Consider the following 55,768-nt stretch of genomic DNA (forward strand, 5'->3'; position numbering starts at 1 on the left):
CGCATGGTCCGAGGAACGCGGCGCCTTTGTCGAAAGCTTTGGCGGCAGCACCCTCGACGCGAGCGTTTTGCTGATGGGCGAGGTCGGCTTTCTGCCGCCGAAAGACCCGCGATTCATCGCCACGGTCGAACGTCTATCCGAAGTGCTGGGCCGCGGCCCCTTCATGCTGCGTTACGAAGAGGCCGACGATTTCGGTGTGCCGGAGGTGGGCTTTAACGTCTGCGCCTTCTGGCGCATCGACGCGCTGGCACGGATTGGCCGCGAAGAGGAAGCACGCAAACTGTTCGAAGAGTTGCTGGAGGCCCGCAACCACCTTGGCCTGATGTCCGAAGACACTGCCTTTGCCACTGGTGAGGGCTGGGGCAACTTCCCGCAGACCTACTCCATGGTGGGCATCATCAACGGCGCCATGCGCCTGTCGCGCCGGTGGGAGGCCGAGCTTTAACGCGCAAGCAGCAGCCGCAGCCCCAAAAGCCCCAGCACAGCCGAGGCAATGCGGTCGAAATAGACCTTCGCGCGCAGGTAGCCTTGGCTGACGGCGGGGCGGCTCATGCCGAAGGCCAATGCGGTGTAGAAGGCCAGTTCGATGATCAGGTGATTGGCGACGATCAAGAGGTTCTCGCTCAGCCGCATCCCCTCGGGGAAGATGACGACCAGCACCGCGGCGGCGAAAAGCACCGATTTCGGGTTCAGGATGTTGATCATCAGCCCCTGCCGGAAGGCATGGCGGGCGGGTGTCACCGTGCTGGTCACCGGTGCCCGCGCCCCGCGCCACATGCCGTAGGCCACATAGAGAAGATAGGCCGCGCCCACGGTTTTCACGATGGCATAGGCCCATGGGAAGGCGAGGAAGACAGCCTCCAACCCCAAGAGCGCGGCGAGGGTCCAGAACGACGCCACAAGGCCGAGGCCAGCCCCCACGGCAACGCCCACCTGCCGCCCCGAACTCAGCGTTGTTTTCAGCGCGATCAGAAAGGCCGGGCCGGGGCTGAGGATTGACGCGATGAGCGCGATGTTGAAGGCAATGAGATGCGATAGTTCCATGGCGGCGGTCCCCTGTGACTGCGCCCAGCTAGGCGCGGTGCTGGCCCATGGTCAACTGGGATGCAGGCGACCGGGGCCGCTCGGTGCGTGTTCGGCCCTGCGACCGCTTAAAAAGCGGGCACCTCAGACGAAGGAGCGCACCGTGGCGATGGCCCCGTCGAGCGCCTTGCCTTCCGCATCCTGCAACGCCGCCTCGCGCAGCCGCGCGATCCACTCCGCCGCGTCGTCGCGCCCGCGCAGCAGGTCGGCGGCATCCATCACGCGGTCGAACTTGCCCAGACCCCGCGCATGGGTGTCGGAGTAGCCCTTGATCAGGCGGCGGCATTTCACCAGTTCCACGGCGAGGGCGTAGTCACTCTCCACCTCCGCAAGGCAGCGGCTGAGCCAGTCCTCCAGATGCGCGACCTCAAGGGCATGGCGATGGGTGCGCAGCCGGTAGCCCTTCAGGCCGCCGAGGAAATGCAACATCAGGAAGGCGGGCAGCCGGTCGGTACGCAACCGGCGGCCCTTGTCGAACCAGCGGTTCAGCCGGGCCATCCACGTCTCGCTCGCCTCCACCTTGGCGCCGAGCCGCGCGGGCATGAGCCCTGCGATCTCTTCCGCGCGGGGGTGGAAGTACTCGGTCAGTTGCAGCAGGTTCTCGTCGCCCGCGCGCATCTCTTGACGGATGTGCGACAGACGCGGGGCGCGGGTCTTGAGGTCCGCCACGCGAATGATGTCGTCATAGGCCATGGCATTGGCGATGTATTTCGCCGCCGCCGCCGAGAGCGCCCAGCCCTGCGCGGCGTCATCGCGGGCCAACACGGTATCGAGCCGGTCGAGATAGAGCGCGCCATAGGCGCAGTCTTGAAAGTTCACCACCTTGGCGAGCCCGGCGAGCGCGAGGTCACGCACCGGCTCAGGCAGACGGTCGGCCCGGTCCACCAGCGCGGCCCATTCGGCCTGCAACTTCTCCGGCCCGACAAGGCTGAACGGTTTGATCTCTTCCTCGGGCGCCTGCGGTGATTCGGGCAGCTTGCCCTGTGCCGCGTCAAAGCCCACAGCGAAGGCGCGCAGCGAGGGTTCGACCCCCTTGCCGCCGGCACGGATCGCATTCTCATAGGCCTCACGCGGGAACGGCAGCGCGCCGGAGCCTGCAAGCGCGCCGAAGAGCGAGGCCGAGATGACCGAGCCCGCGCCGACGGCCAGCCCTTCCATATCTTCGAGCACCAGTTTCTGCGCCGCGATCTCGGCCGCCGCGCGGACCTCATCGGCATCGGCAATGCCGTCGCCCGGCGCCATCTTCTCGCTCACCGCCAGCGCGCGGTGGGTCGAGCCGATCAGCGTCGTCCGGTCCGGCGTCACGAAACCGCGCATCACGGCGCGGCCCACTTCCATCATCTCGGCGGCAATCAGCACGTCCACGTCGCCCGCCGCCGGGGCAAGCGCGAAAACCGGGTCGAGCGCGCCCTTGGGCGCCATCTCGACGTAGTAGATGGTGGCCCCGGTACGCTGCGCCACGCCGGCGACCGAGGTCGCCTGACAGACATAGCCCTCGGCCCGGGCCATCGCCTCGATCCAGCCGGTGAGCACGCCGCCGCCCTGCCCGCCCACGGCCATGACGGCAAGCTTGATGATCTTCTCGACCCGCGCATCGGGGGTCTTTTGCGGCAGCACCATGTTCATGTGGCCACTCCTTCGTTGCGCAGTCGTTTCGCATCGCGTCGGTCTTGCAACCAGCGAATGATTTGGCCGGTCTTCTCGGCCCGCCAACGCTCGAACTTCGTCGGGTTGTGCACCACGTCGGCCTGATAGAAGGACGGGCAGAGGACGGCGGTATCCGCCACTTCGCCGCAGTTGCCGCAGCCGACGCAGGTCTGGTCGATATGCGCCACCGGGTCATCGCGCAGCGGATCGTCGAGCCGTTTCAGCGACAGCGACGGGCAGCCCGAGAGGCGGATACAGGCGTGATCGCCGGTGCAGACATCCGCATCGACGCCAAAGCGCGGCACCTCCATGCGGCGGCCTTCCTTGATTGCCTGATTGCGTTTCGGCTTCTCACGGCGCTGCTTGTTGAGCATGCATTCTGAAGAGGCCACGATCACCTTCGGCCCCTTGTAATCGGTGGTCAGTGCCTCGCGCAGCACCTCGCGCAGCTTGCCCACGTCATAGGTCCGGTCGATCTGTCGCACCCATTCCACGCCCACGCCCTTCAGCGCCTTGGAGATCGGGTTGTTGGTGCTTTTCGTGTCGTTATGCGCGCGCGACGACATCACGTCCTGCCCGCCGGTGGCGGCGGAATAGTAATTGTCTACGATCACCGCGACGCTGTCGGACTTGTTGAACACCATGTTGCCGATCGAGGTCGACAGACCATTGTGCCAGAAGCCCCCGTCGCCCAGAATCGAGATCACCCGCTTGTCGCCGCCGCCGTCAAAGGCCGCGTTGGAGGCGGGGCCAAGGCCATAGCCCATGGTCGAGCCGCCGATCTCGAAGGGCGGCAGGCAGCCGAAGAGGTGGCAGCCGATGTCGCCGGTGATCTGATGTTTGCCCAACTCCTGCTCGGTCAGTTTCATCGCGGCGAAGATCGGGCGTTCGGGACAGCCGGTGCAGAACCCGGGCGGGCGGATCGGCACGGTCTGCGACAGGTCCGGGATCGCGGGCGCTTCGGCATTGGGAGCACGTACCGCGCCGGGCAGCATCTCGGGGGCGGCGATCTTGAGAAAGGCCGTTACCCCGTCGAGCAGCACCTGCCCGGTGTATTCCCCGGCCATCGGCAGCACGTCCTTGCCGTGCAGCTTCACCTTCCGCTCGAGCTTGTAGAGGTAGGAGCCAAGCTGTTGTTCGATATGATCCGGCTGGCCTTCCTCGACCACCAGCACATGCTCTTTGCCCGCGCAGAAATCATCGAACTCGTCCTTGAGCAGCGGGTAAGTCACGTTCAACACATAAAGCGGCACCTCGGTCTGGCCGTGGATGTCCGCCAGCCCCAGCCGCTGCAGCGCGCGGATCACGCTGTTGTACATGCCGCCCTGCACCACGATGCCCAGAGGCGCCTTCTCGGGGCCGAAGAATTCGTTGAGCTTGTTGTCGCGGATGAACTTTTCGGCCGCCGGCCAGCGGTTCTCGATCTTGTCCTTCTCGTGCAGGTAGGACATCGGCGGCAGCACCACGCGGTTGAAATCCGACTGCGGGTTGGCCGCAGCCTCGGCCACCGTGAGCGGCGGGCGCTGGTTGTCGCGGGTCTCGAAACTCCCGGTCACATGGCAGGACCGGATGCGCACCATCAGCATCACCGGCGTGTTGCTGGCCTCGGAAAGCTCAAACCCGTCCTTCACTGCCTTGGTGATCGAGGGCAGGTTCGGACGCGGGTCGAGCATCCAGAACTGCGATTTCATCGCGAACCCGTGGCTGCGCTCCTGCATAATCGAGGAGCCTTCGCCGTAGTCCTCGCCCACGATCACAAGCGCGCCGCCGGTCACGCCCGACGAGCTGAGATTGGCGAGCGCGTCTGAGGCCACGTTCACCCCCACCGGCCCCTTGAAGGTCACCGCCCCCCGGATCGGGTAGTGCACGGACGCGGCCAGCATCGCCGCCGCCGCGGCCTCGGAGGCATTGGCCTCGAAGCGCACGCCCAACTCGCCCATCAGCTCCTCGGCGTCGGCCAGCACGTCCATCAGGTGGCTGATCGGCGCGCCCTGATAGCCGCCGACATAGCCCACGCCGTTCTCCAAGAGCGCCTTGGTGATCGCAAGGATGCCCTCGCCGGTGAAGACGTCGCCGTCTCCCTTGCGCAGATGTTCCACCTCTGCTTTGAACGAACGTTCGGCCATCGGACCCTCTCAGAAATCGTGTTTTCGAATGTTGCGCAGCATGGTCTGCAAGGTGGCCACGAAGGCCGCCTTCTCCTCGGTACCGATGCCCTTGAACATCGCCTCATAGGCCTGCGCCATATGCGGCCAGAGCCGCGCATAGGCCTCGCGCCCCTGATCGGTCAAGTAGACCCGCGTGGCGCGGCTGTCGTTGGCGTCGGTCTCGCGCCGGACCAGACCGTCGCGCACCAGCGCGTCGAGCGCGCGGCTCAGCGTCGATTGCTGCACCACCGCATAGACAGCCAATTCGCGGATCAGGATGCCATCGGTCACCGACAGCACCGCGAGCGAGCGCATCTGCGGCGTGGTCAGGCCGAGTGCCGCCATCTCCGCCGACAGGGCGGCATTGTACCGCCCCATGATCCGGTTCATCAGATAGGGCGCGAAGTTATCAAGCCCCATCCGATCCAGCGGCGCGTTCTCGGCCTTGGAAGGTGGTGTATCTGTCACCGATCAGCCCTTCGGCACCAGTGCCAGCGCCCGAATGGGGCTGCCGGTGCCGTTCTTGATCTTCAACGGCGCGGCGATCAGGATCGCCCCCTTCGGCGGCAGTTTGTCGAGGTTGGCCAGTGACGCCAGACCGAAACAGTTGTTCTTATGCAGCAGGTTATGCGCCGGATAGGGCGGCTCCATCCCGCCCGCTTGCCCCGCATCGGTGCCGATGCACTGGGTGCCCCAGCCAACGATCTTCTTGTCCATCAGATATTCGATGGCATCCGGGGTCGGACCGGGGCTGTGGGGGCCGGTCTCATCCGCGTTGAGGAACCGCGCCTCGTCATCGACGCGCGCGTCCCAATCGGTGCGCATGACAACCCATTCGCCCTCGCCGATCTCGCCATACTCCGCTTCCCACTCCTTGATGCCCTTAGCGTCGAGCAGAAAGTCGGGGTCTTCTTGAGATTGCTGCGAACAGTCGATCACATTGACCGGCGCAACCAAACGCTGCACGTCGAGCGTATCGGTAAAGCCGTCGTCGTAATCCTTACCGGTGATCCAATGATGCGGCGCGTCGAAATGCGTGCCCGAATGCTCACCCAGCACCATCCAGTTCCAAGCAAAGAAGGGGCCGTCTTCGTCATATTCGCTGATCTTGTGAATCTCGACCTTCGGCGTCGGCTTGGCGAAATCGGCAGGCAGTTGCAGGATCGGCGTATCCGGCCCCAAAACGCCTGAGCAATCCACGACCTCGACCCCGCCCGAAGCCAGCATCGCGCCGAAATCGCGCATTAAATCCGTAGCACTCATTTCAATTAATCTCCCTCAAATGGCGCACCCACTCCCGATGCGTTGTCCCTGCAAAGATGCTAGTCACATTTATATGCGTTTGCAATTATCTTCTTCGAAAGGCTTGCCCGGAACGCAAAAGGCCCGCCGCAAATGCGACGGGCCTGCCCGGCCGGGGAGAGGTGGCTAAGGGGTTTAGGCGGCGTATTTAGCGACCGCCCCGCCCTGCTGGCTCCAACCGGCATACCATGTGCGGAAAAGCTTATACTGCGCCTCGGCATAGCCGCGCTGGCTGTCGGTCAGCGCGTCGGTCTCATTAAAATGCAACGCATATTCCGCATGGCCTTCGAGGACCATCAGATGCTTATAATAAAGCACGAGGTCCGGCCCCTCATCGAAGGAGGACAGAACACCAAGGGCCGCATCAAGCTCCTGCGCCCGCTGACGTGCTTCGGCATCGCCCGCCGCCGCGGCTTGGCTGAGGGCGACCAGATGCAACACTTCGCGCGGCAGCACATTGCCGATCCCGGTGATCGCGCCGGTGGCGCCGCAATTGACAAAACCGTGGAAAACGGTGGTATCCACACCGATCATCAGCGTGACCTCATCATCCCGGCTGGTGATATTCTCCGCCGCATAGCGCAGATCATCCGCGCCGCCGAACTCCTTGAAACCAACGAGGTTGGAATGCTCGGCCCGCAGCGCAAAGAAGAGATCAGCCCGGGTGGCAAAACCGTAATACGGGCTGTTGTAGATGACGGCAGGAAGCTCAGGCGCCGCTGAGAGAACCTTTTTGAAGTGATCCTTCTGCGCGGCGACCGATGTGCCGCGCGACAGGATACGGGGGATCAACATCAGCCCCTTGGCGCCGACCTTCTGCGCATGGGCCGCATGTTCGGCGGCCAGCTTCGTATTCACGGCCCCCGTGCCCACAACTACCGGCACGCCCGCTTCGACCAGACGTTCGACGCCTTCCATCCGCTCTGCATCGGTCAGCAGCGGCCAATCGCCCATGGACCCACAGTAGACCACCGCGCTCATACCATCGGCGATGAGCTTTTTGCCCATGCGCACCAAAGCGTCGAAGTCGGGTTTCCGGTCTTCAGTGCAGGGGGTCATCAGGGCCGGGATGCAGCCGGAAAAAATCGAAGGGGTCATATATCTCTCCATCATAGAAACCGGCCGCGATACCGCCGGGCTTAGCCGCATCTTAGCTATTGTATTTTATTTGTCGACATAAAATCTGCACGGCCCCTAGGACGGCCCGTTAAAGGCGCATTTACCTATGGTTAAAGGTCGATATGCTGCCGCCGGTCTCGTGAAATCAGCGCCTGAATCTGCCGCACGATCTGATCCGCATGGGTCGCGGCCAAAGAATCTGCCAAGGCAATGTCGCGCGCCTCGATGGCCGCGATTAGATCCTCATGCTCTTGCACATACTCGCTGGGAAGCTGATCGTCGAAGGACTGGTAATACATCCGCAGCAACCGGCGCCCCTCATCCAACAGCCGCAGACAAAGCGATTCGTAATAGGGGTTGCGCCCCGCACGGGCGATCTCGGCATGGAACTCCCGGTTCGTGGCGATCATCGACAGCGCGTCCTGCGCCGACACGGCCTTGGCGAACTCCACCTGCCGCGCGCGAATATTGGCCATATCCGCCGGCGTATGAAACTGCGCCGCAAGACGCGTGGTGACACGGTACATCAAGGTCATCGCGTCAAAGAAGGTGTGCAGGTTCATGAAGTCGATATTCGACACGACCGTCGAACGGTTGGGCAGCGTGGTCACCAACCCCTCGCTCGCCAACCGCACCAATGCCTCGCGGATCGGCGTGCGCGACATCGACAGCCGCTCGGAAAGACGAATCTCGTCAATCGGACTACCCGGCAAGAGGGTCAGATCGAGTATCTCATCGCGCAGGATGGAATAGACAAATTGCGCCCCGGACCCGCGCTTGCGTTCCGCCGTTTTAGGTTTGCTGGTCATGCGGGGATGCCGCCCTTTCGATGTTCATGGCTCCCCCTCGATAAAGCAACAAATCCCCCGCCCTACAATAGCGCTATCGCCCCTAGAGCGCGCCACCCCCTTCATTTCATCCTTTCTCAAATACCTTCCGCACTCTCCCCAAACGCCACCCCGCGCCAACCGCCCACCCAACCGCCGCAACAGATCGCCTAATAATCAGGCATCACCGCCGATATATCAGGCACAATTCCCATCAAAAGACTGACCCAGAGAGGCTTTTTCAAAAACTGTAATCCCCGGATTGACAGCGCGAAAGCTGCAACCGCATACTCGACCAATCTGATATTGGTTCAAGAAAGCGGTCCATTGCCCAGCCCCGACACCGGTCCCGACAAGGTTTTGCTCGAAGTGCGTGACTTCAGCCTGCGCTTTCGCGGCGCGCCGAGCGACCAAATCAACCATGTGAATTTCACGGTCCACCCGGGCAAGACACTCTGTGTCGTCGGGGAAAGCGGCTGCGGGAAAAGCGTGACCTCGCTGGCGATGATGGGGCTGCTGCCGGCCGGTGCGGCGACAATCCGCTCGGGCGAAATGGTTTTCGAAGGTCAGAAGCTCGACCTTGCCGACCATACCGCCATGCGTAAACTGCGCGGCAGTCGGATGACGATGATTTTCCAAGAGCCGATGACCTCGCTCAACCCCGCCTTCCGCATTGGCGAGCAGATCACCGAAGCCGTGCGCGCGCATAGCGATGCCAGCAAATCCGAGGCCGAGGACAAGGCACTGGCGATCCTCAAGCGGGTCGGCATTCCGGCGGCGGAGAAGCGGATGCGCGACTACCCGCATCAACTTTCCGGCGGCATGCGCCAGCGGGTGATGATCGCCATGGCCTTGGTCAACGACCCCGCGCTTTTAATCGCGGATGAACCGACGACCGCCCTCGACGTGACCATTCAAGCGCAGATCCTCGAATTGATCCGCGACCTTCAGGCCGAGACCGATATGGGCACGATCATGATCACCCATGACCTTGGCGTGGTGGCCGAAATCGCGGATACCGTCGCCGTCATGTACGCGGGCACGATCGTCGAAACCGGCCCTGCGGAACGCATCTTTAACGACCCACAGCATCCCTACACGATCGGCCTCATGTCCTCGATCCCGCAGCTCAGCGGTCCGCGCGGACGCTTGGCGACCGTGCCGGGCATGGTGCCGACAACGCAGAACATGCCCCAAGGCTGCCGTTTTGCCACGCGCTGCCCCTTCGTCCAGCCCATCTGCGCGCAGGAGCCGCCGCTTGCACCGCTGGAGGGGGGCCATGCCGTGGCCTGCCATTTCGCCCCGCTGGAGACACATCTGGAGCAGAGCGCATGAGTGACACGATCCTGACAGCGCGCGGGCTGAAGAAACATTTCAAAACCTCGGGCGGCGGATTGGCCAAAGGGGCTACAGTCAAGGCGGTCGATGACGTTTCCTTTGACGTGCGCCGGGGGGAGACCTTTGCCATCGTCGGCGAATCCGGTTGCGGCAAATCGACCCTCGCGCGGCTCCTGATGCGCTTGCTGACCCCGACTGAGGGCGATGTGCAGTTCGACGGCGCGGATGTGCGCAGCCTTTCGGGGCGCGATCTGACCGCCCTGCGCCGGGACATGCAGTTCATCTTTCAAGACCCCTTTTCATCGCTCAACCCGCGCATGAGCGTCGGCAAGCTGGTCGGTGAGCCGCTTGAGACCCATTTCCCCCAGATGTCCGCCACCGAGCGGCGCGGCAAAGTGGCCGAACTGCTGGCCAAGGTCGGGCTGCGCCCCGAACATGCCGAACGCTACCCGCATGAATTCTCAGGCGGTCAACGTCAGCGGATCGGGATCGCGCGGGGACTGGCCTCGGCCCCGAAACTGGTGATCGGGGATGAGCCGGTCTCAGCCCTCGACGTCTCGGTGCAGGCGCAGGTGATCAACCTGCTTGGCGATCTGCGCGATGAATTGGGGCTCACATTGGTCATCATTGCCCATGACCTCGCCGTGATCCGCCATATGAGCGACCGCGTGGCGGTGATGTATCTGGGGCAAATCGTCGAACAGGGCGATGTCGACACGGTCTATAACCATCCGCGCCACCCCTATACCCGCGCGCTCTTGTCGGCCATTCCGGTGGCCGCCCATGGCGCGCGCACGCCGCAGACCGCGCTTGAGGGTGAGATGCCCAGCCCGGCGAACCCGCCCGCAGGCTGCCGCTTCCACACCCGCTGCCCCTTTGCCAAAGAACGCTGCGCGAGCGAGCCGCCCTCTCTGCGGGAGACCCGCGCAAGCGAGGGCCATGTCGCCGCCTGCCACTACTTCGAAGAGATCGCCGCCGCCACGCCGGACCTCGGCCTTGCCGATGCACCCGAACGCGCCCCCGGCGCTGCTGCGCGCTTTGCGCTTTACCAAGACGCCATGCGGGACCGGACCACGCTCCGCCCCCGCCAAAACCAAGAATAACAGGCTGAACCAGACTCATTGAAACGACAGGAGAGTTCGACATGACACTGACCAAAATGACACTTGCCGCTGCATTGCTGGGGGCCACAACCCTCGGCGCGCAGGCGGCTGACCTGCGCATCGCGCTGCAATCCGATGCCGATGTGCTGGACCCCGACCAGTCGCGCACCTTCGTGGGCCGCATCGTCTACGCGTCGCTCTGCGACAAGCTGGTGGACATCACACCCGACCTCGAAATCATCCCGCAGCTCGCAACCGAATGGTCTTTTTCCGAAGACGGCAAACAGCTGACCATGAAACTGCGCGACGATGCGGTCTTCCACGATGGAACGCCCTTTGATGCCGAGGCCGTGGCCGCCAACATCGACCGCAGCCAGAACATGGAGACTTCGCGCCGCAAGTCCGAGCTTTCCTCCATCACCGGCGTCGAAGTGCTGGGCAGCCATGAGATCCGCTTTGATCTGGCCGATGCCGATGCCACGCTGATGGCGCAATTCGCCGACCGCGCAGGCATGATGGTCTCCCCCACCGCTGCTAAGGCCGCGGGCGATGACTTTGGCCTGAACCCGGTCTGCTCCGGCCCCTACCAGTTCAAAGAGCGCGTGGCCCAAGACCGCATCGTGCTTGAGAAATTCGCCGACTATTACGATGCCGAGGAATACCACTTCGACACCGTCACCTATCTGCCGATCCCCGACACCACCGTGCGTCTGGCGAACCTGCAATCGGGTGACATCGACATGCTGGAGCGTCTGGCCGCGACCGACCTCGCGCAGGCCGAAGGTGACGACAGCATCAATGTCGAAAGCGCCGTGTCGCTCGGCTATCAAGGCATCACGATCAACGTGGCCAATGGCGAAAAGGGCGACAACCCTTGGGGCAACGACAAACGTCTGCGTCAGGCGCTGAGCTATGCGATCGACCGCGAGGCGATCAATCAGGTCGTCTTTAATGGTGCCTTCGCCGCGGGCAACCAGCCCTTCCCGCCAAACTCGCCTTGGTACAGCACCGACTATCCCGTGCCTGAGCGTGACGTGGAAAAGGCCAAGGAACTGCTGGCCGAAGCGGGCTTTGCGGATGGCATCGACCTTGAGGTGCAGGTGCCCAACACCACGATCCCGCTGCAACTGATGCAGGTCGTACAGTCCATGGCAGGCGAGGCGGGGATCAACATCTCGATCACTTCCAAGGAATTCGCGACGCTGCTGGCCGATCAATCGGCGGGTGACTATCAGGCAAGCCAGATCGGGTGGTCGGGCCGTGTAGACCCCGATGGCAACATCCACCAGTTCATGACCACCGAAGGCGGGATCAACGACTCCAAGTTCTCGAACCCGGAAGTGGATGAGCTGCTCGACAAGGCGCGCAAGTCCAACGACCAAGACGTGCGCCGCGAGAGCTATACCGCTGCCCGCGCGATCCTGAACGAAGAGATGCCGATCGTGTACCTCTACCACCAGACATGGATCTGGGCGCTGGATTCCGACATCACCGGTTTCACCCCCTATCCTGACGGCATGATCCGCCTTGCGGGCATGAAAAAAGAAGAAGGCTAACCCTTCTGCATCCGCACCGCCGGGCCGGTTCCGGCGGTGCCCCTCCCCTGAGCGAGACGTTTCAAAATGCTGTCCTTCATCCTGCGCCGTCTGGTGATCGCGATCCCGACGATCATCCTGATCTCGGTCTTTGTCTTCACCTTGCAAAAGCTGCTGCCGGGCGACCCGGTGCTGGCCATGGCCGGCGAAGAACGCGACCCGCAGGTGCTGGAGTTCCTGCGCGAGAAATACCGCCTGAACGATCCTATTCCGGTGCAATATTTCACTTGGATCGGCAACGCGCTGACCGGTGACTTGGGCATTTCGCTGCGCACCAACCAGCCGGTGCTGGAACTCATCGGAGAGAAACTGCCCGTGACCATCCAACTGGCCACGATGGCAATGATTTTTGCCCTGTTGATCGGCGTGCCTGCGGGCATCTTCTCTGCCGTCAAGAAGGGCACCGTGACCGATTATGTGGCCAATGTGGTGGCGCTGTCGGGCCTGTCGATCCCGAACTTCTGGCTCGGCATCATGCTGATCCTGCTGGTCTCGGTGAAATGGAAGCTGCTGCCCGCCTCGGGCTATGTGCCGCTGAGCGAAGACCCCATCCGCTCCATCACCGTGATGATCATGCCCGCCTTCGTGCTGGGCACGGCGCTGGCCGCGACGCTGATGCGCCACACTCGCTCGGCCATGCTGAGCGTGCTCAGCAGTGACTACGTCCGCACCGCCCGCGCCAAGGGTCTGGTCGAGCGGCGGGTGATCCTGAAACACGCCTTTCGCAACGCGCTGACGCCGATCGTCACCCTGACCGCCCTGCTCTTTGGTGAGCTGATCGCGGGCGCGGTGCTGACCGAACAGATTTTCACCATCCCCGGCTTTGGCAAGCTGGTGGTCGATGCCGTGTTCAACCGCGATTACGCCGTGGTCCAAGGTATCGTGCTCGTCACCGCCGTCGGCTTCATCTTTATGAACCTGCTTGCCGATGTTGCCTATGTGCTGCTGAACCCCCGCCTGAGGAAGCAATAATGGCTCAACCTGCCACACCCATCACCATCGACGCCGAAAGCGCCGCCGATCCGGTCCTCTCCGCCCGTCCCGAAAACCGGGTTTGGAAGAAGTTCCGCACCCATCGCAGCGCCATGCTGGGCGGCGTGCTGGTGGTATTCTTCTGCGCCATCGCGCTTTTGGCCCCGCTGCTGCCGATCCCCGACCCCGCCGCCACCGATTGGGGCGCGGTGCGCAAGGGGCCTTCGGCGGCGCATTGGATGGGCACCGATGAGTTGGGCCGCGATGTGCTGAGCCGTCTGGTCTGGGGCGCACAGGCGTCCTTGCTGGCCGGGGTTGTCTCGGTCGCCATCGCGCTTGGGCTTGGCGTGCCTTTGGGCATCGTGGCGGGCTACTTCGGAGGCTGGACCGACGCGGTGATCTCACGCTGCACCGAGGCGCTTCTGGCCGCACCCTTCCTGATCCTCGCCATCGCGCTTGCGGCCTTCCTCGGGCCGAGCCTGACCAACGCGATGATCGCCATCGGCATCTCGGCCACGCCGATCTTCATCCGCCTGACCCGCGGTCAGGTGCTGAGCGTCGCCGCCGAGGATTACGTTGAAAGCGCCCGCGCCATTGGTCTGAGCACGCCGCGCATCCTGCGCCGCTATATCTTCCCCAACGTGCTGCCGCCCGTGTTGGTGCAGGCCACGCTGACCGTCGCCACCGCCATCATCGCCGAGGCGTCGCTCTCCTTCCTTGGTCTTGGCCAGCAGCCGCCCGCGCCCTCTTGGGGGTCGATGCTGAACACGGCGAAGAACTTCCTCAATCAGGCGCCTTGGATGGCGCTCTGGCCCGGCATCGCGATCTTCATGGTCGTGCTTGGCTTCAACCTTCTGGGCGACGGGCTGCGCGACGCGCTCGACCCACGCGAACACTGACCGGAGACGACATGACCCCCTTCACCACCCGCCCCGAGATCCGCGGCTCCTTTGGTGTCACCACTTCGACCCATTGGATCGCCTCGACCGTGGGGTTCGGCATCCTTGAAAAAGGCGGCAACGCCTTTGACGCCGCTGTCGCCGCGGGCTTTGTCCTGCAAGTGGTCGAGCCGCATTTGAACGGCCCGGCGGGCGACCTGCCGATCATCTTTCACGACGCGGAGAAACAGGCGACCAAGGTCGTCTGCGCCCAAGGGGTCAGCCCCGCCGCCGCCAAGCTGGAGCATTTCGAGGGGCTCGGGCTGAAACTGATCCCCGGTTCGGGTCTTTTGTCGACGGTGGTGCCCGGTGCGTTTGACGGCTGGATGCTGATGCTGCGCGATCATGGCACCATGGGTCTGCGCGAGGTGATGCAACCGGCGATCGACTATGCCCGCGACGGGCATCCGGTGCTGCCGCGCGTGTCGAACACCATCAAGGGGCTGGCCGAATATTTCGCCGCCGAATGGCCCAGCTCCGCCGCGGTCTGGACGCCCGGCGGTGCAGCGCCTGAGCCGAACGCCAACTTCAAGAACCCCGATCTGGCCGCGACCTATGAGCGCTTGGTCAACGAGGCCGAAGCCACAGGCGAAGACCGCCGCGCGCAGATCGAAGCGGCGCGCAAAATCTGGTCCGAAGGTTTCGTGGCCGATGCGATTTTCGACTACCTCGAAGACGCCTGCGTGCATGACGTGTCCGAGCAAAAGAACAGCGCCCTTCTGGCGCGCGAGGATATGGCCAAATGGCAGGCCAGCTATGAGGACACGCTGACCTACGAATACCACGGCTGGACGGTGCATAAGACCCACGCATGGTCGCAAGGTCCGGTGTTCTTGCAGACCCTCGCCATCCTCAAACATTTCGATCTTGCCGCGATGGACCCGATGGGCGCCTCCTTTACCCATACGGTGATCGAGGCGATGAAACTCGCCTATGCCGACCGTGAGGCCTATTACGGCGACCCCGAGCAGAGCATCATCCCGATGGAAGAGCTGCTCTCTGATGCCTATAACGCGGAACGCGCGAAGCTGGTGAACGGCAAGGCATCGCTTGAGCAGCGCCCCGGCGTGATCGCGGGGCTGGAGCATCTGGCCGAGCGCTATATCGAACGCGCGGCCCGTGATTTCGGCGTTCAGAACGCCGCCCCGCAAGGGCCGACGATGGCGCATCTGACCGAGAAACGCGGCGATACCGTGCATCTCGATGTGATCGACCGCTGGGGCAATATGGTCTCGGCCACGCCCTCGGGCGGGTGGTTGCAGAGCAATCCGGTGGTGCCGGGGCTTGGTTTTCCGTTGAACTCCCGCGCGCAGATGTTCTGGCTTGAGCGGGGCCTGCCCACCTCCCTCGCCCCCGGGCGGCGTCCGCGCACCACGCTGACCCCCTCTTTTGCCGAACATGCCGATGGGCGGCAGTTGGTCTTTGGCACGCCGGGCGGCGACCAGCAGGACCAATGGCAGCTGATCTGGTTCCTGCGTTTCGTGCACCACGGCCTCGACCTGCAAGAGGGGATGGATGCGCCGCTGTTCCACACGCTGCACTTCCAAAGCAGTTTCTTCCCCCGCCAAGCCCTGCCCGGCGAGATGATGATCGAACCCAATGTAGGCCCCGCAGTGATCGACGCGCTGCGCGCCCGGGGGCATATCGTTACCGTGGCCGAGCCGTGGTCGGTGGGCCGAATGACCGCCGCGATGCGCAATCCCGACGGCAGTCTTCACGCCGCCGCGACCCCCCGCCTGATGCAGGCCTATGCCGTAGGACGCTGACCCATGACCTATTCCATCATCGCCCGTGATCTCGAAAGCAATGAAATCGGCATTGCCGTGGCCAGCCGCTTTTTCGCCTGCGGTGCCGCCGTGCCTTACATCGGGCGGCGCGTCGCCGTGGCCACGCAGGCTTTCGTCAACCCGCTCTGGGGGACCGAAGGCCGGCGCATGTTGGAAAGCGGCGACCCCGCCGAAGCACTGCTGAAGGAATTCGCCGCCCGCGATGCGGGGCGCGACATCCGCCAGTGTCACATGCTGGACGCCACAGGAAACTTCGCCGCGCATACCGGCGCGGCCTGTGTCGATTGGGCCGGGCACCGTGTAGGCACCATTCATTCCGTCGCGGGCAATATGCTGACCGGGCCGGAGGTGGTGGAGGCCACGTTCGAGACCTACACCGCGCGCCATGATCTGCCGATGGCCGAACGTCTGCTCGCCGCCATGCGCGCGGGCGAAGAGGCGGGCGGCGACATGCGCGGGCGCCAAGCCGCGGGGCTGGTGATCCACCGCGGACAGGACCACGCCTATCTCGACCTGCGCGTCGATGACCATGGCGACCCGCTGAGCGAGCTTGACCGGCTGCTCGACGTCGCCGGAGAGCGCTATCTGCATGTGGCCGAAGCGATGCCGAGCCTCGACAATTTCTCGGGCACCTCGGACCGCGCGCCGATTGATGCGGCAATCACCCGCGCCGAAGAGGCTCGCACGGCGGCGGGCAAGCCCAGCCGGTCGCTGGCGACAGATTTAGAGACAAAGAAAGATTAACCATATGAACGCGCTCGATTTCAGCCAGCTTCTGCCCCTTCTCGCCATTGCGGTTTCCGCCGGGGTCTTTGGCGGCATCCTTGCGGGGCTGCTTGGTGTGGGCGGCGGTATCGTGATCGTGCCCGCGCTTTATCTTGCGCTGTCGACGGCGGGGATGGACCCGGCGATCACCATGCAAGTGGCGGTGGGCACCTCGCTTGCGACAATCGTCTTTACCTCGCTGTCCTCGGGCTATGGTCACTTCAAACGCGGCGCGATTGATATGGACCTTTTGAAACTCTGGGCGCCGTCACTGCTGATCGGCGTCGTGATCGGCGCGCTTCTGGGGGGCTATGTCTCGGGGCTGATCCTTGTCGGCGTCTTTGCCACCGTGGCCGCACTCGTTGCCCTCGACATGATCTTTCGCAAGACCAAGGATGACCCCACGCCGCGCGGCTTTGCGAAACCGATCTGGGCGATCTTGGGCGTCGTCACCGGCGGGCTGTCGGCGATGATGGGCATCGGGGGCGGCACCATCGGCGTGCCGCTGTTGAACTTTCTCGGCTATGACATTCGCCGCGCCGTGGGCACCTCTGCCGCGATTGGCTTTATCATCGGGCTGCCGGGTGCCGTTGTCTATGCGCTCACCGGCCTTGGGGCCGAGGGGCTGCCGCCCTTCTCGCTCGGCTATGTGAACCTTGCCGCTGCGGCCATCATCATTCCGCTCACTTCCAGCTTTGCCCATGTGGGTGTGAAACTGGCCCATAGCATGCCGCGCCGGGCGCTTCGGTTTGCCTTTGGAATTTTCCTAATGGTAACCTCTCTGCGTATGTTCATTGATTTATTTGAAGCGTTTTCCAACTCATGACACAGCCCCCCCAGTCCGCCCCAAGTGAAGATGAATTGGCCGAGCGGCTGCGCGGAGCGATCCGCCAAGGGGACATCCTGAACGACGGGCGGATGCCGCCCGAACGGGCGCTGGCCGAGCATTTCGGCGTGAGCCGGGCGCGGCTGCGACTGGCACTTGGCCTGTTGCAAGAGGACGGCACGATCTATCGCCGCCACGGCCAAGGCACATTCGCCACACCGCCGCCCGCGACCAATGCCGACAGCCTGCGCCACCTTGCACGACAAGTCACGCCAAGCGACGTGATGGAAGTGCGGCTAGAGGTTGAGCCTGCCCTTGCCGCCCTCGCCGCCGACCGCGCCCGCCCGCAAGAGATCGAGCGGTTGGATCAGTTGATGCGCGCCACGCTGAACCTCAGTGACCCGGACGCCTATGAGGCGGCGGATGACATGTTCCACTACAAGATCGCCGAGATGGCGCGGAATCCACTGTTTCTTACGGTCTACGAATCCATCCGCGCGGTGCGCCGCGAAGTGGCATGGACCTCGCGCCGCCGCACCTATCACGCCCCCGAAACGCTACAGGTGCTGGGTGAGCAGCACATGACGCTGAACGACGCCATCGCCCGGCGCGATACGCTCGGCGCTGCCGCGGCGATGGAGCAGCATTTGCTGACCGTATCCAAAACCCTGCTGCGCGACCGGGTGCGCAAGATCGAACTCGATCTCTGAAGTCCCCGTTTCGATAGATTAAATCACGTTTTGACGCCCCGCTCTTTCTTGCGGGGTGTGTTACAGCTTTGTGACAAAATTGTCTGCCGACGCACCGGAACTGCTTGCAAACGAAACTGTTCGATGTTCGTATCTGCGCATTATTGTATTTCGCGCCAGATGCGCGGATTCTCAGGGAGGAGAACACAATGTCTCATAGATACCTATTCGCCGCAGGTCTCACCGCGGCCTTCACACTGACGGGCAGCCTTGCCTTCGCGCAAGAGAATTGCGAGCGCGGCGCCTTGGACAAGATGTTCTGCGACGCCGATGGCGATCTGGTCGCCGATGCGCCGACCGATCCTGATATGTTGAAAGCCCCCTCGACGCTGGTTTTCGCCTATACCCCCGTCGAAGACCCCGCGATCTACGAAGACATCTGGACCCCCTTCATCGAGCATCTTGAAGACGTGACCGGCAAGGACGTGCAGTTCTTCGCCGTGCAGTCGAACTCCGCCGAGGTTGAGGCGATGCGCTCGGGCCGCCTGCATATCGCCGGTTTCTCCACCGGTCCGACGCCGTTTGCGGTGAACCTCGCGGGCGTCGAGCCCTTTGCCATCATGGGCGCCGAGGACGGCCAGTTCGGCTACAAGCTGCAGGTCTACACACAGGCCGACAGCGACATCAAAGAGATGAAGGATCTGGCCGGCAAGCGCATCGCGCATACCTCGCCCACCTCCAACTCCGGGAACCAAGCGCCGCGCGCGCTCTTCCCCGATCTGGGCGTCGTGCCGGACGAAGACTACGAAGTGACCTATTCGGGCAGCCACGACCAGTCCATGCTGGGCGTCGTCGCGGGCGACTATGACGCGGCCCCGGTGGCCTCCGAAGTGGTCGACCGCATGGCCGAGCGCGGTCTTTACGACCCCGAGGACGTGCGCATCGTCTGGGAAAGCGATCCTTTCCCGACAACCTCCTACGGCGTCGCGCATGACCTCGCGCCCGAGCTGAAGGAAAAGATCAAGGAAGCCTTCTTCTCCTTCGACTTCGAAGGCACCGCACTGGGTGAGGAATTCGCGGGGGTGAGCAAGTTCGTCCCGATCACCTACAAGGACCAGTGGGCGGTGATCCGTCAGATCCAGAAGGCGAACGGCGTCGAGTACACGCCGCAGGGCCTCGCGGCTGAATAATCGTTCAACACCGGGGGCCGGCTTTGCGGTCGGCCCCACGTTTAAGGTACATTAAATGCTGAAAATTTCCGACCTCGTGAAACGCTATGGCAGCGGTGATCCGGTGCTGAAGAACCTCGATTTGACGATCGAGGGCGAAAGCGTCGTTTCGATCATCGGTTCCTCCGGCGCGGGCAAATCGACGCTGCTGCGCTGCATCAACCGACTGGTGGAGCCGACCTCGGGGTCGATCATGCTCAACGGCACCGAACTGACCAACCTGCGCGGCAAAAACCTGCGCGCCGCGCGGCGCAAGATCGGCATGGTGTTTCAGGGCTTTAACCTTGTCGACCGCCTCACGGTGATGGAGAACGTCCAGTCCGGTCGCTTGGGCTACATCTCGACATGGTCCGCCGTGACCCGCCGCTATGCCAAGGCCGACATCCGCCGCGCCTATGAGCTGATGGAGCGCGTCGGCATCGCGCAATATGCCAACACCCGCGCCGACCAGCTGTCGGGCGGCGAACGCCAGCGTGTCGGTGTGGTCCGCGCCTTGATGCAGGACCCCGACATTCTGCTGGCGGATGAGCCCACCGCCTCGCTCGACCCCAAGACCTCAGAGCAGATCATGGGCCTGCTGCGCGACCTCGCCGGTGAGCTAAAACTTCCGGTGCTGATCAACATCCACAACGTGACCGAGGCCAAGGAATACACCGACCGTATCGTCGGCATGCGCTATGGCCGGATCATTTTCGACGACGAGCCCGCAAAGCTCGACCAAGCGGCGATGGATCAGATCTACGCCGGCAGCCCCCATGCGGACCGCGCCAAAGATGGGGCCGCGGCATGAGCGCGCCGCGAGATACCTGGAAAAAACCACCCTTCATCGCCAACCCGGTGCTGCGGTGGGCGGTGATCTTGGGCGCGGTGGCCTATTTCGGCTGGGTCGGGCTGACCATGCCGATTGACTGGAACCGCGTGGCCGAAGGGCTGGGCCGTGCCGGGCGCATTTTTGGCGGGGCCTTCCCGCCCAGTTTCGAACGCTCGGGCCTGTTGATCGACGGCTTCCTCGAGAGCCTCAAGATCGCCATCCTCGCCACCGCGGGCGGGGTGCTTTTGTCGATCCCCATCGCCTTTATGTCCGCGCGCAACGTGGCGCCGAAGCCGATCTTCTACCTTGGCCGCGCCATCATCATCGTGGCGCGCAGCTTTCACCCGGTCATCGTGGCGATCCTCTTCGTCAAGGCCGTGGGCTTCGGCCCCTTCGCGGGCGTGCTGACGCTGATCGTCTATTCCATCGGCTTCGTCGCCAAGATGCTGGCCGAACGGATCGAGGAGATCGACTTCGGTCAGGTCGAAGCCATGCGCGCCGCCGGTGCGCCCTATTTCTCGACCCTGATCTACGCGATCTTTCCCCAGATCATGCCGCGCCAGATCGGCCTCACGATCTACCAGCTCGACAGCAACCTGCGCGCCTCGGCGGTGGTCGGCATCGTGGGCGCGGGCGGCATCGGGGCGACGCTCGCCAATGCCTTTGGCCGCTACGACTATGACTTCGCGCTGGCGATCACCATGGTCATCGTCGGTGTCATCCTTGTCTCCGAAGCCGTCAGCGGCGTGATCAGAAAGCGCATCCAATGACGACCCTTGCAGAGAAATTCGGCCGCGACGACTGGACCCGTTTCACCCTGCGCCAACGCCTCACGCGCTACGGCGTGCTTCTGGGCTGCGCCCTCGCCATCGCTTGGGCCCTGACTTCGATCGAGGTCATCTGGGCCTGGGTCTGGGGCGCGCCCGAGCAGATCGGCGACCTTTTTGGCCGCATGTATCCGCCCGACCCCAGCAACCTCGACACGATCCTCAAGGTGCTTTGGGACACGGTGAACATCGCCACTTTCGCCACCACCTTCGCGGTGCTGCTCTCGCTGCCGGTGGCCTATATCGCGGCGCAGAACACCACGCCCAACCGGGCCACGCTCTGGCTCGGGCGGCTGATCCTCGTGACTTCGCGGTCGGTGAACACGATCATCTGGGCGCTTCTCTTCGTGGCAATCTTCGGCCCCGGCGTAGTGGCGGGGATCCTCGCGATTATGTTCCGCTCCATCGGCTTCATCGGCAAGCTTCTGGGGGAGGCGATTGAGGAGATCGACCGCCGCCCCGTGGAGGCGCTAGAGGCCACCGGCGCCTCGCGTTTCAAGGTCATCGCCTATGCCATCGTGCCGCAGGTCATGCCGACCTTCTGGGCCGTGTCGATCCTGCGGTGGGACATCAACCTGCGTGAATCCACCGTTCTGGGCCTCGTCGGCGCGGGCGGCATCGGGATCATCCTGCAAGGTGCCATCGACACCTTCAACTGGCCCGAGGTCGCCACGATCCTCATCGCGATCATCGTGTTGGTGATCATCGGTGAGGTGATCTCGGCCTTCCTGCGCCGCCGCATCCTGTGAGTGTCGCCATAGACCCCGCGCAGGCGCTGGCCGAATACCAGCGCCTGCGCCCCCGCCTGCCCGACTGCGACAAGCTCGGCCATGGGACGGAAGCCGCCCGTTTCCTCGATATCGTCGCGCCCTATGAGTTGATCCTGTTCGACGCCTACGGCGTGCTGAACGTCGGCGAAACCGCGATCAAGGGGGCAGCGCAGACCATTGCCGCTCTGCGCGAGATGGGCAAATCGGTCATGGTCGTCAGCAACTCCGCCGCCTATCCCAAGGCGCATATGATGGACCGCTACGCGCGGCTTGGCTTTGATTTCGCAGCCGACGAGGTGGTCACCAGCCGCGAGGCGCTGCTGCACCGCGTCGCGACAGAACCCGCGCGCCGCTGGGGCGTGATGCTGAACCCCGATAAGGACATGGGAGAGATCGCCCGCCTCGGCGCGACCGTTCTGGCGGATGATCCGGCTGTCTATGACCGGGCCGAAGGTTTCCTCCTCGTCGGGGCGGATGGGTGGACAGAGGCGCGGCAGGCCCTGTTGGAGGCCAGTCTGAAACGCCAGCCCCGGCCCGTCTTCGTCGGCAACCCCGATCTCGTCGCCCCGCGGGAGGATGGTCTTTCGCTCGAACCCGGCTGGTTCGCGCATCGTCTAATCGACACGACCGGTGTGGCGGTGCATTTTTGTGGCAAGCCCTTCCCCGACATCTTCGATCTGGCCCTCGCTCGGGCAAAGCCCGTTGATCCGTCGCGCGTGCTGATGGTCGGCGACACGCTGCACACCGACATCCTCGGCGGGGCGCAGGCGGGTTTCGCCACGGCGCTGGTCACCGGCCACGGCTCCCTCTTGGGGTTGGAGGTTGCTGCGGCCATCCAAGGCTCGGGCATCGCGCCCGATCATATCGTCACGGAAATTTAGCGGCGCTTTGCTGTGGATTCATTGTCCACAAAGCGCCCCACCCCCATTGCCATTCTGAACATCCGCCGCTAGCAGTTTTCGTGACCTTGTTAATAAGATCGCTGGAGGATACAAAATGTTCAAAATCATCAAGCCCACGGCAATTTTCGCCACTTTGGCCGCGCTCACCGGAGGAGCCCTGAGCGCCGAGACCGAAGTCAAGATCGGCTACGCTCTCGCCCCCGACAGCCACTACGGCGTCGCGGCGCAGAAGTGGCAAGAGGTCGTCGAGGCCGAGACCGACGGCAAGTTCAGCTTCCGCCATTTCCCCTCCTCCGGTCTGGGTGGTGAGCGCGAGGTCGTCGAAGGCCTGCAACTGGGCACCGTCGAGGCGACCATCGTCTCCACCGGCACGCTGAGCAACTTCGTTCCCGCCACCGGCGTGACCGACATCCCCTTCCTGTTCCGCAGCCTCGACCACGCGCGCCGCGTGCTTGACGGGCCGATCGGTCAGGACATCTTGGCCGAGTTCGACGGCGCGGGCATGGTGGCCTTGGCTTGGGGCGAACAGGGTTTCCGCCACATCACCAACAACCGCAACGCCATTGAGACCCCCGAAGACATCGCGGGCATGAAGCTGCGCACCATGGAAAACCCGGTCCACCTCGAAGCCTTCAACGCCGCTGGCGCCGCCCCCACCCCGATGGCTTGGCCCGAGGTGATCAGCTCGCTGCAACAGGGCACCATCGACGGGCAGGAAAACCCGCTGTCGGTGATCGTCTCCGTCAAGCTCGACGAGGTGCAGAAGTACCTAACCCTCTCGGGTCACGTCTATTCGCCCGCCATGCTGTTGGTCTCCAAACCCTTCTGGGAAGGTCTGTCGGATGAGGACAAAGCCGCCTTTGAGAAGGGCGCGACCGAGGCCGTCTCCGCCATGCGCGCCTTCGTCGATGACGTGGAGCAAAGCGGCGTCGAGACGCTGAAAGAGCGCGGCATGGAAGTGAACGAACTGAGCGAAGAGCAGAAGGCCGCTTTCCGCGCCTCCATTGAAAGCGCTTATCAGGGTTACTACGAGACCTACGGCAAAGAGCTGATCGACCAGATCGCCGCGACCGAGTAAGCGCCGCGACGTAAAGACGGACGGCCGGGAGCAGTGCTTCCGGCCGTTTTGCACGGGAGGGAAACCATGCGCAGATTGGAACAGCTATTCGTCAAGGTGAACGCCGCCGTGGTGATCGCCTGTTTGACGGGAATGGTCTTGGTCGTGGGGGCCAATGTCGCCCTGCGGTTCAGCACCAACCATTCGTTGTCGTGGTCCGATGAATCCGCCCGTTACCTGATGATCTGGATGGCCTTTCTAGGCGCCGGGCTGGCGTTGCGACAAGGCGGTCATGTGGCCATCACCAATCTGCATGATGTGATGAACACCCGGACGCAGCGCATCCTGCGCGGGGTGATCGTTCTGATTTTGCTGTTCTTCTTTGCCTTCATGGTCAAAGTCGGCTGGGACTATATGCAGCGCGCACAGTATCAGATGACCCCCGCGATGCGCCTGTCGTTCCGCTATGTCTATGCCGCCATGCCAGTCGGCTTCACACTGCTGATCGTACATCTGTTGCTGATCGCGCGGCCCTTCATCATGGCGGGCCGTTATCACCAGCCCGAAGGTCAGACCGAAAACATGCCGGGAGCCGCCAATGGCTGAGATCCTCTTCATCTCGCTTTTCGTGCTCATGGTGCTAGGACTGCCCGTCGCCTTTGCCATGGCCATTTCCGTCTTTGCCGCCATCGGTCTGGGCAGTTCCTACCCACAGATCGTGGTGGTGAAGGAGATGTTCTCGGGCCTCGACAGTTTCCCGCTGCTGGCCGTGCCCTTCTTCATCCTCGCCGCCGAGATCATGACCGGCGGGGCAATCACCCACACGCTTTTGCGTTTCGCGGCGCAATTCGTGGGCCATCTGCGCGGGGGGCTGGGCTATGCCAATGTGATCTCCTCGACCATGTTCGCAGGCATCTCCGGCTCGGCGCTGGCCGATGCCGCGGGCCCCGGCGCAATGATGATCCGCATGATGGAGAAGGGCGGCTATGACCGCTCCTACGCCGGGGCGCTGACGATCTCTTCCGCCGTGGTGGGGCCGATCATCCCGCCCTCGATCGTGATGATCATCTATGCCTTGCAGGATCAGGAAGTCTCGGTCGGGTCGCTGTTCATGGCGGGTGTCATCCCGGGGCTGCTGCTCGCCGGAGGGAGCCTTGCGGCCAACGGTTGGGTCAGTTGGAAACGCGATTACCGCAGCGATGAGGCCCGGCCCGAGCGGGCGCAGATGTGGCGCAACAGCCTGATGGCGTTGCCCGCGCTTGGGCTGATCGTGCTGATCGTCGGCGGCATCCGGGGCGGTATTTTCACCCCGACCGAAGCCTCCGTGATCGCGGTGTTCTATGCGCTGTTTTGCGGGTTCTTCGTCTACCGCGCCCTGCGCCTGCGCGATCTGCCGGGGCTGATTCTTCGCGCGGCACTGATCTCATCCGCGGTGTTGCTGATCCTTGGGGCCGCGCGGGCTTTCGCATGGGTCTTGGTGATCGAGGGCGTGCCGCAGTTTCTGGCCGAGACGATCATCGCGTGGGAGCTTTCGCCGATCCTGTTCCTCTTGGCGGTGAACGTGCTGTTGCTGCTTTTTGGTCTGTTCATGGATCCGCTGCCGGGGGTGATGATCCTCGTCCCGATCCTCGCGCCGATCAGCCACGCGCTCGGCATCGCGCCGGATCATTTCGCCATCGTGGTGATCGTGAATCTGACGCTGGGGCTGACGACGCCGCCGGTGGGGAGCCTGATCTTCGTTGTCTCCTCGGCGGTGAACCTGAAGCCCGCCGCGCTGATCCGCGAGATGCCGCCGTTCTTTTTGGCGAATTTCTTGGTGTTAATGTTGCTGACCTTCGTGCCTGCTTTGAGCACGTGGCTACCGAGCATCAGCGGCTTCTAACTAGGTTCCGCCCGGCTAAAAGCCGGGCAGCACCACCCCGCGGGCCGGCGCTGCCCTCAGCGTTCAATCACTCCGTCTGAATCCAAACCGCCTTGGTATCCAGATACGCCTGCAGGTGCTCCACGCCGCCTTCCTTTCCGTAGCCCGACATCTTCAGCCCGCCAAAGGGCACCGCCGGGTCGATCGCGTGGTACATGTTCACCCAGACCGATCCGGCCTTCAGCTTCTTCACCGTCCGATGCGCCACCCCGAGATCGCGGGTGAAGATCCCCGCCGCCAGCCCATAGGGCGTGGCATTGGCGCGGGTCACGACTTGCTCCATCGTGTCGAAGGGCAAGACCGAGATCACGGGGCCGAAGATCTCCTCCTGCGCGATGGTCATCTCGTCCTTCACACCGGCAAAGATCACCGGTTCGAGGAAGTTGCCACCAGCATAGCCCTGCCCCTCGGGCCGACCGCCGCCGGTGACCAGCCGCGCGCCCTCGGCCTTTCCCTTGGCGATATAACCCTCGACCTTCTCGGTCTGCACGGCGTTGATCAGCGGCCCCAGATCGGTGCCTTCGTCGAGGCCATGCCCGATCTTCAGCCCGCGCGCGAAGGCGGTGAGCTTCTCGATAAACTCATCCTGAATCTCCCGCGCCACGAAAAGCCGCGAGCCCGCGATGCAGATCTGCCCCGAGTGGGCATAGACCGCCATCGCCGCCACCGGCACCGCCTTGTCGAGATCGGCATCTTTGCAGATGATCAGCGGCGACTTGCCCCCAAGCTCCAGCGTGATCCGCTTGAGGTTCTCCACCCCGGCCCGCGCGATGGTCTTGCCGGTGGCGGTGGAGCCGGTGAAAACCACCTTGTTCACGTCCGGATGCTCGGCCAGCCGCGCCCCGGCCTCGCGCCCCGTGCCGGTGACCACATTGACCACGCCGTCGGGCACGCCCGCCTCCTGCATCAGCCGCGCGATCATCAAGGGCGTCAGCGGCGCATCTTCGGAGGGTTTCAGAACCACGGTGCAGCCGGTGGCCAGCGCCGGGGCGATCTTCCAGATCGAGGCGGCGGTCGGGGCGTTCCAAGGGATGATCGCGCCCACCACGCCGACCGGCTCTCGGGTGGTGAAAGACAGCATCGACTGCGAGATCGAGTTCTCGATCACGTCACCATGCAGCGCCACGGCCTGACCTGCGTAGAAGCGCAGCATCCCGATCACCCGCCGCTTGTTCCCGAGCGTCCGCGCCAGCGGCAGCCCCATGTCGGCGGTGTCGGAGACACAGAGCTTCTCCCAATCCCGCTCCATCACATCGGCGATGCGCAACAGCACCTCCTGCCGGTCGTAGGGCGTGAAGGTGGACCAGACGCCTTCGAAGGCGCGGCGTGCGGCATCCACGGCCAGATCGACATCCCGCGCCCCGCCGCGCGGCACTTCCGCCAGCTTGCGGCCGGAGGCGGGATCGGTCACCTCGATCACCGTGCCGGAGTAGGCGGGCACGTCCTGACCATCGATGAACATCGGGCAAAACTGCCCATGGTAAAGCGTTTCGGCAATCTGGTGGGGGTCGCGGGTCAAAGTCATTTCAGCCTCATTCCATTGATGCGCCATTCCTATCAATCGAATTGTCGGTTTCAAATATACAAAGCCCTGTTTGGGCAAGAAAATCCGGCCCTGCCGCGTTGCACCGTGCTGGGTGGATCGCTAGACCTTTCCCCAAGGGAACCGCGCGCAGGGGTGGCGGTGGCAAGCGAAGGAAAATCCATGAAAATCGGTATGATCGGTGTCGGCCTGATGGGCCACGGAATTGCCCGCAATGTAATGCGGCGCGGGGGATTTGCGCTTGGCTATTTCGACCACCCCGGCAACCAGCCGACCGATGAGTTGGACGGGCTGGGGGCTACGGCCTTCGACAGTCTGAGCGATCTTGCCGCCGCCTCCGATGTGATCATCCTCTGCGTTACCGGCTCGCCGCAGGTCGAAGGGATCCTGACCGGAGAGGGCGGCGTCATCGCGGGGCTGAAACCGGGTGCTGTGGTCGTCGATTGCTCAACCTCCCTGCCCGCGTCGACGCTGAAGATGGCCGAGGCGGTCAAAGCGGCGGGGGGCGATTTCGTCGATGCGCCGATGACCCGCACCGCGCAGTTTGCCCATGAGGGGAAGTTGAACCTGCTCGTCGGCGGTGACGCGGCCACGGTCGAAAAGGTCTCTCCGGTGCTCGCCGCCTTCACCGAGGAGGTCAAACATGTGGGCGAGGTCAGCGCGGGCCACCGGTTGAAGCTGCTGCACAACTACGTCTCGGTCGGGTTCATGTCCCTGCTTGCCGAAGCCGCCGCGCAATCGGCGGATGCGGGGATCGATCCGCAGAGTTTCGTAGATGTCTTGGCCAGTGGCGGCGGTGCCAGTGTCGCGCTGGATCGGCTCTCGCCCTTCATCACCAGCGGCGACCGCGAGGCGCTGCCCTTCGCGATCAGCAACGCGCTGAAGGATTTCGACTATTACCGCCAGATGTCCGCCCAAGCGGGCGCGCAGGTCGAGATTGCCGACGGGGTCTATCGCGCCCTTTCCAAAGTCGTCGAAAAGGGCGCGGGCGATGCCTATGTCCCTGAATTGGTACAGCATTTCCGCAAGGGCTAAGCCCGAGGGGTCAGAGCGTCAGCGTCCCGATGCTCGACCCGCCGCAGACGAAAAGCGTCTGGCCGGTGACGAAACTACTGGCCGGATCGCAAAAGAAGAGGAAGGCGTTGGTCACGTCCTCCACCTGCCCCAACCGCCCCACGGGGATGCGTTTGGCCAGCGCGGCTTCGCGTTCGCTTTCTTTCGGGATGATGCCCCAGAAGTTATCCGTCTGCACCGGGCCGGGGGCCACGACATTGACGGTGATGCCATGCGGCGCAAGCTCGAGCGCCCAAGTGCGCGCCATGCCGATCATCCCCGCTTTCGAGGCTGAATAGGCCGTTCGCGTCGGCGCGCCCAAGGCGGCGCGAGAGGCGTTGAACATCACCCGGCCAAAGCCGCGTTCTTTCATGGCGGGTAGAAAGGCTTGCAGTAACGTCAGCGCCGAGCCGAGGTGCAGTTGCGCAAGGCCGGTGATGTCTTCGGGCTTGGCCTCCTCAACCAGATTGGGCCAGATCAGCCCCGCGTTATGCACCAGATGGGTCACCTCATGGCGCGCGGCGATATCCGTAGCAACGGCGGCGACGGAGGCGGGGTCGAGCAGGTCGGCTTCGATATGCTCGCAGCCTTCCGCCTCCCATTCCGGCTTGCCCCGCGCGATCGAGATCACGCGATAGCCTCGCCCCAGCAACCGCTGCGCAAGATCGGCGCCGATGCCCTTGCTACCCCCGGTGATGACGGCGGTGTATTCGGTCATACTCTCTCTCCCGGTATCAGCGCCAGCACCCGCAAGGGGCTGCCGGTGCCGCCTTTGATCTTGAGCGGCGGGGCGATCAGCATGGCCCCCGTGGGCGGCAGTTGGTCGAGGTTGCACAGGCATTGCAGCCCGTATTTGCCCGCCCCATGCAGCAGGTAATGCGCCGGGAAAGGCGGGTCGTAATGCATCCCCTGCCCCGCGTCGGTGCCGACCGTTTCCGTGCCAAAGCCGCGAATGCCGCGCTCTAGCAGCAGTTCGATGGCGGCGGGCGTCGGGCCGGGCGAATGGGCGCCATCCTCGCGCATGTTGAGGTAATCCGCGCCGCTGCGTTTCGACCAATCGGTGCGCATCAGCACCCAAGCGGCGGCGGGGATCGTCCCGTGCTGGGCCTCCCAATCGCGGATGATCTCGGGCGTCAGCTCAAAGTCGTCGTTCTGCGCCGCCCCCGCCGAGCAGTCGATCACCACGACCGGGCCGATGAAGGCTTCGGGCGGGATTTCATCCACCGCGCCATGGGCCACGTCCTTGCCCGAGACCCAGTGAATGGGCGCGTCGAAATGGGTGCCGGTGTGTTCGTTTAGCGTGAGGTTATGCCACTTCCACGCCGGGCCGCGGTGATCATAGGCCGAGACCTCCTCCATCCGGAACCGCGCACATTGGCCGAACTCTGGCGGCAGGACGATGACCGGGAAGTCCGGGTCGAGCCTATGGGTCAGATCGACGACCTTTGCCGCACCGCTTGCCAGTGCTTCGGCCAGTGTCGTGATTGCATCGCTCATGCGCCGCCCCCCCGCGTTTCGCGTTCCATCAAGGCCGGATCGTCCAGCCAGCGGGCCAGCGCGTCTTTGGCCACGTCACCGCAGGCGACCTCTTCCAACCCGTCGACCAACCCGCGCACCACTGTCCGCGCTAACGCGCGGGGGGCGACTTTGGGCGGCGGCAGAGGTTGGTGCCATTCGTCATCGACGGGGCCGGTGTAGACATTCATCACCCGCAGTCCCGATCCGGCAAACTCCGCCCGCATCGTCTGGCTGAGCGACCGCGCCGCCGCTTGCGAGGCATCGAAGCCGCCGAACCCAGCCTCGGGCGCCAAGGCCCCGACCGACAGGAGATTGACCCAAGCCACCGCGGCATTGACCCCATCCGCCGTGCGCGAGGCCATCGCGGGGCCAAAGCCCTGCGCCAAGCGCATCAGGCCCAGCACATTGGTCTCCATCCCCTCGCGGGCAAAGACCGTGTCACTGCCCAGCACCCCGCCGGGGCGGATGAATTGGGCGGTGTTGATCAGGATGTCGACCTTTCCACCGATCTCTGCGGCGAGGCGCGAGACCGAGGCCCCATCGGTGACATCGAGCGGCATGAGGCTGACCTTCTCCATTCCCTCGAAGGCCGCGCGGCCTTCCCATCGGCGCCAATGTTCCGGCTCCCCCAGGAATATCTCCGCCGCACCTGCGCTCAGGAGCGCTTGGGCCAGCGGCAGGGCCAAGGGCGAGCGGGCATCGGTGATCAACACCCGCCGATGTTTCGGATCGCTCGACATTTCGCGCAGCATTGGATCGTCTTGCATCAATTCGCTTCCCTCTCGCGGCAGGGCCACCATGACCCCCTGCCCGGCCCGGTCCAGTTTCAACGCCAGCCGCACCGCATCACCGCGCCCGACTTCGCCGTGCAGATGGCACACCGCCACCGGCCCCGCGGCCAGTTGCACCGTGCCGATGCGCCACGGCAGCCGCTCACGAAAATACGGGTCGGGCGAGACGCGGATCGTGGTTTCGGCCAAGACTTCGCCCGCGCGGTCCGTCTCGCGCCAGTCCAGCGCGACGGACAGGCATTTGCAGCAGGCATCGCGGGGCGGGTATTGCACCGCCCCACAATCGGCGCAGTGCTGAAGCGCAAAGACACCGCGCCCGGCGGCGATGGCAAGGCCGAGGGCCGCGCGCGACCGCTGCGCGGGCGGCAGCGTCGGCACCCTACTGCGCTTTTGCGGGTTCTTCTTTCGGGGCGGCGTCAATGGATCGGTCATGGCGCGCCCCCTTCGATGATCGCCGCGGCAGAGCAGACGCCCCGGTCATAGTTGATCATACCAAAGCCCGAGACCAAGGCCCGCCGGGCGTTGGCAACCTGCGTGCCCTCGGCCTGCCCGGTCACCTGCCGGATCGCTTCCACGAGCCCCAGATAGCCGCCTGCGGCCCCGGCTTGACCGACCGACAATTGCCCGCCCGAGGTGTTGTGGGGGAAATCGCCGTGGATCGTCAGATCTCGCCGCCGGGTAAAGGCGGCCCCCTCCCCCTTGGCGCAGAACCCGAGGTCTTCGAACTGCATCATCGAGATCACCGGGTAGTCGTCATAGGTTTGCAGCAGATCGACCCCCTCCGGCCCATGGCCCGCCATCTCGTAGAGCTCACCGATATCCACGCCCCAGCCGCCGCGCAGTTGCATCGGGTCTTCGGGGTAGGCGTTGTGCCGCTCGATGGTGCCGCTGATCCGCGCGAAGGGCAGGTCGCGGCGCAGGGCCTCGTCCTCGCGCATGACCAAAAACGCCTCGGCCCCGGCGCAGGGCATGACGCAGTCGAAAAGCGCGATGGGGTCCGAGATCATCCGCGCATCGAGGTATTGGTCGAGAGTGAGTGGGGTCTTCATCAGCGCATCGGGATAGTGCAGCGCATTAGCGCGTTGGGCCACGGCGATTTGGCCAAAGTCCTCTCGCGTGGCGCCGAATTCCTGCATGTAGCGGTCCATCAGCAGGGCGAAACTCGCGTTCGGGCCGCCGAAACCATAGGGAAAGGTCGCATCCATCGAAAAGCGCGAAAAGCCGCTGAGCAGGCTGCGAAAGCTGTCGATCCGGTTCGCGTCCCCCGCCACGCAGGCCACCACGTCGACATCGCCCGCCTGCACCGCCCGCGCCGCGCGGCGCAGCGCGATGACCCCGCTGGCCCCGCCCGTCGGCACGGTATCGAGCCAACGCGGGCTGAGCCCCAAATGCTGGGTCAGCCCGACCGGCGTGTCCGGCGCGAGCGAGAAGCTGGAGACCGAGAACCCGTCCAGTTCGCCCGGCGCGATCCCAGCCTTGCCCAGCATCGCGCGCAGCGCGCGGGCGATCCACCAATGGGCGGTCTCATTGCTGTAGCGGGCATAGGGCACCGAGGTGGGCGCCGCGAGCGCGACGCCGCCATAGCCCCTGCGCCTCATGCCGCCGTCCGTTTCTTCATCCCGCGCAGGTCTTGCGTGGCGGGATCGTCCAGCAGATCGGCGGCCAGCGTTTTCAGCACCCCGCGTTGGAGTTTCTGCGTCGCCGTCAGCGGCAGCGCCTCGACAAAAGCGATAAAGCCGGGGGCTTTGTAATAGGCAAGTTGGGTCAGGCACCATTCGGTGATTTCACGGGCCAAGACGGCAGGGTCAGCACCGGCGTCCTGCGGCACGATACAGGCGAAAACCTCATCCCCGCGCACCGCGTCAGGCACGGCGGTCACTGCGGCGCTGGCCACGGCAGGGTGGCGCATCAGGGTCGATTCCACCTCGACCGCCGCGATGTTCTCGCCCGAGCGGCGGATCACGTTTTTCTTGCGGTCGACGAAATACATCGCACCATCCGGCGCGCGGCGCACGATGTCGCCGGTGTGGAACCAACCGCCCGCCCAAGCCTCATCCGTGGCTTCGGCATTTTTGAAGTAGCCCGCAAAGAACCCGCGCCGGGGTTCGGCACCGGCGCGGCGCACCAGCAATTCGCCTTGATCGGCCTCTTGCCCGGCATCGTCGCGCAGCCGGACCTCCAGCCCCCCTTCGGGCGCGCCGAGGCAGCTTTCGCCCACGCGGCGCGGTTCGCGGTTGGCGCAGATCACCGCCCCCGCGCCGGTTTCGGTCATGGCCCAAGCCTCGACCAATGGAAAACCGAAACGCGCCTCGAAGGCGGCGTGCAGTTTCGGGTCCACCCCCGCGCCGAAGCCAAAGCGAACGGCATGGTCGCGGTCAGCTTCGCTTGCCTCGGCCCCCATGAGCATCGACGGCATCACGCCGAGGTAGTGCAGACAGGTCGCCCCCGAGGCGCGGACCGAGGACCACCAACTGCGGGGGTGGAAGCGGTCAAGCGCGGTCAGGCAGCCGCCCACGGCGATCATCGCCATGAAGGAATAGGCCATCGCGTTCATGTGGAAGATCGGCAGGGGCGTGATCATGCGCTCGCCGTCTTGCGAGAGGGCGCAAAGCCCGCCGGTGTCGGCGTACCACCGCCCGGCGTCCAGAAAGTAGGTATTGGTCAGGATGCAGCCCTTGGGCTGGCCCGTGGTGCCAGAGGTGTAGAGCAATGCGGCCTCGGCCTCCTCCGCCCCGCCATGCCGTGCCGCGATGGTCTCAAGCGTTGCGGGTGCGGGCAGGGGTTCCTCCGGCGCGATCACCGGCATGTCGCGGCCCGCTCGCCGCGCCGCCGCGCGCAGGTCCTCACCCCGCGCGGGTATCGCCACGGCCAAGACCGGCTCGGCATGGTCGATCATATAGCTCAGCTCCGCCGCACGCAGATCGGGGTTCACCGGCACGACCGACAGGCCCAGACCGTTCAGCGCCAGCCACCAGAGGAAGAAGGCCGGGCGGTTCTCCATCAGCAGCATCACGCGCTGCCCGGGCAGATAGCCCGCCGCCGAAATGCGCTTGCGCAGGGCGGCAACCTCGCGCGCGGCTTCGGCATAACTCACCTCCCCCGCCGCGATGCCGTAGATGTCCGCCGTTTCCGGCAGGACATTCAGGAAACCCCGTTCGGGGTGCCGCGCGGCGGTGTCGTCAAACGCCGCGAAGACCGTCTCAGTCTCTGCCCCGATCATGGCAGCAACTGGATATTGCGGAAGGCCGCGTCGCAATTCACGATATCGACCCGTTTGTTGGCAATGCGGAGCCGCCCCTCGACCAGCGCCAACTCATGCCGCGCGGTGACGGCGAGCAATTGCTGCTCATCCAGCCGCGTCTCGACGTAGTGCATGAAGGTGGTCGTGATAAAGCGGCCGGCGTCCGTATCCATTTCATCCACGAAAGGGCGCTGGATCACATGGTGGCAGCGGCTTTTGGGTTTCTGGCTGAAGGTGCGCGCGCCGTTCAGACGTTCGACGCGCAGCTTGAGCATGAACATATCCTCATACATCAACGAGGTCTCGTTGATCGGGTCTTTTTGCTGATAGTCCAACGGCATCCAATAGTGCCCGTCCGGCAGCCAGAGGTCGAGCCATTCGGTATAGCGCCCCTCGTCCAGCATGCGCACTTCGTCATAGATGAAGTCGATCAGGCTTTCGCGCGTCACACTCATTCCGCCGCCTCCGTCTTTTGGCCCATGGTCATGAACTTGACCCATGCGTGGAATTGGTTGCGCATCTGCCGCTCTGTGGTGCCGTTCTCGACCGCTTCGACCTCGAAGTCTTCGTCTTCTTCGATCAGCCGTTGGATGTTCACCCATTCCAGCCCGTCGACCATCAGCCCTTCCTGCGCGCGCTCGTACATCTCCAGATCGTCATGGCCGACGATGGAGGTGGGCGCGTTGATCATGCGGTTGTACATCGCGGTGCGGGCGGTCAGCTCACCGGGTGCGTCGACAAGGCGGTAGATGTAGCTTTCCACCACGGTCCGGTCGGCGGCGATGGGGATGAAAACCCGCAATTGCTGGATCGGACCCTTGATCATGATGTTGGGGAAATAGACCGTGTTGTGGCGGTTCTCATCAAGGATCGCCTTGGCCTTCTCCTCTCCGTAGCTGTCGCAGAGCGCCTCAAAATAGCCGGGGATGGCGGAATAATCCGAGTGGATAGAGTGGTTTACGCCGGTGTGCCCATGCCCGTTGGGCCATGTGCGGATGCCCATGCCTTCGAAGAAATCGTAAGGCGACATGAAGGGGGCGATGATCTCCATCGCGGGGGGTTTGGGTGCGTCCTCAGGCAGGCCCAGTTCTTCGTAGAGCTTCACCGCCGTCCCGGCGGAGCTTTCATGCGCCACCATCGGGTGGCAGGTGTCGGTCTGGTTTTCGACCAGCATCTTCCAGTTGCAATGATGCATGTAGCGCAGCGGCGGGCCGACCACTTCGAGCCGTCCGGCGGGGGAGCGGTCAACCATATTATCGAGCGAGGACAGGCTTTCGCCAAAGAACTCTTCGAAGCTCATGCCCTCTTCGGCCAAACGGGCAAAGATGAAGCCGCGGTAGTTTTTCACATCGCCGACGCTGCGCATCCCCTTGCCGCTGTCGGTCTCTTCCAGCCCGGTGTTCTGGTAGCCCTTCTTGAGCGGGATCGCCAAGAGGCAGCCATCGGTCTTGAAGCTCCATGCGTGATAGGGACAGCGGAAGAATTTGCCGGTGTTGCCTTGCCGGTCTATCACGATCTTGGTGCCTTTGTGGGGGCAGCGGTTCAGCAGGACATGGATGTCGCCCGTCGAATGGCGCACCTGAATGACGGGCTGGGTGCCGATATGGGTGCTGAAATAATCGCCCTTATTCGGGGTCTGGCTTTCATGGCCGACAAAGACCCAAGCATTGGCGAAGAGATGCTTCATCTCCTGCTGGAACACCTCTGGGTCGGTGTAGATATCGCGGTGCACCTGATGTGGCTGCACGAGGGCGGCCAAGGCCGCCGGGCTGTCGTAACGTCCCATGAGTTCCTCCCTCAGATGTCGAGCACAAGGCGCGGAGATTTCGCGCGGCTGACGCAGATTTGCATGACATTGCCCGCCGCGCGCTCGGCCTCGGACAGGACCACGTCGCGGTGATCGGGGGTGCCGCTGAGCACATCGCATTGGCAGATGCCGCAGTCGCCGCGCTGGCAGTCGTACATGACATCGACACCGCCCGACTCCAGCACGTCGATGATCGACTGGCCGGGGGGAATGGTGAAAACCTCCCCGCTTGAGGCAACCTCAACCTCAAAGGCGCTGTCGCCCTCTTGCTCCTGCGGCGCGTCGAAGAGTTCGAAATGGATGCGCTCGGCGGCGACGCCCGCGGCTTCGGCCTTTGCCTTGGCCGCGTCGATCAATCCTTTGGGGCCGCAGACATAGAGATGCGCTTGGGCCCCAAGGCTGTCGATCACCGCGCCGAGGTCCAGCGCCGTGGCGTCATCATCGCAATGCAGATGCAGCGCATCGCCGAAATTGTCGCGCAGGGCATCGCGGTAGGCCATGACGGGCGCGCTGCGGGCCGTATAGTGAAAGGTGAAGTCCTGCGCCGCGGCCTTGAGCGTCGCCGCCATCGAGATCATCGGCGTGATGCCAATCCCCCCCGCCAGCAGCACGGCGGGCGCGTCCGGGGACAGGGGGAAATCGTTCTTCGGCGCGGCGCAGGTGATCTCTGCCCCCGGTTTCAGCCCGTGCATATGGGTCGAGCCGCCCTTGCCCTCGGGCTCACGCTGAACGGCGATGCGGTAGCTTTCGGGGGCCTTGGGGATCGGATCGAAGGTTATCAGGGAATAGGCGCGGCTGTCGCCATCGGGCAGATCGAAAAGCACATGCGCCCCGGCGTCCCAATGCGGCAACGGGCTGCCGTCGGCGGCTGCAATCTCGAATTCGCTGATGCGATCGGTCAGCGCTGTGACCCTGCGCACGATGGCGTTGATCTTCGACATGTGATGTCCTCCCCTGCCAAACAATATGATTTTTCATATAGTTTCAGTCAAGGGTTTTCTTGCCAAGCGCGAATTTGCCCGCCATTTAGGGAGGCCGAGGCGCAAGGAGCCCTCTTTCCATCAAAGGGTTAACTGGTGTGACGCAGCAAAAGACCGACGCAACCGCCCAAAAGGAGACGGGTCAGGAGGGGGGATTCGTCTCGGATTACCTGCTGTATCTCTTGGCGGCGGCCAGCGATGTGGCAAGCGCGCAGTTCCACGCGCAGGTGCGCAAAGCGGGGCTGCGGGTGCCGGAATGGCGCGTGTTGGCCTGCCTGTCGGACACTGATGGCGCGATGATCACGCAGCTCGCGCGCCGGGCGCTGGCCGAACAATCCCGCCTTACGCGGATCATCGCCCAGATGGAGGAACGCGGCCTGCTGCTTCGCCGCAGCGACCCTGCCGATGGCCGCCGCGTGCGGGTGTATCTGACCGACGCGGGCCGCGCGCTGGCCGCCGAACTGGTGCCGCAAGCGCGCCGCCATGAGGCGGCCTTGATGGAGATGCTGAAGGGCAATGAGGGGGCCCAGTTGAAGCCCGCGCTGAAATCGCTGCTCGCCGCTTTGGATGACACGGGCGATCTTCGCGGCTGATCACCGCCCTTGCCCCGGGCGCAAAAAATGGTTCCAATCGTGCTGTAAATGTGAATACATGAAAAAGCATATACTTGGCGATACGGGTTTGGGAGAACCCTGCCAAGGCATATCGAACGGTATGGGGAGGAGCCCAAAATGACCAAATTCACCAAGTTTCTCACGACGAGTGCGCTTGCGCTCTGCACCGCGACCGGCGCTTTCGCCGCCGAGACGCTGACCATTTCCACATGGCTGCCGCCAAGCCACCCGGTCAACACCGGCATGTTCACCCAATTGACCGACATGATGGCCGAGGCCAGCGATGGGCTGATCGAGACCGAGCTGAAAAACGGCCTCGCCCCGCCGCCCGCGCAGATGGACCTGCTGCTGGACGGTGCCGCCGATATCGCCATTCTGTTCCACGGCTACACGCCCGGTCGTTTCGTCGGCACGAAACTGGTGGAAATCCCCGGCTACGAAGGCAACGCCGAGGCCGCATCGGTTGCCCATTGGCGCGTGCATGAGGCGATGCTGTCTGAATTGGACGAGCACCGCGGCGTGAAGGTGATCGCGCTCACAACCCACGGCCCGGGGCAAATCCACTCCAACAAAGAGGTCAACACCCTCGACGATCTGCAGGGGCTGAAAACCCGCCTCGGCGGTGGTGTCTCGGCGGATGTGGGGGCGGAGCTTGGCCTCGTCGGCATTCAGGTGCCCGCGCCCAAGGTTTACGAAACACTCGATTCCGGGGCCGCCGATGCGGTGGCCATGAACATGGGCGAGCGGATCAGCTTCAAGCTCAACGAAGTGGCCAAGAACGTCTATGAAATGCCCGGCGGGTTCTACCGCGGTTCCTTCTCGGTCATCATGAGCCAAGAGACCTTCGACAGCCTGCCCGAAGACGTGCAGCAAAAGCTCGACAGCGAAGTCTTTGGCGAGACGGCGAGCCGCATGATGGGTGCGGTTTGGGACCAGAGCGACGTCGACGCGCGTGAGGCGACCGAGGCCGCGGGCGATAACAAGATCGTCACCGCCTCGGAAGAGGATCAAGCCCGCTTTGCCGAGATGGCCGCCAAAGTGCGCGACAAGGTGATCGCAGAGCTCGACGAGGCCGGTGTCGATGGGCAAGCCGCCTATGAGATGATGCGTGAGGAAATGGCGAAGGCCAGCCAATAACCCCCACCGCCAAAGGGGCCGGGCGCAAACGCGGTCGGCCCCCAGCCAGGGAACCGCCATGCGCTCTTTAATCCGCCTAACCACCGCCCTCTCGGCCCTGCCGATGACGATGGCCTCTCTCGCGCTCTTCGCGCTGATGGTGCTGACCTTTGCCGATGTCATCATGCGGTCGGTCTTCAACGCGCCCATCGAAGCCGCGACGGAGCTGATCCGCATCGGCATCGCGCTGATCGTTTTCTCTGCTCTGCCGGTCCTCTCGGGCCGCGAGGGGCATATCGCCGCCGATCTTTTGGACCGCCCCTTTGAAAACTGGGGGCTGCAACGCTGGCGCGACGGGCTAGTGACACTGGGCTGCGGGGTGATGTTGTGGTTTCCGGCAGGGCGGGTCGTCGACCTCGCCTACCGCGCGCTGAGCTATGGCGACGTGACCGAATATCTTGAAATCCCGACCTTCTACATCGGCATGTTCATCGCGGTGATGACCTATCTCACCGCTGTCGTGCTGATCCTGCGCGGGCTTCTGCGCCTCTTTGCGCCGCAACTTCTGGACCCTGCCACATGATCGCCTCTGCCATCGGCTTTGCCGCCGTTTTCGTCCTCGTCTTGCTGCGCTTGCCGATTGCCTTTGCCATGGGCCTCGTCGGGATGATCGGGCTGGTCTATGAGACCAGCTACCGCGCATCGATCTCCATGGTGTCGCGGCTGATCATCGACACCAGCCAAGACTACGGGCTGTCGGTGATCCCGCTCTTCATCCTCATGGGGCTTTTCGTCAACAAAGGCGGGATCAGCCGCGAGCTTTACCAAGTCTCCAACGCCTTTTTGGGCCACTTCCGGGGCGGTCTGGCGATGGCCACCATCGTCGCTTGCGGAGGCTTCGCGGCGATCTGCGGCTCATCGCTTGCCACCGCCGCCACGATGTCCAAGGTCGCCATGCCGGAGATGCGCAAATACGGCTATTCCGACAGCCTCTCGACCGCCTCCATCGCCGCCGGGGGCACGCTCGGCATCCTGATCCCGCCGTCGGTCATCCTCGTGATCTACGGCTTGCTGACCGAGACCTCGATCGGCGCGCTGTTCATCGCGGGCATCGTACCGGGCGCGCTTGGCATCTTTCTCTACCTCTGCGCGGTGCGCTTTTCCGTCGCCATGAACCCCGAGGCCGGCCCCGCTGGCCCCCGTGCCACATGGGGGGAGCGGCTGCGTGCGCTCAATCACGTCTGGTCGGTGCTGGCGCTTTTTGCGCTGGTCATCGGCGGGCTCTATGGGGTCTTGGACTTCTGGCCGATCCACCTCGCCTTCTCCCCGACCGAGGCCGCGGGCATGGGGGCGGCGGGGGCCTTCCTCATCGCTTGGGCGCGCGGCGGGCTCAGCTGGCGCGGCCTGCGTGAAGTGCTGGAGGAGACGACGCTCACCTCGGCCTCGCTCTTCTCGGTGTTGATCGGGGCGTGGATCTTCTCCAACTTCGTGAACCTCGCGGGGCTGCCCGAAGGGCTGCTGGCCTCCGTGACCGCGCTCGACCTCGGGCCTTGGGTGGTGATGGGGCTGATCCTCCTGATCTACATCGCGCTCGGCTGCATTTTCGAAAGCATGTCGATGCTGCTGCTGACGGTGCCGATCTTCTTCCCGCTGGTCACGAGCCTTGGCTTCGATCCGGTCTGGTTCGGCATTATCGTCGTCGTCGTGACCGAGATCAGCCTGATCACCCCGCCTGTGGGCCTCAATGTCTTCGTCCTCAAGGGCGTGGTCGGCGATGTTTCCACCGGCACGATCTTTCGCGGCGTCACCCCGTTCTGGCTGGTCGATATCCTGCGGCTGATCCTGCTGCTCGTCTTCCCCGCGCTCGTGCTGTTCCTGCCGGGTCAGATGTAGCCCCCTGCCCTCTCAGCCTCATCGCGCCGCGCCTGTTTGCACTTCGGCAGGCGCGGCGCGATAGTGCGGCCAAATCACCAAGGATGAGGCCAGCATGAACATCGACCTACTCAAAGACCTTTGCGAAACCCCCGGCGTTCCGGGGCGCGAACACCGCGTGCGCGATCTGATCACCCGTGAGATCGAAGGGCTGTTCGACAATGTAGAGACCGACGCGATGGGCTCCCTCCTCTGCCGCCGGGATGCGACGGCGGGCGATGGCAAAGCGCCCAAGATCATGCTGCTCTGCCATATGGACGAGATCGGCTTTCTGGTCAGCCATGTGTCGAAAGACGGGTTCCTCTACCTCCAGCCCGTCGGCGGTTTCGATCCGCGCAACCTCTTCTCGCGCCGGGTGCTGGTCTGCACCGATCAGGGCGATCTGAAGGGCGTGATGAACCCCGGCGGCAAGCCCATTCACATTTCCTCCCCCGAAGACCGTAAGAAGATCCCCGAAGTCTCGGAATTCTTCGTCGACCTCGGGCTGGGCGAGAAGGCGAAGGAGATCGTCAAGGTTGGTGACTTCGTGGTTATGGACGAGCCATTCCTTGAGATGGGTGAGCAGTTCGTCTCCAAAGCGCTCGACAACCGCGTGGCCTGCTGGCTGGGGATCGAGGCGATCCGCAAGCTGGCCGAAAAGGGGCGTGGCGCGGAGATTCATGTGGCCTTCACCTGTCAGGAAGAAGTCGGCCTGCGCGGCGCGCGCACGGCGGCCTATAAGGTACAGCCCGACATCGGCCTTGGCATCGACACGACGCTGGCCTGTGACACGCCCGGCGTGCCTGAGCACCTCTCGACCACGCGGCTCGGCAAAGGCTTTGGCCTGCACGTCCGCGACAGCAGCTTCATCGCCGATGTGGACCTCGTGCGCGACATCGAAAAGCTGGCCGAAGCCCGCGACATCCCCTTCCAACGCACCATGCTTGCCGCAGGGGGACAAGACGGCGCTGCGGCGCAGCAAGCCGCCGCTGGCGCGCGGGCCGTGGGGATCGTGGTCGGCACCCGCTACATCCACACGGTGACCGAGATGGTGTCGAAAGGCGACCTGCAAGCCGCACTCGACATCCTCGTGGCCTATCTTGAGGGCTTTGACGGCAAGGCGGCCTGATGCCCCCTGCCCCCCCTTGCGCGTCAGGTCTAGTCAGGGGGGGCCGCATCCTCGGGGGCTTGCGGCAACCAAACGGTAAAGGCCGCACCGCCTTCCTCCCGATTGCGGACCGTGATGATCCCCCCGGCCCGCTGGATCAGCGTCTGAGAGATCGACAGGCCCAAGCCCGTCCCCTCCCCCGGTTTGGTGGTAAAGAAGGGATCGAAAAGCGAGCCGAGCAACGCCTCAGGCACCCCCGGTCCGCTGTCATGCACCGACAACGCCACACCGGCCACGCCATCGCGGCTCTCAGGGCTAAGGTACAATGCCAACCGCCCTGCCCCCTGCATCGCCTGTACCGCATTGACCACAAGGTTCACCACGACCTGCTGAATCTCTCCGGAGTCCGCACGCACTGGCGGCACCTCGTCCAGATCGCAATGCACCTCGATCCCGCCCCGGCTGATGAGGTGATCGACCAGCACGAGACAGTCCTGCACCAAGGGCCGCAGCGCAATATTATGTTCACAATCAGAAAACTCGGATGGCGCGGCGAACTTGAGCAATTTGCCGACGATGACCTCGATCCGTGACAGCTGCCGGTCGATCAAGCCGAGTTCCGTGGCCACCGGTTCTGCATTCGCGCCAAGCGTCTCCCGGATGACATCGACATTGCCCATGATGACCGCGACGGGGTTGTTGATTTCATGCGCCACCCCCGCGGTGATTTCCCCGATGGAAGCGAGCTTCTCGCTCATCACCAATTGGCGAAAGGTCTGCTCCAGCTTCTCGTTCGCCTCGCGCAGTTCAGCAGTGCGCTGATCGACCCGCTGGTTCAACGCATCATTCCAGCTGCGCAGCTGCCGGTCGCGTTCCTGCACCTGCTCCAGCAACCAATCGAGGTGATGCGCCACCGCCCCGATCTCATCCCGCGCAGGGACCGCGCCGATCCGCGCCGAGAGTTCCCCCTTGCCGACGCGGTGCATGACTTTTGTCATCCGTTCAAGCGGCGAGAAGATACCGCGCGCCAGCCAAAGGAACACCGGCGCCGACAGCGCCAGCACGGCAAAGAAAGCAACTAGCATCCACCAGAACGCCTCCCGCTTCGCCTGTGCAAAGGGTGCTTCGAGGAAGCCGACATAGAGCATTCCCACCCGGTCGCCGAAACTATCCGTGATCGGCTGGTAGCCAGAGATGTACCAATCGTTCACCACGAAGGCCCGGTCGAGCCAAGTGCGCCCCTCAATCAACACGGCCTCCCTCACCTCTGCCGAGACCCGCGTGCCGAGGGCGCGCACATCTTCGAAAAGGCGCACATTGGTCGAGATGCGCAGGTCATCTAGGAAAAGCGTCGCCGTGCCCTGCCTGTCACCACCGGTCACCGCGTTGAGATAGACGAGGTCATTGATCGTATCGATAAAGTCGAGGTTGCGGTTCAACAGCATCCCGCCGACCAAGACCCCTTGCCTGCCGTCCAAGTTAACCGGGCTCGCGGCGTGAACCACCATGCCGCGGTCTTCGGTCTTTCGGTCCGTGGGCACGGCGGCGGGCGTATCGATCACCGGCACCTGCGCGCGGATCGCGAGGGCGTCGTTCAACCTTGTCAGCCGTGCGTTCCTAAATACGTCGATCTCCGCGCCGCTCTGGCCCCGCGCGGCGCGGGCGATCACCGGCCAATCCTCTCCGTCTTCGATGGCGGCCTCAATAGGGAGGAATTGCAGAAAATCCAAACCCAGCCGGTCCTGTATCTCGGCAAAGAGAGACGCCTGCTCTGCCGCCGGGCTATCAAGCTGCCGGGCGAATTCGACGGACCCCGCGACGGCGTCCAACTCATTCCCTGTCTGAGCCAACAACCGCGCGAGATACTGGTTGGCGATCCTCAGCTCGCTTTCAACATTCGCGATAAGGACTTCGTCATAATCCGCCGTCCAGCGGGACATGCCCAGAACCAACAGAAGCGGCATCAGCACAATGAGCGGTGTGAGCGCGAGGATAAGCAGGCGGAGGCGGACAGAGGTCATGGGTTTTCCCGGAGAGCTTCACCTAAGTTAGCCGTTGAGCCGAGGAGGGTGAAGCATATGGAGGGATTTTGCCGATAGAACGCTCAATTTCTTAAATTGCCAGGCGTAAGTTAACCTAAGTCACTGTAAAACCTATGTTTTTCAAATTGTCAGCTGACAATTTCGCCGGTTTGCCAAAGCTGAAACCATCGGACCAAGGGAAAACGCACCATTTCGGGCCATCTGCGTCAAACGCCTCAGATAAGCTCCGGGGCTACGGATCGTCGCGGCTTTCTCAAGCAAGCAAAGGACCGTCACAGCAGCGCTCTCCGCGCCCATGTCTCGTTTTGCCTCATTTAGCACAGGCGGGTCAATCCCCAGCATCGGCGCAATCCGGTCTCCGACCCGCACAACGTCTCCCCAGTTTTGCATCGCGTCTGGGAAAAAGATGCCAGCCTCTGTGCAGGCATCCACGACATCTGCGAATGATACGCTTTTTTCTTTCTCAGAATAATCAGGTTCGGATTTGTCAGCCGTACGCGGGTTCTTATTGCCTTGGCCGCGCTCTTCAGAGTCAAAATAGGATTTATCTGAATCCTGTATGTGCCGCTCATTTTCACCGTCGTTGGCGCTCATTTGGTCCGTGAGCGGGGCAGGGGGGACGGGTGCTGTTTCGCCCACAGGTTCTTCTCCACAGGCATTTTCAAGTGCTACACGGAGCGCCTCCTCAAGTTCAGACAACGCCATTTCATCCGGTTTGCGCCGCAGAACCCGGCCCGCCTCATCAGCCAATCCCTCGCCGCAACCCTTCCTGATCAGCGCATGGCGGAGGACCAGCACGCGGTCCCTCAGCGCCTGCAAACGTTCCCGCTCTGCCTCGGCTGCTTGAGCTGCCGTCTCAATCATCGTTGCCTGAACCACAAGAGGGGCGAGATCAAACCCAAAGGCCAGCGCAATTGCACCCCCCTGGTTTCGTGCAAAACGCTTTCGGTTGGGGCTATCATGTCGCGCAATCAGGCCCACGCGGACCAACTGCGCCAGATGCCGCCTTAGAGTGCTCTCCGGCATACCGTGAAGCCGTTCAGAGAGCCGGGCGTTTGAGGCAAATACAATGCCCGCCGCACCATCCGGAATATGCCGGCTTGGTAGGAAACTCAGCAAAGCCTTCAATACGGTGAGAGTGCGGTGCGACAGATCGAAGGCCTCTGCCGCGGTTGTCAGCCGGTCGAGCAAAGCCCATTTGTCCGGCCCCTCGCATTCCACTTGGGTAGCCGATTTCGGCCGCCCGAACGCAGTTCGGAACGTGTTTTCCATCTAAAATCACGAAAGACAACAAAATACCGGCCCTATCCCATCGGGTAGAGTTGACATCGATAAATCTTTGGGGCTATCTCGAAGGTGCAAAGTTTGAGAAGGGCCTTCCGGGATTTATCCTGGGGGGCTTTTCTTTTGTGGTCTTGGATGTGCCTCCTGTTGCTACTTCCTCAATGTCTCACGCGCGGGTCTTCTGCCAGCGGTCGTGAATCTCCTGCAAAAGCTCTTCTGCATGTGCATCGAGCCATTTATCAAAACCCTGCGCTGCGCGGGCGGGCACGGTGACCGTGACACCACGCTTGCCGCTGCGAATGTCCGCGAGCGCTTTGCCATCTCGGCTCCGCAGCGTGCGGGGTTTGGCCGATGGGGCAGGGGAGTCGGCAGACTTTTCAGGGGTCGTCAAAGCCTCGGCGAAAATCGCCTCAAACCGTTCATCCGAAGTGAACCTTTCCCAATCGGGCCGCGCCATTCGTTTTACTGCCCGTTCTTTAGCGCCCAGTTGTTCAAACAATTTGACCAGCGCCATCCAGCGATCACGCCCGATGGATGGCGCCGACCCGATCTGACGCAAAAAGGGCAGATCGAACGCATGGCCGACCTTGAGCATCCGGCTGACCATTGGCAGGTCGATCGAAAGCGCATCCGCGATTGTCTGCCGGTCATGGCCCCCCGCATCGAGTTGCGCCGCAAAACTGGCTTTTTCGATGAAAGAGAGATCCTGACGGGCCGTGTTCTCTTGGCCCTGCGCCATTACCAAAGCGTGGTCATCCAATTGACGCACCATCGCTTTAACCGGCATCCCAAGCGCTTTCAGAGCCTGAAGTCGCCGCCGCCCGTAGACAATTTCGAACCGGCCCGGGGTTTCCGGATGCGGCCGAACCAGAACCGGGACCTGCTGGCCATAGGTCTTCAGACTATCGTGAAGCTGTTTCTGAGCCTGCGTATCAGTCCCTAAGCGGTCTTCGACGCCGGCCATATCAATCAGACTGCCGTCCAATTCTTGAACTGCATTCTCTTGCATCCGGTTCAACGACGACTGAAGCGCCCCAACAGCCCCGCGGGGCATGACGCTAGGCTTGCTCCGGCTCTTATTCGGCTCTAACGCGGGCGTTTTCGGCGGCTCCGTCTTTAGAGGTTTCGTCGGAGCGGATGATAGAATACCTTTACGTGCCATTACCGCCCCCATGCTTTCTGGATCATGCTTTCGATCTCATCATTCACAAGATTAAGTGAATCCACCGCGCGGTCATAGGTCGTCCGATGAAACTGCGACCTGTCCACCTCATAAATGGTCTGATGGGTCAGCCCCGCGTCAGAAATCGCAGTGGATTTCAGCATCGAGGCCACCATGACTTCCTCGTCAAAGAGTTGCCGCAAGAAGGATAGAACCTGCTGTTGTGGCCCATCATTCGGCTCATAACGGTTGATAAGGAAGCGCAGGAAGTCGAACTCCATGCTCGCCCCTGCATTAGAGACGACATCAAGCAGATCGGCACTCATCTGTAGGAATTGCGACATGGATGCGACGTCGAGCATATTCGGAACCACTGTGATCAACACACCCGTCGAGGCGCAGAGCGCCGACATGGTCAGATAGCCCAATTGCGGTGGACAATCGAAGATCACCACGTCGTAATTCTGCTCTACATCCTGCAAGGAGGTCGCCAAACGCGCGAAAAACGGGGGCTGCGTGTTGTTGAGCAGTGCCTGAGGCGTTTCGTGCTCGAACTCCTGTAGCATCAATCCGCCGGGGGCAAGATCAATACCCGTAAAGAAGGTGTTTTGGATCACATCGGCCAAGGGGACGGGATCATCATAGCGGATCGCATCGTAAATGGTGCCAGAATTCAGGAAATCATACTCCGGCCGATAGCCAAACAGAGTTGTTAGAGACGCTTGAGGGTCGATATCGACACAGAGCACGCGGTAGCCTTTGAGGGCCAACCGCTGTGCCGCGTGGATCGCGCTCGTGGTTTTGCCGCTACCGCCCTTGAAGTTCAAAAAGGACAATACTTGAAGTTTGTCTCCCTCACGACGACCGCGTTGATAGGCGCCGCGGGTTTTAGCGGTGGATTCCAATGTCCGCCGGATCGAGAGCAGATCGTCCGCACTGTAGTGCCGCCTCCCGCCGGGGCTGGTCTGGACATCGACGATCTTATTATCGAAGTGGAGTTTGCGAAGGAAGCTCGTGGAAATGCCAAGCAATTCAGCCGCTTCCCCTGCGGAGAACCGGCGCAACTCCTTGCGCGCGTCGGGCGCAAAGACCTTCAGCATGTGACTTTCCAACGCCTCGGAAAGCGTTTCCGCATTACGGCGGATCCGTGTATTGATGTGTACCGTGTCCGTCACATCTGCCCTCGCTCTCAGTAACGCTATTATTCGGTAGCGCTTTTGTTTCCGTTACTTAATGCGATTGGAGCGAAGCTTGCAATAGATTCTTGCGGAAGGAGAGGGCAAGGCGGCATTAATTATCTGGGCCAAACGCAAAGATAGAATGTCCCACTCGACAGAAATGACTGTAAATAAATAATAAAATTATTCTTGCGGCAACAGGCCCTCGCCAACCACGAGTTAACCCCACGCGCGCGTCCGCTCCCCCTTGTTCGAGCCACATCCTTCCTTTCGCGGGAATCACAGGTGGGCCACTTGACCTTCTGTTCTTCTGAGCGAGGTAAAATCAAAGTCAGCCTGTCTTCCTAGGTATTTTCACGCCGACAGGCTCTGGCGTCCGAATGATAGTCCTGACACTCTGCGCGGGCGATGGGGCCGGGGGCTCCTATTCGGGGGAGGCCTCCGCGAGATGGTCGATATTTGGAGCGGTATCACGCAGGCCTTTTGGCTTGTCTTTACCTTCGATGCCGAGTTGGTGGAGATCGCCGGCCGGTCCCTTCGTGTCACCCTCTCTGCTTTGGCTGTCGCCTGCCTGATCGCGCTACCCCTCGCGGCCTTAGTCGCCGTCAAACGGTTCCGCGCAAGGCGGTTGGTCATTGCCATATTGAACGCGCTCATGGGCTTGCCGCCGGTCGTGGTAGGGCTGATCGTCTATGTGGTTCTCTCCCGCTCCGGGCCGCTTGGGGTGTTTGGGCTGCTCTTCACGCCGACGGCGATGATCATCGCGCAGGTGATCATTATCGTGCCGCTGATTGCTTCCATCGCGCATCAGTCGATCCGTGAGCTTTGGCAGGAATATCATGACCTTCTAATCTCGATGAATGTCACGCAGGGCCAGAAGATACGCACCCTGCTCTGGGACTCGCGCCGCGCGTTGCTGACTGCGGCACTTGCGGGGTTTGGCCGCGCGATTGGCGAGGTGGGGGCCATCATGATCGTCGGCGGCAATATCGACCATGCGACGCGTGTGTTGACCACGGCCATCGCGCTTGAAACCGGGAAGGGGGAGTTCGCCCTGGCGCTCGCCCTTGGGTTTGTGCTGATCGGGTTGGCGGTGGCGGTGAACCTCGCCATCCATTGGCTGGGCCGGACGGAGCGGGAGGGCCGGTGGTGACGCAGCTTTTCCCGATGCAAGCCAAAGCGATCGAAAGCCGCAGGCGGGGGCAGCGGCTGGTGGGGCCGATCGATCTGACGCTGGACGGTCAGGGCGCTACGGTTGTGATGGGGCCGAACGGCGCGGGGAAGACCACACTGTTGCAACTGTTGCACGGCACGGCGCGGCTGTCGGCTGGAAAGATTGACTGGGCTTGCTCGACCGAGGAGGCGCGGCATCACCAAGCATTTGTCTTTCAGCGCCCGGTCATGCTGCGGCGGACGGTGCTTGAGAACCTCATCTACCCCTTGCGCCTGCGCGGAGTTGCAAAAGCCGAGGCGCGAAAAGAAGCCGAGGAATGGGCCGCCCGCGTCGGTTTAGGGCCGCTTTTAGGCCGCGCGGCCCCGGTGCTCTCGGGCGGTGAGCAGCAAAAGCTGGCTCTTGCTCGTGCGCTGATCTGCAAGCCTAAATTGCTGTTTCTGGATGAGCCCTGTGCCGCATTGGACGGGCGCGCGACGCGAGAGATCGAGGCGATTTTGCAATCGGCGAAATCGACCGGCACGCGGCTGATCCTATCGACACATGACCTTGGCCAAGCCCGTCGCTTGGCCGATGACGTTTTGTTTCTGCTGGGGGGCCGTCTGCACGAGGCCGGTCCCGCAAATGTGTTTTTCAACCGACCTGAGACCGCAGAGGCTCAGGCATTTCTAAGAGGAGATATCGTAGAATGAAACATTGGATGATCGGCGCAATTTCCGCGCTGGCGATGAGCAGTGCCGCGCAGGCCGCGGATGTGATGAAGATGGCGGTGACCACCTCGTTCAACAACTCGGGCCTTGCGGACGTGCTCTTGCCCGAGATCGCGGCTGACCTTGATCTGGACGTTCAACTGCTGGTCGTCGGCACCGGCCAAGCGATCAAACTGGGCGAGGCGGGCGACGTGGATGCGATCCTCGTCCATTCGCGCAAGGCGGAAGAAGCCTTTGTCGAAGGCGGCTTTGGCAGCCACCGAACCGAGATCATGTATAACGATTTCGTCTTCATCGGGCCGAAAGACGATCCGGCGGGCATCGAAGGGTCCGAGGCGGCCACGGCTGCTTTGGGCGCAATCGCCGAGGCGAAGACTGCCTTCGTGAGCCGCGGGGACGACAGCGGCACGCATAAGAAGGAACTGTCGCTCTGGGCCGAAGCGGGCCTTGACCCGGCGACGTTTGGGGATTGGTACAACGCTGTTGGCGCGGGCATGGGCGCCGCGCTAAACACCGCGTCGGGGATGCCCGCCTATGTCATGTCGGACCGCGCGAGCTGGCTGAACTTCGGAAACAAAGGCGATCTGGCGCTGCTCTACGCGGGCGATCCGGTCCTGTTCAACCAATATGCCTATCTGCCGGTGAACCCCGAGATGCATGGCCATGTGAAAAACGAACTGGCCTTGAAGTTGGAGGATTGGCTGACATCAGACCGCGCGAAAACCTTGATTAATGACTACAAGATCAACGGTGAGACGCTCTTTGTCTTCAACGCGGCAGACGCTGAATAGCCTTTGTTAGAGACCATCCGCGCCTGCCGGGGCGCGGGTGGCTCATTCGGGCAGATCGCCGTGGATCGCGAATTGCTCGAGGCCTGCGTCCTGCGGCTGGATCATGCGGAAGCTTTCGCGCACGCCCGCCTCGGTCAACTCGCGCGCCACGGTGAGCAGGCAGTTCGGCGCGTGGTCGGCGCAGAGGTCGACCATCTGTGCAAGCTCCTCTTTCGCCACGGGACGCGCGGCATCGACCGAGGGCGCGCCGTAGTATGTCACGAAATGCTGCGCCAGCAGGGCCGTGAGCGCCTCGACCTCGGCCTCTTCGATCTGGGTGACGGCGACGAAGGTGACGCGCCCAAAAGTTTCCAGCCCCAGCCAGCCGTTGGCGAAAGCTTGGCGTGCCTTGCCGGTGAGATCACCCTCGGTCCAGTCCGAGAACTCGAACCCGCCCGAGATGCACCATTCGCCGGTGCGGGCGGGGGAGGCGAAGACGTTGCGGTCGCTTTCGTCGAAATGGATCGCGCGGGCGAGTTTGAGGGTCATGGGGCGGGCTCCAATAGGGTGGTGAGCGGGATGAGGCTGGTGGTCTCTTTGTCCCGCAGTAACATGCCGAAATCCTCGTCGACACCGATGAATGTACCGCTTTGGCCCTGCACGGTCACCTGTGTGTCGAGGTCGAAGACCAGCCCGCGCCATTCACTATGCAGCGCTTTCGGGCCGAGGTCTTCCCAGCGGTTGATCCAATGCAAGCTGTGCCGCGCCCAGGATTCGATCAGGGCAGGGGGCTGCACTTCGGCGCAGCCCTCGGCATAAAGCGCGGTTTGATCGGGGGTAAGACCGGTTTGAGTCATCTCGGGATCGTCTTCAGGGTAGAGCGGCAGGGTGAAGCCCACGACGAGCCAGTCGGGCACCGTCTCAGCGTCACTCGTGGACGCCACCATGCGAAAGCGGCCACAGGAAGCGCCGTTCAGGCGGATGCCGCCGTCCCAGTCCAGCTGAACGGCCACCTCGGGCGGCGACAGCGCGCCGAGGGCGTTTTGAAATCCGACACCGCAGAGCGGCAGCATCGCCACGGCGCGCGCCAGCGGCACCTCGGGGGCGAAAACCAGCGCGGCCTCGATCTCCGTCTCGCCGAGCCGATAGCAAATCAGCCCCGCGTCGCAGCCTTCGGCCGCGCGGGCGCAGGCGGCGGCGAGGGCATCGCCCGTCACCGTCTCGCCCGACATCAACGGGGGAAAGGACAGGGTCTCGCTCATGCCGCGCCGCTGTCGACCAATGTCTTGGCGATTGCGTGGAAGGCCGCGGCTTGCTTGCTGTCGGGCTGGCTCACCGTGATTGGCGCGCCGCCGTCGGAAGCGAGGCGGATCTGCAGGTCGAGCGGCACCTCGGCGAGCAGCGGCACGCCCCATTTTTCCGCTTCCGAGGCGACACCGCCGTGACCGAAGACATGCTCTTCGTGACCGCAGTTCGAGCAGACATGGGTTGACATGTTTTCGATCATGCCGAGGATCGGCACCTTGAGTTGGTTGAACATGTCGATGCCCTTGCGCGCGTCGATCAGGGCCACGTCCTGCGGGGTAGAGACGATCACCGCGCCGTCGACTTGCGCCTTTTGCGCCAGCGTCATCTGCACGTCACCGGTGCCCGGCGGCAGGTCCACGATCAGCACGTCGAGCGCGCCCCATTGCACCTGCGTCATCATCTGCTGCAGCGCGCCCATCAGCATCGGCCCGCGCCAGACCACGGCCTGATCCTCGTTGGTCATGAGCCCAATCGACATCATGGTGACGCCATGGTTGCGCATCGGCAGGATGGTCTTGCCATCGGGCGAGGCCGGACGGCCCGAGACACCGAGCATCCGCGGTTGGCTGGGGCCGTAGACATCCGCATCCAGGAGACCCACACGGCGGCCTTGGGCCGCGAGCGCACAGGCGAGGTTCGCCGAAACGGTCGATTTGCCGACACCGCCCTTGCCCGAGGCCACGGCGATGATCCGCTCCACACCGGGGATCTTTTGCGGGCCCGCAGGCTCGGCCTTGCGTTGCGGCTTGAGGTCGGGCGGCGGGGCCTTCTCGCTGTGGCCGGTCAGCACGATGGAGACTTTCGAGACCCCCTCGACCTGTGCCAGCGCGGCTTCAGCCTGCGCCTTGGCGTCCTCGTAGGCCTTGGCCTGCGCGGGCGGGATTTCCATCACGAAACGCACCGCGCCGGCGTCGTCCACGTTGAGCGCGCGCATCACGCCGCTGGCCACGATATCGGTGCCCGTGGCCGGATCGGTCACGGTCTTCAAGGCGGTCAGGACCGCGTCTCTGCTGGCAGTCACGTCGCCGATGCCTCGCCCTTGTCCGCGCCGGCGATGGTGCCGTCGATGGTATGTTCCAGCCCCAGTTCGGGGATCGAGATCACGGCCTTTACCGGGAAGGTTTTGCCGCTCGTGTCATGCTCGCGCATGGCCTTTTCGATGGCCTGTTGCGAGGTCACGCCGACCTGCTTGAGAAACTTGCGCATCGACATGTTGAAGTCTTCGCTCATGGGTGGCTCCTGTGCTTGGGGGCGGCCTAGTGGTCGCGCCGTTTGGAGAGGTAATCGTCGGTGGTGCGGGGGCGGGGCCGCTCGGCGCCCGTCATCGGGTTATTGGTGCTGTGATACTGCGCATTGATGCGGCAGTCATCGCACATCTGGATCATCCGCAGCTTGGCCTCATCGGCGAACATGGAATGGCTGCGCAGCTTGTCGGTGATCCGCTCGACGGTGGATTTCACGCCGAAGAGGCTGCCGCATTCCACGCAGGCAAAGGGTTCTTCCTCGTTCAGCACACGCTGGCTCAGCGCCGTCTCGGTCAGGTCGAGCCGCGGCGCGAGGGTGATGGCATCCTCGGGGCAGACATTGGCGCAGAGGCCGCATTGCAGGCAGGCGTCTTCCTGAAAGCGCAGTTGCGGGAGGTCAGGGTTGTCGCCAAGCGCCCCCGAGGGGCAGAGCGACACGCAGGAGAGGCAGAGCGTGCAGGCGTCCTTGTCCACGAGCACGGCGCCGTAAGGAGCACCGGCGGGCAGTTCCAGCACCTCCGCCTCGGGGTTCAGCGCACGCGCCGATTGGCGGGCGATCTGGCGGCGGCTGCCCATGGGGCGCACGGGCTGGGCGACGGGGGCAGGGGCCGCGCCATCGTAGAGGATGTCGGTCAGCGCCTCGGGATCGGGCGTGTCGATGAGGGACATCCGCGCCTCGCCTGCGATGGCGCGGGCCAGCGCGGTCTGGGTCTCGATGGCATCCCGGTCGGCCTTGGGGCCGAGGAGGAGCGAGACATGGGCGAACCCGGCGGCGAGCGCGGCCAGCGCCTCAGCATGGCCGAAGGCGCCGAGCGCGTCGAGTTCCATCGGCACCACGTCCGCAGGCAGCCCGCGCCCGTGCCGCGCGGCGAGGCGGATCATCTCGGCGCCGTGGGCGTCGTGGACCAAGAGGCGCGGCGCGTCGCCGCCCGCTTCGAGATAGGCGCGCGCCAGCGTCTGCACTCGGCGCATGGTGAAATCGACGGGCGGCGCGTCATAGCTGATCGCGCCCGAGGGGCAGGCCGAGGAACAGGCGCCGCAGCCCGCGCAGATCATCGGATCGACGGTGACGTGATCGCCGTCGGGGGTGATCGCGCCGGTGGGGCAGAGGTCGAGACAGGCGGTGCAGCCTGTTTGCCCGGCGCGGGAATGGGCGCAAAGCAGCGGCTCGGTGCGGACGTAGAGCGGCTGCTCGAAGGTGCCGGTGAGATGCGAAGCGGCGAGCACGGCGGCGGCCACGGCGGGCGGATGGCCCGGATCTGCGCGCAGGTATCCTTCGCGTTTCTCATGCGCGGGGAAGAGCGGCGTCTCGCCGCGCAGGTCGAGGATGATGTCGCATTGGCTGCGCGCGCCGTCGCGCGGTTCGGTCCAGGTCAGCGGGCCACGGCCCCGCGGATCGACCTGCCGCAGCGCGTCGATCACCACCTCGAACTGGCCAAGCGCACCCTTGGCGCGGCGCAGCTTGCCGGAGATTAGGTCAAAATCGCGAACCTCTGGCAGGCTGTCCTCGGCCTCGGTCACCGCGTCGTCCATCAACAGCGTGACGCTGAGGTGGTCCTTGAGTTGCGCCGCCGCTTCCAGAGCCGCCGGGCCCCGCCCGACGATCAGGCAAAGACCTTCCGAGGCGACGTCGATGGTTTTTTCAGCTGGAACGTCCAACAGCGCTTCCGTCGCGAGGGCGGACATTTTGGGTAGTTTGTCCCGGGGGTCATCGGACCATCCGGCCCGGTCTCGCAGGTCCAAGAGGGGGGCAGGGGGCAGGCCCAATTCCTCGGCCAATTCGGTAAAGACCCGCTCTTCTTGGGTGCAGCATAAAATCGCATCGCCCGCGGTGAGCGCCTTGGCCGCGCGGTCGATCTGGATGGTGCAAAGGGCCGAACAGGGGGGGGAGACCGCCAAACCGCTACGCTCGGCCAATGCATCGGAATCGATACGCTGCGACCCTGCGCAATCGCATGTTATCAATGTCTTGGCCATGAATTTTCCCTTATCTCGCCCGTCAATCCGCGGCCTCTCCGGCGGCGGCTGAGGCCCCAAGCTAGACGGGATTTGCCACCCCCTACAACCGAAATTCGCCCCGCGACCGCGTCGCGACAGGGGCGATCGGCGGCGCGGCGCGGCTCCTTGCCGCCCGGGTGATTCGATATCGGCGATTTGCCTGTTTTCCGATCAAAATACTCAAGTTAGACAAATAGGCCGAGGCGCCATTGACGGGCAGAACCGGCGGGCCATCTTGTCTTGAAAGCCGGGTTTTTCGGGCCTCGGCGCGGATTAGCGCTTCCCCCGGACCGGGCTTTCCGGCGAAGGTCTTCGAAACGGAGGAGCGACTTGATTCACAACCCGACAATGTATCGGACGATGCCCTTGGGCATTGTGCTGCAGCGCGCGCCGGGTGTGACCCGTTGGGCCAAGTGGAGCTGGAAAGCGACCGCCGTGCTGCCCGGTGCTGAAAAAGCGGATTGGCGTGAGCTGCGTCGCGAGGGTGAGACCGTCGAATACCACGCCGCGACCCTCAAGCTGGAGCTCCACGGCGCAGAGACCGAGGGCTATGTGCACGGGCTGGGCGCGGATGTGCCATGTGTCTATGTCGTGATGCGCCCCATTCCCGGCGCGACAGACCGACCCTTCAAACTCGCCCTCGTCACGGCCTCGCCCTATGAGGCGCAGGACTATTGCGACAGCGCCGAAGAGGTCGTGGAAAAGGTCGCGATGACGCCGGGGTTGATCGCATGGGTGCAGGCATTCGTCGAAGAGTTCCATCAAGAGGAAGCCTTCGTCAAACGCCGCCGGGATCGTCTGCGCACCGATCGCAAGCAAGACGGTATCGGCGACCCGCGCATCGAAAAGCCCGCCGACATCTACGCCTCGCCCGCGTTGAAACGAAAGCGTCTGGCATGAGCGGTTTCTGGCAAAAACGCCGCGCCGCCGTCGCCGCTGAGGCGGAGGCCGAAGCGCGCCTTCAGGAAGCCCGCGCCGCTGCTGCCGAAGAGGCCGCATTGGCCGAGCGCAGCGATGATGATCTCTTGGCCGAGTTCGACCTGCCCGCGCCTGAGGATCTGGTGAACGGCGAACAGCTACGTGCCTTTCTCAAGGCGCAACTGCCGCAACGGCTCAAGACCCGTGCGCTGCGCAGTTTTTGGAAAACCAATCCGGTGCTCGCCTGCCTCGACGGATTGAACGACTATGACGACGATTACACAGCGGCAGCCACCGCTGGAAAGCCGGTCAATACGATCTACAAAGTGGGCCGGGGCATGGTCGCGAAGGTCGAAGAGGTGCTGACCGCCGAGGCCGACGCGCCGGAAGAGGTGGCTGAGGCAGAAGCGCCCGCGCTGGCACCGACCCATGATGTCGTCGTGCCGGGCCCGCGCCGGACCGAAACGGCTCTGGCTCAAGACGCGCGTTACGAGGCGCAGACGGTGACCCTCGAAGAAGACGCCGAGGCGCAGCCTGCGCCGACCCACCGCCGCATGCGGTTTCACTTCGCCAGCGATCTGGCACAGGACATGGAAGGTAGCAGCGCATGACCCAATTGGCCGCGACGCCCCTGCCCGAAGAAGAC

The 55,768-nt window shown here is 63.5% G+C and carries 55 protein-coding genes (2 of these 55 only partly in view); 30 read left to right on the plus strand and 25 right to left on the minus strand.

The features are described from left to right. Positions 1–445: the final stretch of a glycoside hydrolase family 15 protein gene (locus tag ACGYLO_RS19745; protein ID WP_271690242.1), read on the plus strand. Its footprint begins 1,331 nt before the window's first position; the window shows 445 of its 1,776 coding nt (coding positions 1,332–1,776); its start codon lies off the left edge, out of view; its stop codon occupies positions 443–445. On the opposite strand, the gene ACGYLO_RS19750 is transcribed toward ACGYLO_RS19745, so the two are convergent. From ACGYLO_RS19750 to ACGYLO_RS19780, 7 genes are all read right to left on the minus strand, one after another. Then, a complete protein-coding gene (locus ACGYLO_RS19750; RefSeq protein ID WP_271690243.1) occupies positions 442–1,044 on the minus strand; it encodes a LysE family translocator in 603 nt (200 codons plus the stop codon). The two genes, ACGYLO_RS19745 and ACGYLO_RS19750, sit on opposite strands and share 4 nt — an antisense overlap. Before the next feature lie 123 nt (positions 1,045–1,167). After that, positions 1,168–2,709, minus strand: a complete 1,542-nt coding sequence (locus ACGYLO_RS19755) for an indolepyruvate oxidoreductase subunit beta family protein (protein WP_271690244.1) — start codon at positions 2,707–2,709, stop codon at positions 1,168–1,170. Next, positions 2,706–4,856 carry an indolepyruvate ferredoxin oxidoreductase subunit alpha gene (locus tag ACGYLO_RS19760; protein WP_271690245.1) on the minus strand — a complete coding sequence of 717 codons (2,151 nt, stop codon included), beginning with the start codon at positions 4,854–4,856 and terminating at the stop codon, positions 2,706–2,708. The genes ACGYLO_RS19755 and ACGYLO_RS19760 overlap by 4 nt, the downstream gene beginning before the upstream one ends. 9 nt (positions 4,857–4,865) lie before the next feature. After that, positions 4,866–5,345, minus strand: coding sequence for a MarR family winged helix-turn-helix transcriptional regulator (locus ACGYLO_RS19765; protein WP_276154480.1), 480 nt, complete (start codon positions 5,343–5,345; stop codon positions 4,866–4,868). Between the two features lie 3 nt (positions 5,346–5,348). Continuing rightward, entirely contained in the window at positions 5,349–6,140 is a 792-nt protein-coding gene (locus ACGYLO_RS19770; RefSeq protein ID WP_271690246.1) for a cyclase family protein, read from the minus strand. Between the two features lie 174 nt (positions 6,141–6,314). Further along, on the minus strand, positions 6,315–7,277 hold the full coding sequence (locus ACGYLO_RS19775) for a dihydrodipicolinate synthase family protein (protein WP_271690247.1): 963 nt from the start codon (positions 7,275–7,277) through the stop codon (positions 6,315–6,317). Between the two features lie 131 nt (positions 7,278–7,408). Further along, on the minus strand, positions 7,409–8,107 hold the full coding sequence (locus ACGYLO_RS19780) for a GntR family transcriptional regulator (RefSeq protein WP_271690248.1): 699 nt from the start codon (positions 8,105–8,107) through the stop codon (positions 7,409–7,411). Between the two features lie 345 nt (positions 8,108–8,452). On the opposite strand from ACGYLO_RS19780, the gene ACGYLO_RS19785 reads away from it, so the two are divergent. From ACGYLO_RS19785 to ACGYLO_RS19865, 17 genes are all read left to right on the plus strand, one after another. Next, the gene (locus ACGYLO_RS19785; RefSeq protein WP_271690249.1) at positions 8,453–9,460 is read left to right on the plus strand and encodes an ABC transporter ATP-binding protein; all 1,008 of its coding nucleotides are present in this window, start codon (positions 8,453–8,455) and stop codon (positions 9,458–9,460) included. Next, complete coding sequence (locus tag ACGYLO_RS19790) at positions 9,457–10,566, plus strand: ABC transporter ATP-binding protein (protein ID WP_271690250.1); 1,110 nt, start codon at positions 9,457–9,459, stop codon at positions 10,564–10,566. Before ACGYLO_RS19785 ends, ACGYLO_RS19790 begins: the two co-directional genes overlap by 4 nt. A 41-nt stretch (positions 10,567–10,607) precedes the next feature. Next, on the plus strand, positions 10,608–12,122 hold the full coding sequence (locus ACGYLO_RS19795; protein ID WP_271690251.1) for an ABC transporter substrate-binding protein: 1,515 nt from the start codon (positions 10,608–10,610) through the stop codon (positions 12,120–12,122). A gap of 66 nt (positions 12,123–12,188) precedes the next feature. Continuing rightward, the gene (locus tag ACGYLO_RS19800; protein WP_067264018.1) at positions 12,189–13,133 is read left to right on the plus strand and encodes an ABC transporter permease; all 945 of its coding nucleotides are present in this window, start codon (positions 12,189–12,191) and stop codon (positions 13,131–13,133) included. After that, positions 13,133–14,032, plus strand: a complete 900-nt coding sequence (locus ACGYLO_RS19805) for an ABC transporter permease (protein WP_209219184.1) — start codon at positions 13,133–13,135, stop codon at positions 14,030–14,032. Before ACGYLO_RS19800 ends, ACGYLO_RS19805 begins: the two co-directional genes overlap by 1 nt. An 11-nt stretch (positions 14,033–14,043) precedes the next feature. After that, positions 14,044–15,837, plus strand: coding sequence for a gamma-glutamyltransferase family protein (locus ACGYLO_RS19810; protein WP_271690252.1), 1,794 nt, complete (start codon positions 14,044–14,046; stop codon positions 15,835–15,837). 3 nt (positions 15,838–15,840) lie between these two features. Continuing rightward, positions 15,841–16,602, plus strand: coding sequence for a DUF1028 domain-containing protein (locus ACGYLO_RS19815; RefSeq protein ID WP_394377242.1), 762 nt, complete (start codon positions 15,841–15,843; stop codon positions 16,600–16,602). Between the two features lie 4 nt (positions 16,603–16,606). Beyond that, positions 16,607–17,449 carry a sulfite exporter TauE/SafE family protein gene (locus ACGYLO_RS19820; protein WP_271690254.1) on the plus strand — a complete coding sequence of 281 codons (843 nt, stop codon included), beginning with the start codon at positions 16,607–16,609 and terminating at the stop codon, positions 17,447–17,449. Then, the gene (locus ACGYLO_RS19825; protein ID WP_209219188.1) at positions 17,446–18,159 is read left to right on the plus strand and encodes a FadR/GntR family transcriptional regulator; all 714 of its coding nucleotides are present in this window, start codon (positions 17,446–17,448) and stop codon (positions 18,157–18,159) included. Before ACGYLO_RS19820 ends, ACGYLO_RS19825 begins: the two co-directional genes overlap by 4 nt. Before the next feature lie 188 nt (positions 18,160–18,347). Then, positions 18,348–19,328: a phosphate/phosphite/phosphonate ABC transporter substrate-binding protein gene (gene phnD / locus ACGYLO_RS19830; protein ID WP_271690255.1), complete on the plus strand. Its 981-nt coding sequence runs from the start codon at positions 18,348–18,350 to the stop codon at positions 19,326–19,328. Between the two features lie 55 nt (positions 19,329–19,383). Then, positions 19,384–20,157 (plus strand): phosphonate ABC transporter ATP-binding protein, encoded by a 774-nt coding sequence (phnC, locus tag ACGYLO_RS19835; protein ID WP_271690256.1) that lies wholly within the window; start codon positions 19,384–19,386, stop codon positions 20,155–20,157. Then, positions 20,154–20,948 carry a phosphonate ABC transporter, permease protein PhnE gene (gene phnE / locus ACGYLO_RS19840; protein WP_271690257.1) on the plus strand — a complete coding sequence of 265 codons (795 nt, stop codon included), beginning with the start codon at positions 20,154–20,156 and terminating at the stop codon, positions 20,946–20,948. Before phnC ends, phnE (ACGYLO_RS19840) begins: the two co-directional genes overlap by 4 nt. Next, positions 20,945–21,754, plus strand: coding sequence for a phosphonate ABC transporter, permease protein PhnE (gene phnE, locus ACGYLO_RS19845; RefSeq protein WP_271690258.1), 810 nt, complete (start codon positions 20,945–20,947; stop codon positions 21,752–21,754). Before phnE (ACGYLO_RS19840) ends, phnE (ACGYLO_RS19845) begins: the two co-directional genes overlap by 4 nt. After that, positions 21,751–22,656 carry an HAD-IIA family hydrolase gene (locus ACGYLO_RS19850; RefSeq protein ID WP_271690259.1) on the plus strand — a complete coding sequence of 302 codons (906 nt, stop codon included), beginning with the start codon at positions 21,751–21,753 and terminating at the stop codon, positions 22,654–22,656. The genes phnE (ACGYLO_RS19845) and ACGYLO_RS19850 overlap by 4 nt, the downstream gene beginning before the upstream one ends. Positions 22,657–22,771: 115 nt before the next feature. Then, a complete protein-coding gene (locus ACGYLO_RS19855) occupies positions 22,772–23,755 on the plus strand; it encodes a TRAP transporter substrate-binding protein (RefSeq protein WP_271690260.1) in 984 nt (327 codons plus the stop codon). 66 nt (positions 23,756–23,821) lie between these two features. After that, positions 23,822–24,340, plus strand: a complete 519-nt coding sequence (locus tag ACGYLO_RS19860; protein ID WP_271690261.1) for a TRAP transporter small permease — start codon at positions 23,822–23,824, stop codon at positions 24,338–24,340. Continuing rightward, complete coding sequence (locus ACGYLO_RS19865; RefSeq protein ID WP_271690262.1) at positions 24,333–25,616, plus strand: TRAP transporter large permease; 1,284 nt, start codon at positions 24,333–24,335, stop codon at positions 25,614–25,616. Before ACGYLO_RS19860 ends, ACGYLO_RS19865 begins: the two co-directional genes overlap by 8 nt. A gap of 67 nt (positions 25,617–25,683) precedes the next feature. Here ACGYLO_RS19865 and ACGYLO_RS19870 read toward each other — a convergent pair whose 3' ends face one another. Beyond that, the gene (locus ACGYLO_RS19870; protein WP_271690263.1) at positions 25,684–27,180 is read right to left on the minus strand and encodes an aldehyde dehydrogenase; all 1,497 of its coding nucleotides are present in this window, start codon (positions 27,178–27,180) and stop codon (positions 25,684–25,686) included. A gap of 180 nt (positions 27,181–27,360) precedes the next feature. Between ACGYLO_RS19870 and ACGYLO_RS19875 the strand changes: the two genes are divergently transcribed. Next, complete coding sequence (locus tag ACGYLO_RS19875) at positions 27,361–28,233, plus strand: NAD(P)-dependent oxidoreductase (protein ID WP_271690264.1); 873 nt, start codon at positions 27,361–27,363, stop codon at positions 28,231–28,233. Between the two features lie 10 nt (positions 28,234–28,243). On the opposite strand, the gene ACGYLO_RS19880 is transcribed toward ACGYLO_RS19875, so the two are convergent. From ACGYLO_RS19880 to ACGYLO_RS19915, 8 genes are read right to left on the minus strand one after another with little or no spacing between them, the layout of a single operon-like run. After that, positions 28,244–28,969 carry an SDR family NAD(P)-dependent oxidoreductase gene (locus ACGYLO_RS19880; RefSeq protein ID WP_271690265.1) on the minus strand — a complete coding sequence of 242 codons (726 nt, stop codon included), beginning with the start codon at positions 28,967–28,969 and terminating at the stop codon, positions 28,244–28,246. Next, positions 28,966–29,748 carry a cyclase family protein gene (locus ACGYLO_RS19885; protein WP_271690266.1) on the minus strand — a complete coding sequence of 261 codons (783 nt, stop codon included), beginning with the start codon at positions 29,746–29,748 and terminating at the stop codon, positions 28,966–28,968. Before ACGYLO_RS19885 ends, ACGYLO_RS19880 begins: the two co-directional genes overlap by 4 nt. Next, positions 29,745–30,992, minus strand: a complete 1,248-nt coding sequence (locus tag ACGYLO_RS19890) for an SDR family NAD(P)-dependent oxidoreductase (RefSeq protein WP_271690267.1) — start codon at positions 30,990–30,992, stop codon at positions 29,745–29,747. Before ACGYLO_RS19890 ends, ACGYLO_RS19885 begins: the two co-directional genes overlap by 4 nt. Next, the gene (locus ACGYLO_RS19895) at positions 30,989–32,158 is read right to left on the minus strand and encodes a thiolase family protein (protein WP_271690268.1); all 1,170 of its coding nucleotides are present in this window, start codon (positions 32,156–32,158) and stop codon (positions 30,989–30,991) included. The genes ACGYLO_RS19890 and ACGYLO_RS19895 overlap by 4 nt, the downstream gene beginning before the upstream one ends. After that, a complete protein-coding gene (locus ACGYLO_RS19900; protein ID WP_271690269.1) occupies positions 32,155–33,780 on the minus strand; it encodes an AMP-binding protein in 1,626 nt (541 codons plus the stop codon). Before ACGYLO_RS19900 ends, ACGYLO_RS19895 begins: the two co-directional genes overlap by 4 nt. Further along, positions 33,777–34,256, minus strand: coding sequence for an aromatic-ring-hydroxylating dioxygenase subunit beta (locus ACGYLO_RS19905; RefSeq protein ID WP_271690270.1), 480 nt, complete (start codon positions 34,254–34,256; stop codon positions 33,777–33,779). Before ACGYLO_RS19905 ends, ACGYLO_RS19900 begins: the two co-directional genes overlap by 4 nt. Next, a complete protein-coding gene (locus ACGYLO_RS19910; RefSeq protein ID WP_271690271.1) occupies positions 34,253–35,587 on the minus strand; it encodes an aromatic ring-hydroxylating dioxygenase subunit alpha in 1,335 nt (444 codons plus the stop codon). The genes ACGYLO_RS19905 and ACGYLO_RS19910 overlap by 4 nt, the downstream gene beginning before the upstream one ends. Before the next feature lie 11 nt (positions 35,588–35,598). Further along, complete coding sequence (locus ACGYLO_RS19915) at positions 35,599–36,549, minus strand: PDR/VanB family oxidoreductase (RefSeq protein ID WP_271690272.1); 951 nt, start codon at positions 36,547–36,549, stop codon at positions 35,599–35,601. Positions 36,550–36,686: 137 nt separating this feature from the next. On the opposite strand from ACGYLO_RS19915, the gene ACGYLO_RS19920 reads away from it, so the two are divergent. From ACGYLO_RS19920 to ACGYLO_RS19940, 5 genes are all read left to right on the plus strand, one after another. Continuing rightward, on the plus strand, positions 36,687–37,181 hold the full coding sequence (locus tag ACGYLO_RS19920; RefSeq protein WP_067266533.1) for a MarR family winged helix-turn-helix transcriptional regulator: 495 nt from the start codon (positions 36,687–36,689) through the stop codon (positions 37,179–37,181). A 138-nt stretch (positions 37,182–37,319) separates the two neighbouring features. After that, positions 37,320–38,339: a TRAP transporter substrate-binding protein gene (locus tag ACGYLO_RS19925; RefSeq protein WP_271690273.1), complete on the plus strand. Its 1,020-nt coding sequence runs from the start codon at positions 37,320–37,322 to the stop codon at positions 38,337–38,339. Between the two features lie 58 nt (positions 38,340–38,397). Continuing rightward, positions 38,398–38,901 carry a TRAP transporter small permease gene (locus ACGYLO_RS19930; protein ID WP_067266537.1) on the plus strand — a complete coding sequence of 168 codons (504 nt, stop codon included), beginning with the start codon at positions 38,398–38,400 and terminating at the stop codon, positions 38,899–38,901. Continuing rightward, a complete protein-coding gene (locus tag ACGYLO_RS19935; RefSeq protein WP_271690274.1) occupies positions 38,898–40,211 on the plus strand; it encodes a TRAP transporter large permease in 1,314 nt (437 codons plus the stop codon). The genes ACGYLO_RS19930 and ACGYLO_RS19935 overlap by 4 nt, the downstream gene beginning before the upstream one ends. Before the next feature lie 94 nt (positions 40,212–40,305). Then, on the plus strand, positions 40,306–41,358 hold the full coding sequence (locus ACGYLO_RS19940; RefSeq protein WP_271690275.1) for a M42 family metallopeptidase: 1,053 nt from the start codon (positions 40,306–40,308) through the stop codon (positions 41,356–41,358). A gap of 29 nt (positions 41,359–41,387) precedes the next feature. On the opposite strand, the gene ACGYLO_RS19945 is transcribed toward ACGYLO_RS19940, so the two are convergent. The 4 genes from ACGYLO_RS19945 to repA form a co-directional block, all read right to left on the minus strand. Further along, complete coding sequence (locus ACGYLO_RS19945; protein ID WP_271690276.1) at positions 41,388–43,358, minus strand: cache domain-containing protein; 1,971 nt, start codon at positions 43,356–43,358, stop codon at positions 41,388–41,390. A 141-nt stretch (positions 43,359–43,499) separates the two neighbouring features. Further along, positions 43,500–44,651 carry a plasmid replication protein RepC gene (gene repC, locus ACGYLO_RS19950; RefSeq protein WP_271690277.1) on the minus strand — a complete coding sequence of 384 codons (1,152 nt, stop codon included), beginning with the start codon at positions 44,649–44,651 and terminating at the stop codon, positions 43,500–43,502. A 178-nt stretch (positions 44,652–44,829) separates the two neighbouring features. Continuing rightward, positions 44,830–45,837 carry a plasmid partitioning protein RepB gene (repB, locus tag ACGYLO_RS19955; RefSeq protein WP_276155713.1) on the minus strand — a complete coding sequence of 336 codons (1,008 nt, stop codon included), beginning with the start codon at positions 45,835–45,837 and terminating at the stop codon, positions 44,830–44,832. Next, positions 45,825–47,000, minus strand: a complete 1,176-nt coding sequence (gene repA, locus ACGYLO_RS19960; RefSeq protein WP_271690279.1) for a plasmid partitioning protein RepA — start codon at positions 46,998–47,000, stop codon at positions 45,825–45,827. The genes repB and repA overlap by 13 nt, the downstream gene beginning before the upstream one ends. Positions 47,001–47,451: 451 nt before the next feature. On the opposite strand from repA, the gene ACGYLO_RS19965 reads away from it, so the two are divergent. From ACGYLO_RS19965 to ACGYLO_RS19975, 3 genes are read left to right on the plus strand one after another with little or no spacing between them, the layout of a single operon-like run. Continuing rightward, a complete protein-coding gene (locus tag ACGYLO_RS19965; RefSeq protein ID WP_271690280.1) occupies positions 47,452–48,156 on the plus strand; it encodes an ABC transporter permease in 705 nt (234 codons plus the stop codon). Next, positions 48,153–48,866: an ATP-binding cassette domain-containing protein gene (locus ACGYLO_RS19970; protein ID WP_271690281.1), complete on the plus strand. Its 714-nt coding sequence runs from the start codon at positions 48,153–48,155 to the stop codon at positions 48,864–48,866. The genes ACGYLO_RS19965 and ACGYLO_RS19970 overlap by 4 nt, the downstream gene beginning before the upstream one ends. Further along, positions 48,863–49,675 carry a substrate-binding domain-containing protein gene (locus tag ACGYLO_RS19975; protein WP_271690282.1) on the plus strand — a complete coding sequence of 271 codons (813 nt, stop codon included), beginning with the start codon at positions 48,863–48,865 and terminating at the stop codon, positions 49,673–49,675. The genes ACGYLO_RS19970 and ACGYLO_RS19975 overlap by 4 nt, the downstream gene beginning before the upstream one ends. 42 nt (positions 49,676–49,717) lie before the next feature. Here ACGYLO_RS19975 and ACGYLO_RS19980 read toward each other — a convergent pair whose 3' ends face one another. Genes ACGYLO_RS19980 through ACGYLO_RS20000 form a run of 5 tightly spaced genes read right to left on the minus strand, consistent with a single transcriptional unit; the run spans position 49,718 to position 54,183 of the window. Next, on the minus strand, positions 49,718–50,203 hold the full coding sequence (locus ACGYLO_RS19980) for a DUF6505 family protein (RefSeq protein ID WP_271690283.1): 486 nt from the start codon (positions 50,201–50,203) through the stop codon (positions 49,718–49,720). Further along, complete coding sequence (locus tag ACGYLO_RS19985) at positions 50,200–50,916, minus strand: biotin/lipoate--protein ligase family protein (RefSeq protein WP_271690284.1); 717 nt, start codon at positions 50,914–50,916, stop codon at positions 50,200–50,202. The genes ACGYLO_RS19980 and ACGYLO_RS19985 overlap by 4 nt, the downstream gene beginning before the upstream one ends. Continuing rightward, a complete protein-coding gene (gene apbC / locus ACGYLO_RS19990; RefSeq protein WP_271690285.1) occupies positions 50,913–51,983 on the minus strand; it encodes an iron-sulfur cluster carrier protein ApbC in 1,071 nt (356 codons plus the stop codon). The genes ACGYLO_RS19985 and apbC overlap by 4 nt, the downstream gene beginning before the upstream one ends. Beyond that, positions 51,980–52,192, minus strand: a complete 213-nt coding sequence (locus ACGYLO_RS19995; protein ID WP_271690286.1) for a DUF6494 family protein — start codon at positions 52,190–52,192, stop codon at positions 51,980–51,982. The genes apbC and ACGYLO_RS19995 overlap by 4 nt, the downstream gene beginning before the upstream one ends. Before the next feature lie 26 nt (positions 52,193–52,218). Next, positions 52,219–54,183, minus strand: a complete 1,965-nt coding sequence (locus ACGYLO_RS20000; protein WP_276154482.1) for a 4Fe-4S binding protein — start codon at positions 54,181–54,183, stop codon at positions 52,219–52,221. Positions 54,184–54,564: 381 nt separating this feature from the next. Between ACGYLO_RS20000 and ACGYLO_RS20005 the strand changes: the two genes are divergently transcribed. The 3 genes in view from ACGYLO_RS20005 to ACGYLO_RS20015 are tightly spaced (each overlapping or abutting the next) and all read left to right on the plus strand, a layout consistent with a single transcriptional unit that may run on beyond the window. After that, on the plus strand, positions 54,565–55,104 hold the full coding sequence (locus ACGYLO_RS20005) for a DUF3305 domain-containing protein (RefSeq protein WP_271690341.1): 540 nt from the start codon (positions 54,565–54,567) through the stop codon (positions 55,102–55,104). Beyond that, on the plus strand, positions 55,101–55,733 hold the full coding sequence (locus ACGYLO_RS20010) for a DUF3306 domain-containing protein (RefSeq protein WP_271690288.1): 633 nt from the start codon (positions 55,101–55,103) through the stop codon (positions 55,731–55,733). The genes ACGYLO_RS20005 and ACGYLO_RS20010 overlap by 4 nt, the downstream gene beginning before the upstream one ends. Continuing rightward, a protein-coding gene (locus ACGYLO_RS20015; protein ID WP_067266571.1) for a molecular chaperone crosses the window boundary here: on the plus strand, positions 55,730–55,768 show its start. The gene runs 570 nt beyond the window's last position; 39 of the gene's 609 nt are visible here — the first part of the coding sequence; its start codon is at positions 55,730–55,732; the stop codon falls past the right edge of the window. The genes ACGYLO_RS20010 and ACGYLO_RS20015 overlap by 4 nt, the downstream gene beginning before the upstream one ends.

Source organism: Sulfitobacter sp. 1A13353 (assembly GCF_043557255.1).
GTDB lineage: Bacteria > Pseudomonadota > Alphaproteobacteria > Rhodobacterales > Rhodobacteraceae > Sulfitobacter > Sulfitobacter faviae.

Coding starts and splice junctions, on each gene's coding strand:
- ACGYLO_RS19750 (WP_271690243.1), bottom strand. CDS start 1,044: ATGGAACTATCGCATCTCATTGCCTTCAACATCGCGCTCATCGCGTCA.
- ACGYLO_RS19940 (WP_271690275.1), top strand. CDS start 40,306: ATGAACATCGACCTACTCAAAGACCTTTGCGAAACCCCCGGCGTTCCG.
- ACGYLO_RS19795 (WP_271690251.1), top strand. CDS start 10,608: ATGACACTGACCAAAATGACACTTGCCGCTGCATTGCTGGGGGCCACA.
- ACGYLO_RS19790 (WP_271690250.1), top strand. CDS start 9,457: ATGAGTGACACGATCCTGACAGCGCGCGGGCTGAAGAAACATTTCAAA.
- ACGYLO_RS19860 (WP_271690261.1), top strand. CDS start 23,822: ATGCGCAGATTGGAACAGCTATTCGTCAAGGTGAACGCCGCCGTGGTG.
- ACGYLO_RS20000 (WP_276154482.1), bottom strand. CDS start 54,183: ATGGCCAAGACATTGATAACATGCGATTGCGCAGGGTCGCAGCGTATC.
- ACGYLO_RS20010 (WP_271690288.1), top strand. CDS start 55,101: ATGAGCGGTTTCTGGCAAAAACGCCGCGCCGCCGTCGCCGCTGAGGCG.
- ACGYLO_RS19980 (WP_271690283.1), bottom strand. CDS start 50,203: ATGACCCTCAAACTCGCCCGCGCGATCCATTTCGACGAAAGCGACCGC.
- ACGYLO_RS19905 (WP_271690270.1), bottom strand. CDS start 34,256: ATGAGTGTGACGCGCGAAAGCCTGATCGACTTCATCTATGACGAAGTG.
- ACGYLO_RS19825 (WP_209219188.1), top strand. CDS start 17,446: ATGACACAGCCCCCCCAGTCCGCCCCAAGTGAAGATGAATTGGCCGAG.
- ACGYLO_RS19760 (WP_271690245.1), bottom strand. CDS start 4,856: ATGGCCGAACGTTCGTTCAAAGCAGAGGTGGAACATCTGCGCAAGGGA.
- ACGYLO_RS19885 (WP_271690266.1), bottom strand. CDS start 29,748: ATGAGCGATGCAATCACGACACTGGCCGAAGCACTGGCAAGCGGTGCG.
- ACGYLO_RS19880 (WP_271690265.1), bottom strand. CDS start 28,969: ATGACCGAATACACCGCCGTCATCACCGGGGGTAGCAAGGGCATCGGC.
- ACGYLO_RS19900 (WP_271690269.1), bottom strand. CDS start 33,780: ATGATCGGGGCAGAGACTGAGACGGTCTTCGCGGCGTTTGACGACACC.
- ACGYLO_RS19780 (WP_271690248.1), bottom strand. CDS start 8,107: ATGACCAGCAAACCTAAAACGGCGGAACGCAAGCGCGGGTCCGGGGCG.
- ACGYLO_RS20005 (WP_271690341.1), top strand. CDS start 54,565: ATGCCCTTGGGCATTGTGCTGCAGCGCGCGCCGGGTGTGACCCGTTGG.
- ACGYLO_RS19870 (WP_271690263.1), bottom strand. CDS start 27,180: ATGACTTTGACCCGCGACCCCCACCAGATTGCCGAAACGCTTTACCAT.
- repC (WP_271690277.1), bottom strand. CDS start 44,651: ATGGAAAACACGTTCCGAACTGCGTTCGGGCGGCCGAAATCGGCTACC.
- ACGYLO_RS19910 (WP_271690271.1), bottom strand. CDS start 35,587: ATGGGACGTTACGACAGCCCGGCGGCCTTGGCCGCCCTCGTGCAGCCA.
- ACGYLO_RS19800 (WP_067264018.1), top strand. CDS start 12,189: ATGCTGTCCTTCATCCTGCGCCGTCTGGTGATCGCGATCCCGACGATC.
- ACGYLO_RS19975 (WP_271690282.1), top strand. CDS start 48,863: ATGAAACATTGGATGATCGGCGCAATTTCCGCGCTGGCGATGAGCAGT.
- ACGYLO_RS19915 (WP_271690272.1), bottom strand. CDS start 36,549: ATGTCGAAGATCAACGCCATCGTGCGCAGGGTCACAGCGCTGACCGAT.
- phnE (WP_271690257.1), top strand. CDS start 20,154: ATGAGCGCGCCGCGAGATACCTGGAAAAAACCACCCTTCATCGCCAAC.
- phnE (WP_271690258.1), top strand. CDS start 20,945: ATGACGACCCTTGCAGAGAAATTCGGCCGCGACGACTGGACCCGTTTC.
- ACGYLO_RS19755 (WP_271690244.1), bottom strand. CDS start 2,709: ATGAACATGGTGCTGCCGCAAAAGACCCCCGATGCGCGGGTCGAGAAG.
- ACGYLO_RS19770 (WP_271690246.1), bottom strand. CDS start 6,140: ATGAGTGCTACGGATTTAATGCGCGATTTCGGCGCGATGCTGGCTTCG.
- ACGYLO_RS19890 (WP_271690267.1), bottom strand. CDS start 30,992: ATGACCGATCCATTGACGCCGCCCCGAAAGAAGAACCCGCAAAAGCGC.
- ACGYLO_RS19965 (WP_271690280.1), top strand. CDS start 47,452: ATGGTCGATATTTGGAGCGGTATCACGCAGGCCTTTTGGCTTGTCTTT.
- ACGYLO_RS19775 (WP_271690247.1), bottom strand. CDS start 7,277: ATGACCCCTTCGATTTTTTCCGGCTGCATCCCGGCCCTGATGACCCCC.
- ACGYLO_RS19815 (WP_394377242.1), top strand. CDS start 15,841: ATGACCTATTCCATCATCGCCCGTGATCTCGAAAGCAATGAAATCGGC.
- ACGYLO_RS19945 (WP_271690276.1), bottom strand. CDS start 43,358: ATGACCTCTGTCCGCCTCCGCCTGCTTATCCTCGCGCTCACACCGCTC.
- ACGYLO_RS19930 (WP_067266537.1), top strand. CDS start 38,398: ATGCGCTCTTTAATCCGCCTAACCACCGCCCTCTCGGCCCTGCCGATG.
- ACGYLO_RS19925 (WP_271690273.1), top strand. CDS start 37,320: ATGACCAAATTCACCAAGTTTCTCACGACGAGTGCGCTTGCGCTCTGC.
- ACGYLO_RS19810 (WP_271690252.1), top strand. CDS start 14,044: ATGACCCCCTTCACCACCCGCCCCGAGATCCGCGGCTCCTTTGGTGTC.
- ACGYLO_RS19820 (WP_271690254.1), top strand. CDS start 16,607: ATGAACGCGCTCGATTTCAGCCAGCTTCTGCCCCTTCTCGCCATTGCG.
- ACGYLO_RS19995 (WP_271690286.1), bottom strand. CDS start 52,192: ATGAGCGAAGACTTCAACATGTCGATGCGCAAGTTTCTCAAGCAGGTC.
- phnC (WP_271690256.1), top strand. CDS start 19,384: ATGCTGAAAATTTCCGACCTCGTGAAACGCTATGGCAGCGGTGATCCG.
- ACGYLO_RS19895 (WP_271690268.1), bottom strand. CDS start 32,158: ATGAGGCGCAGGGGCTATGGCGGCGTCGCGCTCGCGGCGCCCACCTCG.
- ACGYLO_RS19805 (WP_209219184.1), top strand. CDS start 13,133: ATGGCTCAACCTGCCACACCCATCACCATCGACGCCGAAAGCGCCGCC.
- repB (WP_276155713.1), bottom strand. CDS start 45,837: ATGGGGGCGGTAATGGCACGTAAAGGTATTCTATCATCCGCTCCGACG.
- ACGYLO_RS19855 (WP_271690260.1), top strand. CDS start 22,772: ATGTTCAAAATCATCAAGCCCACGGCAATTTTCGCCACTTTGGCCGCG.
- ACGYLO_RS19875 (WP_271690264.1), top strand. CDS start 27,361: ATGAAAATCGGTATGATCGGTGTCGGCCTGATGGGCCACGGAATTGCC.
- ACGYLO_RS19865 (WP_271690262.1), top strand. CDS start 24,333: ATGGCTGAGATCCTCTTCATCTCGCTTTTCGTGCTCATGGTGCTAGGA.
- phnD (WP_271690255.1), top strand. CDS start 18,348: ATGTCTCATAGATACCTATTCGCCGCAGGTCTCACCGCGGCCTTCACA.
- ACGYLO_RS19985 (WP_271690284.1), bottom strand. CDS start 50,916: ATGAGCGAGACCCTGTCCTTTCCCCCGTTGATGTCGGGCGAGACGGTG.
- ACGYLO_RS19935 (WP_271690274.1), top strand. CDS start 38,898: ATGATCGCCTCTGCCATCGGCTTTGCCGCCGTTTTCGTCCTCGTCTTG.